The 54,139-nt window shown below is 71.6% G+C and carries 44 protein-coding genes; 27 read left to right on the forward strand and 17 right to left on the reverse strand.

Going from position 1 to position 54,139, the window contains the following annotated elements:
* Positions 1-128: 128 nt before the first annotated feature.
* Positions 129-1,625: an oligopeptide:H+ symporter gene (locus ABZX90_RS40430; RefSeq protein ID WP_355213337.1), complete on the reverse strand. Its 1,497-nt coding sequence runs from the start codon at positions 1,623-1,625 to the stop codon at positions 129-131.
* Between the two features lie 525 nt (positions 1,626-2,150).
* On the opposite strand from ABZX90_RS40430, the gene ABZX90_RS40435 reads away from it, so the two are divergent.
* Both ABZX90_RS40435 and ABZX90_RS40440 read left to right on the forward strand, forming a co-directional pair.
* Complete coding sequence (locus tag ABZX90_RS40435; RefSeq protein WP_018566970.1) at positions 2,151-2,828, forward strand: response regulator transcription factor; 678 nt, start codon at positions 2,151-2,153, stop codon at positions 2,826-2,828.
* A 286-nt stretch (positions 2,829-3,114) separates the two neighbouring features.
* Positions 3,115-4,398: an ATP-binding protein gene (locus ABZX90_RS40440; RefSeq protein ID WP_355213338.1), complete on the forward strand. Its 1,284-nt coding sequence runs from the start codon at positions 3,115-3,117 to the stop codon at positions 4,396-4,398.
* A 38-nt stretch (positions 4,399-4,436) separates the two neighbouring features.
* Here the strand turns inward: ABZX90_RS40440 and ABZX90_RS40445 are convergent, their stop codons facing one another.
* Positions 4,437-4,976 (reverse strand): GtrA family protein, encoded by a 540-nt coding sequence (locus tag ABZX90_RS40445; RefSeq protein ID WP_351132883.1) that lies wholly within the window; start codon positions 4,974-4,976, stop codon positions 4,437-4,439.
* A gap of 197 nt (positions 4,977-5,173) precedes the next feature.
* Between ABZX90_RS40445 and ABZX90_RS40450 the strand changes: the two genes are divergently transcribed.
* From ABZX90_RS40450 to ABZX90_RS40465, 4 genes are all read left to right on the forward strand, one after another.
* Positions 5,174-6,334 carry a 5-(carboxyamino)imidazole ribonucleotide synthase gene (locus ABZX90_RS40450; RefSeq protein ID WP_351132885.1) on the forward strand — a complete coding sequence of 387 codons (1,161 nt, stop codon included), beginning with the start codon at positions 5,174-5,176 and terminating at the stop codon, positions 6,332-6,334.
* On the forward strand, positions 6,331-6,855 hold the full coding sequence (gene purE, locus ABZX90_RS40455) for a 5-(carboxyamino)imidazole ribonucleotide mutase (protein ID WP_351132887.1): 525 nt from the start codon (positions 6,331-6,333) through the stop codon (positions 6,853-6,855). Before ABZX90_RS40450 ends, purE begins: the two co-directional genes overlap by 4 nt.
* A 38-nt stretch (positions 6,856-6,893) precedes the next feature.
* On the forward strand, positions 6,894-8,072 hold the full coding sequence (locus ABZX90_RS40460; protein ID WP_351132951.1) for a dipeptidase: 1,179 nt from the start codon (positions 6,894-6,896) through the stop codon (positions 8,070-8,072).
* Positions 8,073-8,389: 317 nt separating this feature from the next.
* Entirely contained in the window at positions 8,390-9,568 is a 1,179-nt protein-coding gene (locus ABZX90_RS40465; RefSeq protein ID WP_355213339.1) for a dipeptidase, read from the forward strand.
* A gap of 36 nt (positions 9,569-9,604) precedes the next feature.
* On the opposite strand, the gene ABZX90_RS40470 is transcribed toward ABZX90_RS40465, so the two are convergent.
* A complete protein-coding gene (locus ABZX90_RS40470; protein WP_355213340.1) occupies positions 9,605-10,003 on the reverse strand; it encodes a VOC family protein in 399 nt (132 codons plus the stop codon).
* A gap of 47 nt (positions 10,004-10,050) precedes the next feature.
* On the reverse strand, positions 10,051-10,410 hold the full coding sequence (locus ABZX90_RS40475) for a VOC family protein (RefSeq protein ID WP_351132893.1): 360 nt from the start codon (positions 10,408-10,410) through the stop codon (positions 10,051-10,053).
* Positions 10,411-10,505: 95 nt separating this feature from the next.
* Here ABZX90_RS40475 and ABZX90_RS40480 point away from each other — a divergent pair, with 95 nt between their 5' ends.
* Positions 10,506-11,069, forward strand: a complete 564-nt coding sequence (locus tag ABZX90_RS40480; protein WP_355213341.1) for a CGNR zinc finger domain-containing protein — start codon at positions 10,506-10,508, stop codon at positions 11,067-11,069.
* A gap of 325 nt (positions 11,070-11,394) precedes the next feature.
* On the opposite strand, the gene ABZX90_RS40485 is transcribed toward ABZX90_RS40480, so the two are convergent.
* Positions 11,395-12,738, reverse strand: coding sequence for a UDP-glucose/GDP-mannose dehydrogenase family protein (locus ABZX90_RS40485; protein ID WP_351132897.1), 1,344 nt, complete (start codon positions 12,736-12,738; stop codon positions 11,395-11,397).
* A gap of 189 nt (positions 12,739-12,927) precedes the next feature.
* On the opposite strand from ABZX90_RS40485, the gene ABZX90_RS40490 reads away from it, so the two are divergent.
* Complete coding sequence (locus ABZX90_RS40490) at positions 12,928-14,085, forward strand: acyl-CoA dehydrogenase family protein (RefSeq protein WP_355213342.1); 1,158 nt, start codon at positions 12,928-12,930, stop codon at positions 14,083-14,085.
* 75 nt (positions 14,086-14,160) lie between these two features.
* Here the strand turns inward: ABZX90_RS40490 and ABZX90_RS40495 are convergent, their stop codons facing one another.
* Positions 14,161-14,853, reverse strand: coding sequence for a tellurium resistance protein (locus ABZX90_RS40495; protein ID WP_355213343.1), 693 nt, complete (start codon positions 14,851-14,853; stop codon positions 14,161-14,163).
* A gap of 204 nt (positions 14,854-15,057) precedes the next feature.
* Here ABZX90_RS40495 and ABZX90_RS40500 point away from each other — a divergent pair, with 204 nt between their 5' ends.
* Genes ABZX90_RS40500 through ABZX90_RS40520 form a run of 5 tightly spaced genes read left to right on the forward strand, consistent with a single transcriptional unit; the run spans position 15,058 to position 20,096 of the window.
* Positions 15,058-16,311 carry a hypothetical protein gene (locus tag ABZX90_RS40500; RefSeq protein ID WP_355213344.1) on the forward strand — a complete coding sequence of 418 codons (1,254 nt, stop codon included), beginning with the start codon at positions 15,058-15,060 and terminating at the stop codon, positions 16,309-16,311.
* Positions 16,308-16,790 carry a hypothetical protein gene (locus tag ABZX90_RS40505; RefSeq protein ID WP_351132905.1) on the forward strand — a complete coding sequence of 161 codons (483 nt, stop codon included), beginning with the start codon at positions 16,308-16,310 and terminating at the stop codon, positions 16,788-16,790. The genes ABZX90_RS40500 and ABZX90_RS40505 overlap by 4 nt, the downstream gene beginning before the upstream one ends.
* A gap of 18 nt (positions 16,791-16,808) precedes the next feature.
* Positions 16,809-17,474, forward strand: a complete 666-nt coding sequence (locus tag ABZX90_RS40510) for a VWA domain-containing protein (protein WP_351132907.1) — start codon at positions 16,809-16,811, stop codon at positions 17,472-17,474.
* Between the two features lie 22 nt (positions 17,475-17,496).
* Entirely contained in the window at positions 17,497-19,152 is a 1,656-nt protein-coding gene (locus tag ABZX90_RS40515) for a protein phosphatase 2C domain-containing protein (protein WP_355213345.1), read from the forward strand.
* Positions 19,149-20,096 (forward strand): hypothetical protein, encoded by a 948-nt coding sequence (locus tag ABZX90_RS40520; RefSeq protein WP_351132911.1) that lies wholly within the window; start codon positions 19,149-19,151, stop codon positions 20,094-20,096. Before ABZX90_RS40515 ends, ABZX90_RS40520 begins: the two co-directional genes overlap by 4 nt.
* Positions 20,097-20,189: 93 nt before the next feature.
* On the opposite strand, the gene ABZX90_RS40525 is transcribed toward ABZX90_RS40520, so the two are convergent.
* Complete coding sequence (locus tag ABZX90_RS40525) at positions 20,190-21,383, reverse strand: LCP family protein (RefSeq protein ID WP_351132952.1); 1,194 nt, start codon at positions 21,381-21,383, stop codon at positions 20,190-20,192.
* A gap of 256 nt (positions 21,384-21,639) precedes the next feature.
* Between ABZX90_RS40525 and ABZX90_RS40530 the strand changes: the two genes are divergently transcribed.
* Positions 21,640-22,188: an acyl-CoA thioesterase gene (locus tag ABZX90_RS40530; protein ID WP_351132913.1), complete on the forward strand. Its 549-nt coding sequence runs from the start codon at positions 21,640-21,642 to the stop codon at positions 22,186-22,188.
* A gap of 135 nt (positions 22,189-22,323) precedes the next feature.
* Here ABZX90_RS40530 and ABZX90_RS40535 read toward each other — a convergent pair whose 3' ends face one another.
* On the reverse strand, positions 22,324-23,688 hold the full coding sequence (locus ABZX90_RS40535) for an LCP family protein (protein ID WP_351132954.1): 1,365 nt from the start codon (positions 23,686-23,688) through the stop codon (positions 22,324-22,326).
* 322 nt (positions 23,689-24,010) lie between these two features.
* Here ABZX90_RS40535 and ABZX90_RS40540 point away from each other — a divergent pair, with 322 nt between their 5' ends.
* Positions 24,011-25,042, forward strand: a complete 1,032-nt coding sequence (locus ABZX90_RS40540; RefSeq protein ID WP_351132915.1) for a glycosyltransferase family 2 protein — start codon at positions 24,011-24,013, stop codon at positions 25,040-25,042.
* Positions 25,043-25,154: 112 nt separating this feature from the next.
* Here the strand turns inward: ABZX90_RS40540 and ABZX90_RS40545 are convergent, their stop codons facing one another.
* From ABZX90_RS40545 to ABZX90_RS40560, 4 genes are all read right to left on the reverse strand, one after another.
* Positions 25,155-26,873: an LCP family protein gene (locus ABZX90_RS40545; RefSeq protein WP_355213346.1), complete on the reverse strand. Its 1,719-nt coding sequence runs from the start codon at positions 26,871-26,873 to the stop codon at positions 25,155-25,157.
* Positions 26,874-26,998: 125 nt separating this feature from the next.
* Positions 26,999-28,768: an LCP family protein gene (locus tag ABZX90_RS40550; RefSeq protein WP_351132919.1), complete on the reverse strand. Its 1,770-nt coding sequence runs from the start codon at positions 28,766-28,768 to the stop codon at positions 26,999-27,001.
* A 246-nt stretch (positions 28,769-29,014) separates the two neighbouring features.
* Complete coding sequence (locus ABZX90_RS40555; protein WP_355213347.1) at positions 29,015-30,289, reverse strand: LCP family protein; 1,275 nt, start codon at positions 30,287-30,289, stop codon at positions 29,015-29,017.
* 184 nt (positions 30,290-30,473) lie between these two features.
* Entirely contained in the window at positions 30,474-31,229 is a 756-nt protein-coding gene (locus ABZX90_RS40560) for a TIGR03089 family protein (RefSeq protein ID WP_351132923.1), read from the reverse strand.
* 128 nt (positions 31,230-31,357) lie between these two features.
* On the opposite strand from ABZX90_RS40560, the gene ABZX90_RS40565 reads away from it, so the two are divergent.
* Positions 31,358-32,755 carry an N-acetylmuramoyl-L-alanine amidase gene (locus tag ABZX90_RS40565; RefSeq protein WP_355213348.1) on the forward strand — a complete coding sequence of 466 codons (1,398 nt, stop codon included), beginning with the start codon at positions 31,358-31,360 and terminating at the stop codon, positions 32,753-32,755.
* 187 nt (positions 32,756-32,942) lie between these two features.
* The gene (locus ABZX90_RS40570; RefSeq protein ID WP_355213349.1) at positions 32,943-34,025 is read left to right on the forward strand and encodes an NDP-sugar synthase; all 1,083 of its coding nucleotides are present in this window, start codon (positions 32,943-32,945) and stop codon (positions 34,023-34,025) included.
* 296 nt (positions 34,026-34,321) lie between these two features.
* Here ABZX90_RS40570 and ABZX90_RS40575 read toward each other — a convergent pair whose 3' ends face one another.
* The 4 genes from ABZX90_RS40575 to ABZX90_RS40590 form a co-directional block, all read right to left on the reverse strand.
* Positions 34,322-35,347, reverse strand: coding sequence for a DNA-3-methyladenine glycosylase 2 family protein (locus ABZX90_RS40575; protein WP_355213350.1), 1,026 nt, complete (start codon positions 35,345-35,347; stop codon positions 34,322-34,324).
* A 95-nt stretch (positions 35,348-35,442) separates the two neighbouring features.
* Complete coding sequence (locus tag ABZX90_RS40580) at positions 35,443-36,822, reverse strand: coenzyme F420-0:L-glutamate ligase (protein WP_355213351.1); 1,380 nt, start codon at positions 36,820-36,822, stop codon at positions 35,443-35,445.
* A complete protein-coding gene (gene cofD / locus ABZX90_RS40585) occupies positions 36,819-37,802 on the reverse strand; it encodes a 2-phospho-L-lactate transferase (protein WP_351132933.1) in 984 nt (327 codons plus the stop codon). Before cofD ends, ABZX90_RS40580 begins: the two co-directional genes overlap by 4 nt.
* Before the next feature lie 88 nt (positions 37,803-37,890).
* Positions 37,891-38,379: a cysteine dioxygenase family protein gene (locus ABZX90_RS40590; protein WP_351132935.1), complete on the reverse strand. Its 489-nt coding sequence runs from the start codon at positions 38,377-38,379 to the stop codon at positions 37,891-37,893.
* A gap of 731 nt (positions 38,380-39,110) precedes the next feature.
* On the opposite strand from ABZX90_RS40590, the gene ABZX90_RS40595 reads away from it, so the two are divergent.
* From ABZX90_RS40595 to ABZX90_RS40605, 3 genes are all read left to right on the forward strand, one after another.
* Entirely contained in the window at positions 39,111-39,374 is a 264-nt protein-coding gene (locus ABZX90_RS40595; RefSeq protein ID WP_351132936.1) for a WhiB family transcriptional regulator, read from the forward strand.
* A 231-nt stretch (positions 39,375-39,605) separates the two neighbouring features.
* Positions 39,606-43,298: a glycosyltransferase gene (locus ABZX90_RS40600; protein WP_355213352.1), complete on the forward strand. Its 3,693-nt coding sequence runs from the start codon at positions 39,606-39,608 to the stop codon at positions 43,296-43,298.
* Entirely contained in the window at positions 43,295-44,794 is a 1,500-nt protein-coding gene (locus ABZX90_RS40605) for a DUF5719 family protein (protein ID WP_355213353.1), read from the forward strand. Before ABZX90_RS40600 ends, ABZX90_RS40605 begins: the two co-directional genes overlap by 4 nt.
* Positions 44,795-45,032: 238 nt before the next feature.
* Here the strand turns inward: ABZX90_RS40605 and ABZX90_RS40610 are convergent, their stop codons facing one another.
* Positions 45,033-45,482: a metallopeptidase family protein gene (locus ABZX90_RS40610; RefSeq protein ID WP_351132956.1), complete on the reverse strand. Its 450-nt coding sequence runs from the start codon at positions 45,480-45,482 to the stop codon at positions 45,033-45,035.
* A gap of 260 nt (positions 45,483-45,742) precedes the next feature.
* On the opposite strand from ABZX90_RS40610, the gene ABZX90_RS40615 reads away from it, so the two are divergent.
* The 7 genes from ABZX90_RS40615 (at position 45,743) to ABZX90_RS40645 (ending at position 54,005) form a co-directional block, all read left to right on the forward strand.
* The gene (locus ABZX90_RS40615; protein ID WP_351132942.1) at positions 45,743-46,222 is read left to right on the forward strand and encodes a DUF3499 domain-containing protein; all 480 of its coding nucleotides are present in this window, start codon (positions 45,743-45,745) and stop codon (positions 46,220-46,222) included.
* A gap of 360 nt (positions 46,223-46,582) precedes the next feature.
* On the forward strand, positions 46,583-48,199 hold the full coding sequence (locus tag ABZX90_RS40620) for an L-lactate permease (RefSeq protein ID WP_355213354.1): 1,617 nt from the start codon (positions 46,583-46,585) through the stop codon (positions 48,197-48,199).
* Positions 48,200-48,356: 157 nt separating this feature from the next.
* Positions 48,357-49,718: a phosphomannomutase/phosphoglucomutase gene (locus ABZX90_RS40625; protein WP_355213355.1), complete on the forward strand. Its 1,362-nt coding sequence runs from the start codon at positions 48,357-48,359 to the stop codon at positions 49,716-49,718.
* Positions 49,719-49,992: 274 nt separating this feature from the next.
* Entirely contained in the window at positions 49,993-50,163 is a 171-nt protein-coding gene (locus tag ABZX90_RS40630) for a Trm112 family protein (protein ID WP_078943765.1), read from the forward strand.
* A gap of 309 nt (positions 50,164-50,472) precedes the next feature.
* On the forward strand, positions 50,473-51,600 hold the full coding sequence (locus ABZX90_RS40635; RefSeq protein WP_351132946.1) for an SIS domain-containing protein: 1,128 nt from the start codon (positions 50,473-50,475) through the stop codon (positions 51,598-51,600).
* A 131-nt stretch (positions 51,601-51,731) separates the two neighbouring features.
* Entirely contained in the window at positions 51,732-52,883 is a 1,152-nt protein-coding gene (gene manA / locus ABZX90_RS40640; protein WP_351132947.1) for a mannose-6-phosphate isomerase, class I, read from the forward strand.
* Between the two features lie 141 nt (positions 52,884-53,024).
* Positions 53,025-54,005 (forward strand): cation diffusion facilitator family transporter, encoded by a 981-nt coding sequence (locus tag ABZX90_RS40645; protein ID WP_351132949.1) that lies wholly within the window; start codon positions 53,025-53,027, stop codon positions 54,003-54,005.
* The last annotated feature ends 134 nt before the right edge of the window (positions 54,006-54,139 follow it).

Genomic DNA, 54,139 nt, shown 5'->3' on the forward strand with positions numbered 1-54,139 from the left:
GACGCGGCGGCCGACGCGCTGGCCTCGCTGGAGGTGGTCCGTGCGGTGGGGCGCCGCTTCGCGGGCCGTCTGGAGCGGCTGCCGCACCGAACGGTGCGGCGGCCCTTCGCCGTTTCATGGGACCGACGTCAGTGGACGTCGCCCATGAGCTGCTTGACCTTCTTGCGGTACATCCACACCGCGACACCGGCGATCACGGCGAGCGTGGCCTCCAGCGCGACGATGCCCGTCTTGTTGAGGTCGACCTCGGCGATGGAGAGCAGACCGGTCGTGGCGTCACCCGCGGTGACGGCCAGGAACCAGACACCCATCATCTGGGAGGCGTACTTCGCCGGAGCCATCTTCGTGGTGACGGAGAGGCCGACCGGGGAGAGCATCAGCTCACCGACGGTCTGCACGAAGTAGATCGCCACCAGCCACATCGCGGCCGCCTTGTGACCGCCCTCGGCGATCGTCAGCGGGGCCAGGAAGAGGAAGAACGACGCACCGACCAGGATCAGACCCGAGGCGAACTTCGTGGCCGTGCTCGGCTCCTTGCCACGCTTGTTCAGCCACAGCCACGCCCAGGCGAAGACCGGGGCGAGCGCCATGATCATGACCGGGTTGACGGACTGGTACCAGGAGACCGGGAACTCCCAGCCGAAGATGGTGTTCTCCGCGGACGAGTCGGCGAAGATCGACATCGTCGAGCCGCCCTGGTCGTAGATCATCCAGAAGACGGCCGCGGCCACGAAGAACCAGATGTACGCGGACATCCGCGACTGGTCGGCGCGGTTCAGCGACTTGTCCCGCTTGATGCGCCCGATGACCACGACCGGGATGATCAGACCGGCGAGCGTGATCGGGACCAGCAGCCAGTTCAGCGTGTAGTGGCCCGAGAAGCCGACGATCGAGTAGAAGACGACGGCGACGGCGGCCCAGAGCGCGGACTTGCGCAGCGTCGCGGTCTTCTCCTCGGCGGACAGAGGCGTGGGGACCTCGTGCGAGCGGGCGCTGAGGTGACGGCCGCCGAGCAGGTACTGGGCGAGGCCCAGCGCCATGCCGAGCGCGGCGAGGGCGAAGCCCAGGTGCCAGTTCACGTTCTCACCGACGGTGCCGATGATCAGCGGAGCGGCGAAGGCACCGAGGTTGATGCCGATGTAGAAGAGCGTGAAGCCACCGTCGCGGCGCGCGTCGTCCGGGCCGTCGTAGAGGTGGCCCACCATCGTGGAGATGTTGGCCTTCAGCAGACCGGAACCTATGGCGACGAGGCCGAGGCCGCCGTAGAAGGTGCCCGAGGAGGGCAGAGCCAGCGTGAGGTGGCCCAGCATGATGATCACACCCGCGACGGCGACCGTCTTGCGGGGGCCGAGGACACGGTCGGCGAACCAGCCGCCCGGCAGGGCGAGCAGGTACACGAGGGAGAGGTACACCGAGTAGATCGCGGTCGCACTGGCCGCGCTGAGGTGCAGACCGCCCGGTGCCACCAGGTACAGCGGGAGCAGTGCCTTCATGCCGTAGTAGGAGAAACGCTCCCACATCTCGGTCATGAAGAGAGTGGCCAGTCCGCGGGGGTGGCCGAAGAAGGTCTTCTCGGAACCGGGGGTTCCCGGAGTCACCGAGTCCTTCGTCAGGCTGGACGCCATGGTCGTTCCTTGCTGGTCGGGACGCGCTGTGGGGATCCCCCGCTCGACCGGAGTCGAGTCCTCGGGGGAGGAGCGCGCCCATGGGGGGCGGCGGCCGGCACCGGCGGAGTTCGGCGTCCGTCCCCACGCCCACGGGGAGTCCGCTCCGGATTGCGAAGCGGCGAACGGCGACCACCGGGATCCACGCCCGTCACGCGTCAGTGCGTACGGGCCCGGCCACAGGTCTTTCCTTTCAAGGCTGGCGAACACCAGCCCGCACACAGAAGAGACCTTCAGCGTCAAGCAGGCGCCAAAGGTCACGATGTGGTGCTACAGGCGTCTGGTCACCATACGACATCGCAATGCGGCATATAGAAGGACTTGAGAGATGGATCACAGGCGATCATGGAACCGCAGACGATCATTCGAAGGTGTTCTTCAGGATCGCATCCCACACCCGCAGGTAAGAGACACTCGGATGGAGGGTGTGAATCACGGAGGCCGATCGCTGCCCGGGCGTCCTCCGCGGCGGACTACCATCACCCCATGACCCGTGTACTGCTCGCCGAGGACGACGCGTCCATCTCGGAGCCGCTGGCCCGTGCCCTGCGCCGGGAGGGTTACGAGGTCGAAGTGCGCGAGGACGGACCCACCGCGCTCGATGCCGGAATGCAGGGCGGCGTCGACCTGGTCGTCCTGGACCTTGGGCTGCCCGGCATGGACGGCCTGGAAGTCGCCCGCCGGCTCCGCGCCGAGGGGCACACCGTGCCCATCCTCATCCTGACCGCGCGCGCCGACGAGGTGGACACCGTCGTCGGCCTCGACGCGGGCGCCGACGACTACGTCACCAAGCCTTTCCGGCTCGCCGAACTCCTCGCCCGGGTACGGGCGCTGCTCCGGCGCGGCGCCGCCGAGCCCCAGCAGCCGCCCGCCACCCACGGCGTGCGCATCGACGTCGAGTCGCACCGCGCCTGGATGGGCGACGAGGAACTCCAGCTCACGGCCAAGGAGTTCGACCTCCTGCGGGTCCTGGTCCGCGACGCCGGCCGCGTGGTCACCCGTGACCAGCTCATGCGCGAGGTCTGGGACACCACATGGTGGTCCTCCACCAAGACACTCGACATGCACATCTCCTGGCTCCGCAAGAAGCTCGGCGACGACGCGGCGAACCCTCGCTACATCGCGACGGTACGAGGAGTCGGCTTCCGCTTCGAGAAGAGCTGAGGCCTCGCCGGACCGGAGGCCGGAGGCCGGGACGCCGACGGCGATCCCGGCCCGGACCGCTGACCCGGACCGCTGCCCCCGGACCCTGACCCTGGGCCCGGACCCTGGGCGGCCCCGTGCCCGTGCACGGGGCCGCGCCACCGAGCCTGCCGCTCCGTCCCCGGGGGCACTGCACGGGACGCGGGGGGCGGCGACGGAAACGGGGACTCCGGCCCGGCGCCCCGCTCGGACCGGTGCGGCGAACGTGCACACTGGTCCCGGTACAGCCATCTGCCCGGAGGGCCCCGTGCGTCGCCGTCTGATCCAGTCCACCCTCGCCGTCGTGCTCGTCGTGATCGCCGTCTTCGGCGTCTCCCTCGTCATCGTCGAGACCCGCACGATCAGCAACAGCGCCCAGGAGCGCGTGGACTCCGAGGCGCTGCGCCTGGCCAGCATCGTGGACAGCCGCATCCTCGGCGACGAGAACATCTCCAGCGCGACGTTCAAGAACCAGGTCACCGACCAGCGCTACGCCGTGATCAGGATTCCGGGCCGCGATCCCATCGAGGTCGGCGAGCAGCCCACCGGCGACGTCATCCACTACACGGCCAAGGGCGAGGAGGGCGAGTCGGTCACCGTCCAGGAGCCCCGCTCCTCGGTGACCAAGGAAGTCGGCCGTACGCTCCTGATCATCGGCGCCGTCGCCCTGCTCGCGATCATCGCCGCCGTCCTCCTCGCCGTACGCCAGGCCAGCCGTCTCGCCTCCCCGCTCACCGACCTCGCCGAGACGGCGGAACGGCTGGGCTCGGGCGACCCGCGCCCGCGCCACAAGCGGTACGGCGTCCCCGAGCTGGACCGGGTCGCCGACGTCCTGGACGGCAGCGCCGAGCGCATCGCGCGGATGCTCACCGCCGAGCGACGTCTCGCCGCCGACGCCTCCCACCAGCTGCGGACGCCGCTCACGGCGCTCTCCATGCGCCTGGAGGAGATCACCCTCACCGACGACCCGGACACGGTGAAGGAGGAGGCGACCATCGCGCTGACGCAGGTGGAACGCCTCACGGACGTGGTCGAGCGGCTGCTCACCAACGCCCGCGACCCGCGTACCGGCTCCGCCGTCTCCTTCGATCTCGACGAGGTCATCAAGCAGCAGCTGGAGGAATGGCGCCCGGCCTACCGCAGCGCGGGCCGCGCGATCGTCAGCTCCGGCAAACGGCATCTGCAGGCGGTGGGCACCCCGGGCGCGGTCGCCCAGGTCCTCGCGGCACTGATCGAGAACTCCCTCATGCACGGCGGCGGCACGGTCGCCCTGCGGACCCGCGTCACCGGCAACCAGGCCGTCGTCGAGGTCACCGACGAGGGTCCCGGCGTCCCCACCGACCTCGGCGCCCGCATCTTCGAGCGCACCATCAGCGGCCGCAACTCCACCGGCATCGGTCTGGCCGTCGCCCGCGACCTCGCGGAGGCCGACGGCGGCCGTCTGGAGATGCTCCAGGCCCAGCCCCCGGTCTTCGGCCTGTTCCTCTCCCGCACCCCGCTGAAGCGGCCCCCGCGCGTCCCGGAGGACGACGACGAACGGACGGTCAGGTAGGGGGCCGGACCCGCTTGGCTCAGGTCACGTACGCCGGGTCAGTTCACGTGCGCCCGGGGCCGCCGCGGTTCGGGCTCCTCGTCCAGGAACGATTCCGCACTGGCCACCGCCTCCCGGGCCGGAAGCGTCCGGAACACCCAGGTGCGGTAGGACCAGAAGCGGAAGAGGGTCGCGACGGCGATGCCGAGGAACTTGAAGACGTTGCTCTGCAGCGGGCTGTCCCAGCCGAAGCCGTACGTCGCCGCGTACAGAACACCGTTCTCGATGACCAGTCCCACCACGCTGAACAGCAGGAAGAGCGTCAGCTCCTTGGTGCGGCCACCCTTGTCGCGATCACGGTAGGTGAAGTAGCGGAACCCGATGTAATTGAAGATGATGGCGACGACGGTGGCGATGACACTGGCCCGCACGACCTGCAGGCCCGTGAGATGCCGTACGAGGTTGAACACGAGAAGGTTGACGAGCAGCCCCGCACCACCCACCGCGCCGAACTTGGCGACCTCACGAAAGAGCAGGTCGAAGCGGCGGCGAACCGCGCTGCGAGGCCCCGCTTGAGGCCCCGAGGAAGCACTGCCCATGGTGTCGCCAGCCCCCGTCGGTGGGTTATGTCGTCGGTCTCTCGATGCATCACGTCAACTCAGCCATGCTAACCAGCGCCCCTGCACGGCGCCTGTGCATGGGCTCACAGGTAAGAAAAGATGAGGTCACCAGTACGGAAAATCGGGCTTATCGGTGCCGAAACCAGCCACTGTGGCGCGGCCGATACTCTTGGAGCGTGACGTTCCCGGTAGTCGGCATGGTCGGCGGGGGTCAGCTCGCTCGTATGACACACGAGGCGGGCATCCCGCTCGGCATCAAGTTCAAGCTCCTCAGTGACACTCCCCAGGATTCCGCGGCGCAGGTCGTCAGCGATGTCGTCATCGGCGACTATCGCGACCTCGACACGCTGCGTGACTTCGCGCGGGGCTGCGACGTGATCACCTTCGATCACGAGCACGTCCCGACCGAGCACCTGCGGGCCCTGGAGGCGGACGGCATCCCCGTCCGCCCGGGCCCCGACGCGCTCGTGCACGCCCAGGACAAGGGTGTGATGCGCGCGAAGCTCGACGAGATCGGCGTGCCGTGCCCGCGGCACCGCATCGTGACCGACGTCGAGGACGTCGCCGCGTTCGCCGCGGAAGGCCTCGCCGAAGGGGCCGAGGGTGACGGCTTCCCGATCATCCTGAAGACCGTCCGCGGCGGCTACGACGGCAAGGGCGTCTGGTTCGTCCGCTCCCTGGAGGAGGCCGCCGACCCGTTCCGCGCGGGCGTCCCCGTCCTCGCCGAGGAGAAGGTCGACTTCGTACGCGAGCTCGCGGCGAACGTCGTCCGGTCCCCGCACGGCCAGGCGGTCGCGTACCCCGTCGTCGAGTCCCAGCAGGTCGACGGCGTCTGCGACACGGTGATCGCCCCGGCGCCCGGCATAACGGCCGAGCTGGCCCTCCAGGCCGAGGCGCTCGCGCTGCGCATCGCCAAGGAACTCGGCGTCGTCGGGCACCTGGCCGTCGAGCTCTTCGAGACCCGCGACGGACGCATCCTCGTCAACGAACTGGCCATGCGCCCGCACAACTCGGGCCACTGGACCCAGGACGGCGCGATCACCTCCCAGTTCGCCAACCACGTCCGCGCGGTCCTCGACCTCCCGCTCGGCGACCCGCGCCCGCGCGCCAGGTGGACGGTCATGGCGAACGTCCTCGGCGGGGACTACCCCGACATGTACTCCGCGTACCTGCACTGCATGGCCCGCGACCCGCAGCTCAAGATCCACATGTACGGCAAGGACGTGAAGCCCGGCCGTAAGGTCGGCCACGTCAACACCTACGGCGACGACCTGGACGACGTGCTGGAGCGCGCCCGTCACGCTGCCGGCTACCTGAGAGGGACCATCACCGAATGAGCCCGGTTGTAGGCATCGTCATGGGTTCGGACTCCGACTGGCCGGTCATGGAGGCCGCCGCGCAGGCGCTCGACGAGTTCGAGATCCCGTACGAGGTGGATGTCGTCTCCGCGCACCGCATGCCGCACGAGATGATCGCGTACGGCGAGCAGGCCGCGGAGCGGGGGCTCAAGGCGATCATCGCGGGCGCCGGCGGCGCCGCCCATCTGCCCGGGATGCTGGCGTCCGTCACCCCGCTGCCCGTCATCGGTGTGCCCGTCCCGCTCAAGTACCTCGACGGCATGGACTCGCTGCTCTCCATCGTGCAGATGCCGGCCGGGGTGCCCGTCGCGACCGTCTCCGTCGGCGGCGCCCGCAACGCCGGTCTGCTGGCCGCCCGGATGCTGGCCGCGCACGACGAGGAACTCCTCGGCAAGATGCGGGAGTTCCAGCAGGAGCTGAACGACCAGGCCACCGAGAAGGGCAAGCGGCTGCGCGCCAAGGTCGAGGGCGCGGCCGGCGGCTTCGGCTTCGGGAAGTGACGCGGATGTCCTCGTCCTCCCAGGCCCCCGGGTCCTCCCTGCCCTCGCTCGACCGTGCCCGCGCCCTGCTCGACGAGTTCCCCGTCGTCGACGGGCACAACGACCTGCCCTACGCCCTGCGCGAGCAGGTCCGCTACGACCTCGACGCCCGTGACATCGCCGTCGACCAGAGCGCCCACCTGCACACGGACCTGGCCCGGCTGCGCGCCGGCGGCGTCGGTGCCCAGTACTGGTCGGTGTACGTCCGCTCGGACCTGCCCGGCGCGCTCACCGCGACGCTCGAACAGATCGACTGCGTAAAGCAGTTGATCGACCGTCACCCGGCGGACCTGCGCGCCGCGTTGACCGCCGCCGACATGGAGGCGGCGCGCGCGGAGGGCCGTATCGCCTCCCTCATGGGCGCGGAGGGCGGTCACTCGATCGACAACTCCCTCGCCGCCCTTCGCGGGTTGTACGCGCTCGGCGTCCGCTACATGACCCTCACCCACAACGACAACATCGCGTGGGCCGACTCGGCGACGGACGTCCCCGTCGTGGGCGGTCTGTCGGCCTTCGGCCGTGAGGTCGTACGGGAGATGAACCGCGAGGGCATGCTCGTGGACCTCTCGCACGTGGCCGCGACGACCATGCGGGACGCGCTCGACACCTCCGTCGCGCCGGTGATCTTCTCCCACTCCTCGGCGCGCGCGGTGTGCGACCACCCGCGCAACATCCCGGACGACGTGCTGGAGCGGCTGCCCGCGAACGGTGGCGTGGCGATGGTGACGTTCGTGCCGAAGTTCGTTCTCCAGGCGGCGGTCGACTGGACGGCCGCTGCCGACGAGAACATGCGCGCGAACGGCTTCCACCACCTCGACACCACCGCCGAGGGCATGAAGGTCCACCGTGCCTTCGAGGAGGACAACCCGCGCCCCATCGCGACGGTGTCGACGGTCGCCGACCACCTCGACCACATGCGCGAGGTCGCCGGTATCGACCACCTCGGCATCGGCGGCGACTACGACGGCACGGCGTTCACCCCGGACGGCCTGGACGACGTCTCCGGCTATCCGAACCTCATCGCCGAGCTCCTCGACCGCGGCTGGTCCTCCACGGACGTCGCCAAGCTGACCTGGCAGAACGCCGTGCGCGTGCTGGGCGCGGCGGAGGACGTGGCCCGCGACCTCCGGTCCCGGCGCGCCCCGTCGAACGCGACGCTGGAACAGTTGGACGGCTGAGCGTGGCGGCTGGGGCCTGACGGCTTACGGCTGACGACTGACGGGGCTCCAGCACTCCGGAGCTCCAGGACTCCGAGCCTCCAGGACTGGCTTCCAGGCCTCCAGGGTTCCCGAAGGCGCCCGGGCTGTGTGCCCGGGCGTCTTTCGTGTGGCCGCCGTCGGCCTGCCCCGGTGAACGGGAAGATCGCCCGCGGGATGACCCGCGGGACGTGCCGGCGGGACATACCCCCGAACGCTCCGCCCACCAGGAAGCCCCCCGGGCCCCGTGCCACGGTGGCGGTACCGGGATCGCCGCCGTCCACCCCACGGAGCCTGTCATGGCAGACCTGCAGGACGAACTGCACGCCACCGTCGAGGTGGGAGAGCTCGACCCGCCCGCTGCCTGGCCCGAGTCCGAGCCGCTGCCCTCCACCACCAGCCTCGGCGGTGACACCCACCTCGTCGCCGGAGCCGGCGCCCCGGACCGCGCCCCGGTGGCCGATCCCGGCGCCGATCCTTTGGCGCGGGCCCGCGCGTTCCTGGCCGACAACCCCGTCGCCGACGGATACAGCGGCCTGCCGTGGGCGCTGCGCCATCTGCCCTGGTTCGATCTGGAGCTCGGCGAGAGCGCCGTGGACACGGACGTGCCGCGACTGCGCGAAGGGCACGTGGGCGCCCTGTTCTGGTCGCTGCACCTGCCCGAGGGCCTCGCCGGGGACCGGGCCGTCGGCGCCACAATGGAGCAGCTGGACCTGGTGAAGACGGTGGTCCACGCACACCCCGAGGGTCTGCGCATGACGCGCGGTGCCGCCGAGATCGCCGACGCCCGCAACTGCGGCCGCGTCGCGGTCGTCCTCGGCCCCGCCGGAGCGGCCGCGCTCGGCGACTCGCTCGGCATCCTGCGCGCCCTGCACACGCTCGGACTGCGCGTCCTCACGCTCGCGGGCGCCTCCTGGGCGAGCGAGACGGGCCTGACCCGCTTCGGCGAGGAGGTGCTCCGCGAGATGAACCGGCTCGGTGTCCTCGCCGACCTCTCGGGCACCTCGGACGCCACGATCGGCCGCGCCCTCGCCGCCTCCAAGGCCCCGGTCCTGTTCACCCGCTCGGCCGCCCGCGCGCTGCGCCCCCACCCCTCGAACCTCCCCGACGAGGTCCTGGCCGACCTGGGTGCCGCCAAGGGCCTGTGCCTGGTCCCGCTCACGGCCGAGCAGACCGGCCCCTCCGTACGGGATGTCGCCGACCACCTCGACCACGTCCGCAGGCTCGCGGGAGCGGAGTGCGTCGGCCTTTCGGGTACGTACGACTCGGGGGCCGCCCACCCGCAGGACCTCGCCGACGCGTCCTGCTATCCGCATCTCGTTGCGGAGCTGATCACCCGCGGCTGGTCCGCGTCCGACCTCGCCCTGCTCACCTGGGGCAATGCCCAACGCGTCCTGCGCGGCGCGGACTTCACGGCCCGCGCCGCCCAGCAGCGCCGCGGACCGTCCGCCGCGAAGATCGCCGACCTGGACGGCTGACCGGGCCGGTCCCGTACCGGCCCGGCGGGCGGGAGGTCAGGGCGTGTCGATCATGCACAGGCAGAACGGATGCCCGGCCGGATCGGCGAAGACCCTGAAGTCCTTCCTGCCGTCCTCGTCGTCCAGGTCCAGCGGGCGGGCGCCCAGCGCGAGCACCCGCTCCTGCGCGGCGTCGACGGCCGCCCAGGTCGAACCGGCGTCGAAGTCGAGATGGAACTGCTGCGAGTCCCGGTCGGCGCTCGGCCACCGCGGCGGGGCGTACCCCGGGGCCCGCTGGAAGGCCAGCCGCGGCCCACCGGGAATCCGCAGGACGACCCAGTCGTCGTCCTCGGCCCGGGGCACGCCCCCCGCCAGGCCCGCGTAGAACGCGGCGAGCGCGCGGGGATCCGGACAGTCGAGTACGACGGACCGCAGACGGGCGACGGGCTGCTCCATGACCTGCTCCTCGATCGGTGTGCTCGGCCGGGGCCGCGGTGGCGCGCTCAGCCGGCGCAGAGGCAGAACGGGTGCCCGGCGGGGTCGGCGTACACACGGAACGTGCGCGACCTGTCCTCGGTGTCGAGCGGTCGAGCGCCGAGCGCCAGCACCCCCTTCTCGGCCACGTCGAGGTCCTCGACGGCCAGGTCCAGGTGGAACTGCTGCGACCCGTCGGGTGAGGGCCACCGCGGCGCTACGTACGCGGGCGAGGCCTGGAACGCGAGCTGACGGCCGTCGGGCAGGTCCAGGTCGACCCACTCGTCCTGGTCCCGGACCGTGCCGCCGAGCACTTCGGCGTAGAACCCGGCCAGCGCGCGCGGGTCGGGACAGTCCAGAACGACGACATCGAGTTTGGCGAGAGCCATGACTTCCTCCGTGAGAGTTCTGGCGGGTTACTGGTTCAGCGACTCAAGAGGTAACGGTTACCTCATACTCCCGCACTGGAGGTAACGTCGCAAGCATGAATGACCGAGCGCCCGCACCCGGAGGTCTGGCCCTGGTCCAGTCCCTGGTGAACACACTGGACATCGAGTCGGGCGCCGACTCCCTGGACACGGCCGAGGGCCTGGCACGCCTCGGCCTCACGGCGGACGAGGTGCCGGGGGCGCGCGAGCTGCGCGAGTCGCTGCGGGCGGTGTGCCTGGCGCACGCGGGACACCCGGCGCACCGGGAGGTGACCCCGCTCGGGGAACTCCTCGCCCGGGCCCCGCTGCGGGTGGCGGTCGACACGGGCGACGGCACCGCGCGCCTGCTCCCCGCCACGGCGGGGCCCTCCGTCACGGCGGGGCCCTCCGTCACCCCGGGCTCCCCGTACGCCCCGGCTGACCCGGTACCGCTGGCCTCCCGGATCGCCGCCGCGATCGCCGAGTCGCTCGTCGAGGGCACCTGGCCGCGGCTGAAGGCCTGCGAGGCCCCGACCTGCCACTGGGCGTACTACGACCGCTCACCGGCCGGGCGCGGACGCTGGTGCTCGATGTCCGTGTGCGGAGCCCGCGCCAAGATGCGCCGCTACCGCGCCAAGTAGCCCCCGGTCACGGGGAGCCGGACCGGGAGCCCTGCCGGGAGCCGGACGGAGTCCGGCGGTCGCCGGTCGCCGCACAGCGAAGTGGTGCAGAATGCAACCGACGCCGGTCCGGCCGACTGAGCCTCGGCCGGACCGGCGTCGCCCGTGACATCCCCGGGACGGTGTGCGCCGTCGGCCCACGAGATCCCTCGGGCGCCGTGGGGCTGTCGGCCCACGAGATCCCTCGGGCGCCGTGCGGCCGTCGGTCCGTGACATCCCTCGGGTGGCGGGCAGGCATCGGCCCACGAGATCCGTCAGGTGTGCGGGAGTCGGTCCACTGGGGGCCTCAGGCGGTCGGCCGCCCCATCGCCCGGTACGTCCAGCCCGCCCGGCGCCACACCTCCGGGTCCAGCGCGTTCCGTCCGTCCAGCACGACCCGGGATGTGACCGCCTCGCCCAGCACCGCCGGGTCCAGCTCGCGGAACTCGCGCCACTCCGTCAGGTGCAGGACGACATGCGCGCCCCGTACGGCCTCCACCGCGGAGTCGGCGTACGCGAGCGTCGGGAAGAGCCGCTTGGCGTTCGCCATGCCCTTCGGGTCGTAGACGGTGACCTGGCCGCCCTGGAGGTGGATCTGCCCGGCGACGTTCAGGGCGGGCGAGTCGCGTACGTCGTCCGAGTCCGGCTTGAAGGTCGCGCCGAGCACGGCGACCCGCTTGCCGAGGAACGAGCCGCCGCCGAGGGCCTCGCGGGCCATCTCCACCATCTGGCCGCGGCGCCGCATGTTGATGGTGTCGACCTCGCGCAGGAAGGTCAGCGCCTGGTCGGCGCCCAGCTCACCGGCGCGCGCCATGAAGGCGCGGATGTCCTTGGGCAGACAGCCGCCGCCGAAGCCGATCCCGGCCCGCAGGAACTTCTTCCCGATCCGCTCGTCGTGCCCTATGGCCTCGGCCAGCTTGGCCACGTCACCGTCGGCGGCCTCGCAGACCTCGGCCATCGCGTTGATGAAGGAGATCTTCGTGGCGAGGAAGGAGTTCGCGGAGGTCTTCACGAGCTCGGCGGTCGGGAAGTCGGTCACGACGAAGGGCGAGCCGTCGGCGACCGGCGTCACATAGACCTCGCGCAGCAGCTTCTCGGCGCGCTCGCTGCGTACGCCGACCACGATCCGGTCGGGGTGCAGCGTGTCGTTCACGGCGAAACCCTCACGCAGGAACTCGGGGTTCCAGGCCAGCTCGGCGTCCTCCCCGGCGGGCGCGAGCTCGACGAGCCGGGCGGCCAGCCGCGCCGCCGAGCCGACCGGCACGGTGGACTTGCCGACGACGAGGGCGGGACCGTGCAGATGCGGCGCCAGCGACTCGAAGGCCGCGTCGACGTACGACATGTCGCAGGCGTACTCGCCGTGCTTCTGGGGGGTGTTCACGCAGACGAAGTGGACGTCGCCGAAGGCCCCGACCTCGGCCCAGTCCATGGTGAAGCGGAGCCGGCCCGTGGAGCCCTCGATCCCGGCCACGTGCTTGCGCAGCAGCTCTTCGAGACCGGGCTCGTACATCGGGACCTCGCCCCGCTGGAGCATCTCGATCTTCTCCGGCACCACATCGAGCCCGAGGACCTCGAAGCCGAGCTCGGCCATGGCCGCGGCGTGGGTGGCGCCGAGGTAGCCGGTGCCGATCACGGTGATCTTGAGGGCCATGGGTGCTCCTGAGGTGTGCGGCGTAGGTGCGCGCCCGAGCATAGTCGGGCCCTGGGGGAGCGCTTTCACGGGCAGTTTTCCCCCTGTCGCCAAGCTCACGTATCCGTCTTGCGGGCGGGCCCTTAAAATTTGTGTTACTTAACGGTAGTTAGCGCAGCCAGCACAGCATCACTTGGAGCGTGAGAGACCTTGGCCGGATCGGCTGATTTCGACCTGTACCGCCCGTCCGAGGAGCACGACATGCTCCGGGACGCGATCCGCTCGCTGGCCGAGGCGAAAATCGCGCCGTACGCCGCCGCTGTGGACGAGGAGGCCCGCTTCCCGCAGGAGGCGCTGGACGCCCTGGTCGCCAACGACCTGCACGCCGTGCATGTCCCCGAGGAGTACGGCGGCGCGGGCGCCGACGCCCTCGCGACGGTCATCGTGATCGAGGAGGTGGCCCGCGTCTGTGTGTCCTCCTCCCTGATCCCCGCGGTGAACAAGCTGGGCTCGCTGCCGGTGATCCTCTCCGGCTCCGAGGAACTGAAGAAGAAGTACATGAGCCCGCTCGCCAAGGGCGACGGGATGTTCTCGTACTGCCTCTCCGAGCCGGACGCCGGTTCGGACGCGGCCGGCATGAAGACGAAGGCCGTCCGCGACGGCGACTTCTGGGTCCTCAACGGCGTCAAGCGCTGGATCACCAACGCGGGCGTCTCCGAGTACTACACGGTCATGGCCGTGACCGACCCGACGAAGCGCTCCAAGGGCATCAGCGCCTTCGTCGTCGAGAAGTCCGACGAGGGCGTCTCCTTCGGCGCCCCGGAGCGCAAGCTCGGCATCAAGGGCAGCCCGACCCGCGAGGTCTACCTCGACAACGTGCGCATTTCGGCCGACCGCATGATCGGCGAGGAGGGCACCGGCTTCGCGACCGCGATGAAGACGCTGGACCACACCCGCGTCACCATCGCGGCCCAGGCGCTCGGTGTCGCCCAGGGCGCCCTCGACTACGCCAAGGGCTACGTCCAGGAGCGCAAGCAGTTCGGCAAGCCGATCGCCGACTTCCAGGGCATCCAGTTCATGCTCGCGGACATGGCCATGAAGATCGAGGCCGCCCGCCAGCTGACGTACGCGGCCGCCGCCAAGTCGGAGCGCGGCGACAAGGACCTGACCTTCCAGGGTGCCGCCGCCAAGTGCTTCGCCTCGGACGTCGCCATGGAGGTCACCACGGACGCCGTCCAGCTCCTCGGCGGCTACGGCTACACCCGCGACTACCCGGTCGAGCGCATGATGCGCGACGCCAAGATCACCCAGATTTATGAAGGCACGAACCAGGTCCAGCGCATCGTGATGGCGCGCAACCTGCCGTAGTACGCCGCCCATCGGCAGCAGAGGTGAGAGGCACCCGGTGTGCCTCTCACCTTTTGTTTTTCGCGGCGGCGCGGGTCAGTCCTTTCTCATCCGCACCCAGGAGAGGCCGAAGCCGTAGGCGCGGTCCATCTGCTCCTGGACCGACTGCCGGGGTGTGCCGGTGAACCAGCGGACCTCGCGGCTGACCGTGAGGCCGCCCTCCGCGGGTGTGGCCAGGGCGATGGCGCAGCCCGTGGCCCCCTCGGGGGAGTCGTCGAGGGCGATACGGAAACCGCCGGCCGGGGCGGTCACGGTGGCCGTGGCGCCCAGACGCCGGAAATCCACGGCGCCGTCGTACACGTAGACGTGGAAGAGCAGGTGCCGGAAGAGTTCGCGCCGCTCCAGGTCCACCCGGAGCGTCTCCCCGTCCGAGGAGGCCCCGGTGCGGTCGTCCTGGTCGAGTTCCACGTACGGCCACCGCGTCAGTGAGCCGAAGGTGTTCCCCAGCGGCTGTACGGCCGCGGCCGTACCGTCCGTGAACGCCGCCATGCAGCCGAGGTCGACGTCGGCCCCGGTCCCCGCCGACCGGTTGAGGTTCACCTGAAGGACGCCGCGCCCCGTGATGCGGGCCTGTGGTGCCGACCTGGTCAGCAGTGTGTCGGCGCGCCCGGCGGGAAGCCGCCGTACTTCACGGGGTGCCGGGGTCGCACGCTGCGGGCCGGTCCGGGGCCGGGTGCCGGTATCGGGCCTCAGGCGGATGGTCTCTCGCGGACGTTCGTCGCTGCTCAACTGTTCCCCCTCGCGCCGCCGTCCGGGAGAGCGGCGGATATCGGGAGTTTATGCGCGGAGCGTGCCGGCTGGAGTACTCTCTGTGGCCTCGGTCGCGCGTCTGGTGCGTGTGAACCGGCGGGGGCACGGGGGCACGTGACACGGGGTGGGGATCCATGGTTGCCGTCAACGCACCCCCGCGTCCGTCGTGTTGTGGGGGTGGGCATGCCGTCAGGCGCCCTGATGGACCGTCATGTGATCGCACAGAGCATCAATGAACTCGCCGAGCGGCCGGCGCTCGGAACCCGGAAGGAAGAGCTGACCGCGCTCGCGGCGGCGCTCCGGGACCAGGACGTCACCGCGCTGGAGCCCTGGTCCGAACTCGATCTCCTCGCCGCCTACGCCCGCCGCGAGAGCCTCCGGGGAGCCGGTGGCCAGGGCGGGGAGCACCCGCTCTGGTCCTACGCCGAAGGGGTGCTGGGCGCTCTGGTCTTCGTACCGCTGATGCTCACCTGGTACGGCCTGACGCGGGCGTCGAGCGCGTACGGAGCGCTGACCGGCGCGGATCCGAAGGCCGCCTCCCGGCCCTTTCTGCAGCTGTGGCAGTCCGGTTTCGAGGGGCACCTCACCGGTGCGTTCACCTTCGGCCATGTGGCGATGAGCGCCACCGTCGCCATCGCGGTGCTCTTCGCCCTGGTCCTCGTGCACGGCCTGCGCCGCTCCGCCGTCGCCCGCCGCGAGGAGGAAGCCGACCGGGGCTCCGAGGCGCTGATGGCGGCGCTCGTCCCGGCGCTGACCCGCGCCCAACTCGTACTGAACCAGCGGCGGTCGAGTTCCCCGCAGCGCTTCGCGGCCGAGCTCACCGGAGCCGCCGCGACCCTCGGCCGGCTGGGCGACAAGGCTGTACGGGTCCAGAAGAACCTGACGTCGGCCGCCTCGGCGGTCGGTGACGCGGTGGAGGCCGCCGAACGCACGCTGGCCGGGGTCGACACCTCCGTCAAACCCCTGGAGGTGGCGGTGGGCCGGGTCGAGGCCGCCCTCAGCGACGGCGGAGCGCAGGTCCGCAAGGCGTTTGATGGCGTCCGTGACGCGAGCGGCGAAGTGCGGCTCGCGGTGGCGGGCGCCGGCGACCGCGTCGAGGACTCCGTCACCGTGCTGGCCGCGTCCCAGCGCGCCTACGCCACCGGCATCGAGGTGGCTTCGGACATCTCCGCCCAACTCCTGGGCCGATTCGGCGAGGTGGCGGAGGGGACGGCCCGCGCGGTCGAGGAGTCCCAGCACGCCGTCCGTGAACTGAGCGCCCAGAGCGGCGCGTTGCGAGCGGTGGCCGACGAATTCGCCCGGCTTGTCGAAGAGTTGCGGGCGGACCGCCAGGTGCACACGCATCGGATGGATCCCCGAGCGTCCGATCCCCGGGGGTCCGATCCTCGCCGGGAGCCCCCGCAGCTGCCTCCCGCCTCCCTGACCGAGGCCCGATGAAGCGCGGTGGACGGTTCCAGCCGCTGCACATGGCGGGCTGGCTGTTCGCGGACATGCTGCTCGTCCTCGCCCTGGTGGCCATGGGGGACCAGGGCGACCCGCAGGCGGCCGAGAAGCGCCCCGCCCCGTCGTCCTCCGCGGCGGCCGCCGCGAAGAGGAAGCCCCGGCACACCGGCCCGCGGGCGGTGGTGCGCACGCCGGTCAAGGTGGCCGTCGACGCGGCCGCCGGGGACGAGGACGGCATCGTGCGCGCCCTGCGCGGGGCGACCGCGCGCTACCAGGGCCGACGCGCCGCCTTCGTGCTGACCTTCGGCCGCCACACCGACCCGGGTGCCGGGGGCCGCTACGCCCACGAGGTCAACGCCCTGCTGGAGAAGGCCCGTCCGGACATGTTCCACGCCGCCACCACCCGCGACTTCTGGAAGGGCGGAGCCTCCTCGGGCCACGCCGACATCGAGATCTACTTCTACACGTACTGACCCGGAGGTAAGAGACCCTTGCAGATCCTGCCCTTCTACCTGCTCTGCGACGAGTCCGGGTCGATGATCGGCGAGCCGATCGACGCCATCAACGGCGCGCTCCCGGACCTGCACCACGAGATCAGCACCAACCCGACCGTCGCCGACAAGACGCGCTTCTGTCTCATCGGTTTCTCCGACACCGCCACCGTGCTGCAACCGCTCGTCGACCTCAGCGACATCGACTCCGTCCCCGCGCTCGCCGCGGGAGGCCTCACCTCGTACGGCGACGCGTTCCGCACCCTGCTGCGCTGCGTCGAGGCCGATGTGGCGGGACTGAAGGCGGAGGGCCACGAGGTGTACCGGCCCGTGGTCTTCTTCCTCTCCGACGGCATTCCCACCGACCCGGACTGGGACCAGGCGTACAAGGAACTCACCCAGTCACGGTTCTGCCCGAAGATCATCGCCTTCGGTATCGGCGAGGCGCAGGAGGCAACGATCGCGCGGGTCGCGAACTTCCGGGCGTTCATGCAGAAGGACTCCTCGGTGTCGCCGGCCCAGGCGCTGCGCGAATTCGCCTCCAGCCTCACGCGGTCGATCGTCCGGTCCGCCGGGAGCATCGGGGCGGACGGCGGCAACGGGTTCACGCTGGCCGTGGACGACACCGTGCCCGGCTTCTCCATCGTCTCTCTCGACAAGCTGTGAGGTCGCACGGATGGGGAACGACATGAGCGCCGCCGGACCGTCCCGGACCAGCCCCCGGAAGCCCGACGCACGGGAGCCGGACGCACGGGAGCGGGGCGCGCGGGAGCCGGACGCGCGGGAGCGGGACGGCGGCCAGGCGTACGCGGGCCAGGCGCACGCGGGCCAGGCGCACGCGGGCCAGGCGTACGAGGGCCAGGCCCAGGCCGGCCAGGCGGATCTGCGACAGCCGGACGCTCGACGGCCGGACGCTCGACAGCCGGAGCCCTGCTGGCCGGACGCGCGGCAGCCCGACCCGCTGGACGCGACCTGGCAGAGCGTCGACCAGCTGATCAGCGACCAGCCGGAGCCCGACGCGGCCCTCACCGCGCCCGAGACGTCCGCGGCACCACCCGTCGGACCGACCCGGTCGTCACCGCCCCTGTCGTACGGGCCGCCCCGCCGGCCGGCGCCGCCCTCGACGTACGAGCCGACGCCGCCGTCACCCCAGCCCGGCTTCGTACAACAGCCGCCCCGTCCCCGCCTCGCGAAGCAGTACCCGCCGCCCTCCTCCTACGAGCCGACGCCGCCGCCCTCCTCCTACGAGCCCACGCCGCCGCCTTCGTCGTACGAGCCGCCGCAGGCGCCCCAGCCCGGCTTCGCCCAGCATCCGCCGTCGCCCGGCCCCGTACAGCCGTCGCCCCCGCACGCACGCGTGTCGCCCCAGCCCGGGCCCGAACCCGGGTCCGTGCCCACACCCGGACCCGAGGAGCCCGCCGCGCGGGTCGTGCCCGTGCCGACGCTCGGCGCGCCGTTCCACTCCGGCCCCAAGCCCCCGCTCTACGCGCCGGAGCCCCTGGAGCTGCCCGCCGTCCGGCAGGATCCGAGCGCGGCGCTGACGCCCGACATGGTGGTGGACGGTGCCGGGTACGGCGCTCTGACGGTGCGGGCGGCGTCCGTGCGCGGCGACTCGCACCGCTATCAGGGCGAGCCGCGCCAGGACTCCCTGGCCGTGGTGCGCCTCGGGGCGCCCGGCGCCGACGGACTGCTGCTGCTCGCGGTGGCGGACGGCGTGGGGTCGGCGGCCCGTTCGCACACCGGCTCCCAGGAGGCCTGCCGGCTCGCCGCGATGGAGCTGGACAGCGTGTCCGCGGAACTCTCCGAGGCCCTGAGCGGGGGCGACCGGTCCCGGTTCGCCGTACTGGTGGACACCGCGGTGGGCCGGGTCGCGACCCTCCTCGCGCACCGCGCCCGCGAGCACGGCGACGACCCCGCCGCGTACGCCACCACCCTGCGCGCCCTGATCGTCCCGCTCGACCCGCGCGTGCGCACCCGCGGCTTCCTGGCCGTCGGCGACGGCGGCACGGCGCTGTTGCGCGCCGGGGCGTGGAACCTGTCCCTCACGGACCCCGAGCACGACGGCGACGGAATGATCGACACCCGCACCGCCGCCCTGCCGCACGGGCACCGCGCCCGCGCCCAGCTCCTCGGCCCCGCTCTGCCCGGCGACGTACTCGTGCTGTGCACGGACGGCCTGTCCACGCCGCTCGCGGGGGACGCCGGGATGCGGGACTTCCTGGGGTCCGGCTGGGGAACGGGGGCCGTGCCGGCACCGGCCGACTTCCTGTGGCAGCTGCAGTACCGGGTGAAGTCGTACGACGACGACCGCACCGCCGTAGTCCTGTGGGAGGCCGCGCCGTGAGCCCCGGCGACGGCGCCGACGTGTCCCTCGGCTCGCTCACCCTCGGGGCGCGCGTCGGGGACGGCGGCCAGGGGGAGGTGTACGGCGTCAGCGGCCCGGACCGGCTGCTGTACAAGAGCTACCGCGAGCCGGGGAAGGTCGACGGCGGGGAACTCGCCGCGCTCGTCGCCCTGCGGCAGGGGCTCGCCCCGGCCGACCGGGAACGGCTGGACCGGGAGACGGCATGGCCGCTGTGCCGGGTCATGGACGGCGGCACGACGACGGGCTTCCTGATGCGCCGCGCGCCGGACTCCATGACCTGGCGGACCTCGCGCGGCGAGGGTCGGCTGACCGACCTGTCCTATCTGCTCCGGCCACCGAGGGCGGCCTGGCAGGACGTCGCGCAGCCGTCGCCGGCCGAGCGGTACGCGCTGGTGGTCGCCGTCCTCGGACTGTTCCGGTGGCTGCACACCCTGGGGCTGGTCGTCGGCGACGTGTCCCATGCGAACGTGCTGTGGACCGTACGGCCCGGACCCGCCCCGTACCTCCTGGACTGCGACGGCGCACGCCTGGTCGGCCGCCCCCCGGTCCTGGAACAGGCGGACACCCCCGACTGGCACGACCCGCTCGCCGCCCCCGGCACCGCGACGGTGGACAGCGACCGCTACAAGACGGCCCTGGTGGTGGGCCGTGTCCTGAGCCAGGACCCGTACGTGGCCCCCGGCAAGCCCCTGCAGCCACTGTCCGGCGTACTCGACGACCGGCGGGACAGCGCGGTCCGGGCCCTGTGGGAGCAGGCGGCCGGCCCCCGTGGCACCCGCCCCCACCTCGCCCAGTGGTGCACCGCCCTGGCGGGCCGCGACACCATCCGTCTCATGGCCGCGGAACCCGCCCCGAAGCCCTTCGTCGACCGCTCCAAATTCGACGGCCCCCGCACCCGGGGCCGCATCACGCTACGCAACTGACCCACCGGCACCGAAAGGCGGCGGTGGGTCGGTTCCCCGAAGGGCGACACGTGACGACGCGTCGGTTTCCCGGCAACGGCACGTGGAGGCGGGTCAGTTGCCCGACACCGTGACCTTCTCGTCGTTCTTGAGCTCGTTCACCAGCGTCTTCACCTTCGCCTTGTCCCAGACGAGGTTGCCGCCGACGGAACCGGAGACCGGCATGTTCATGGACTTGCCGTCGCCGCCGGTGACGCCCTTCATGGCCCAGAACATGTCGGCCAGGTCCCACAGGCTCATGTCCTTGTCGACGACCAGCGAGTCGAGGCCCGCGCCCATCGTCGGGTAGAGCTTGAAGGGGTTCAGGACCGTCGACGGGGTCGCGACCTGGTGGGCCAGGGCGGCCAGGAACTTCTGCTGGTTCTTGGTGCGCTCCAGGTCCGAGGCGGCGAAGGCGTGCCGGGTGCGGACGAAGGCGAGGGCCTGCTCACCGTTCAGTGTCTGCTTGCCCGCCTTGAAGTCGGCGCCGGAGTACTTGTCCTTGAAGCCCTTGTCGAGGGTCATCTCGACACCGCCGACCGCGTCGACGATGCCCGCGAACCCGGCGAAGCCGATCTCCACGTAGTGGTCGATGTGCAGGCCGGTGTTGTACTCGATGGTCCTGACGAGGAGCTGGGGGCCGTCGAACGCGTAGGCGGCGTTCAGCTTGTTCGCGCCCAGCGGGCCCTTGATCTTGCCGGATTCGGAGCCGCGGAACGTCGGGATCGTGACGTTCGAGTCGCGCGGCAGCGAGATCAGCGTCGAGCCGTTGCTGCCGGTGTGCAGGATCATCATCGAGTCTGTGCGCTTGCCCTCGGCGGAGCCGGTGTGCAGCTTCTTCTTGTCCTCGGCGGACAGGCCGGCGCGGCTGTCGGAACCGACGATCAGATAGTTCGTGCCCTCGCCGGTCTCCGGCCGGTCTATGACCTTGGAGAGATCCACGTCACGGTGGAGCTTGGAGTCCGCCCAGAAGTACGTGCCGACGGAGACCACGACCAGTGCGGTCACCAGCGTGATCGCGGTCCACTTGATCCGGCGCCGCCAGTTCGGCGCGGGGCGCTGTGGGTACGCGCCGCCACCGCCGGGGCCCTGCGGACCGCCGGGCCCGTTGGGGCTCCCGTACACGTGGCCCGAGTTGTAGCCGGAGTCGTAGCCGTCGTCGTACCCCTGGCCGTCGACGTACGACGGCTGGCGGGGCACCCCGCCGCCGTACGGAGGCGCACCCTGGCCCGGGGCGGGTGCGGCGGGCCCGCGGCGGACCTGTGGCATCACGCGGGCGCCCTCAGGCTGTGCGCCTGCGCTGCCGCGTCCGTAGCGGTTGCCGCCGTTGCTGCGGTTGTCGTCGGGCCACCCTCCCCCACCCTCGAACTCGCTCGGGCGGGAGGTGCCCCCAGGCCAATCATTCATGCGGACCAGTGTGCAGCCCTTCACCATGTGTCTTACAAGAGAGCAGGGAGATCTGGGTCACGCCTGTTGCAGAGCTGATGCAAAGAGACCGCCGCTCGCCCGGCATAAGGTGGAGGACATGACAGATCAGGCCCCCAACCCGGAAAACGATATTCCGGGCAAGCCGACCGCCGCGTCCCGGACCACCCTCAGCCACATCATGACCCACAACGACACCAACCTTCTGGGTTCGGTGCACGGTGGAGTGATCATGAAGCTCGTCGACGACGCGGCGGGAGCGGTGGCCGGGCGGCACTCCGGCGGGCCCGCCGTCACCGCCTCGATGGACGAGATGGCCTTCCTGGAGCCCGTCCGCGTGGGCGACCTGGTCCATGTGAAGGCCCAGGTGAACTGGACCGGACGGACCTCGATGGAGGTCGGAGTCCGGGTCCTCGCCGAGCGCTGGAACGAGTCCACGCCGCCGCAGCAGGTCGGCTCGGCCTATCTCGTGTTCGCCGCCGTCGACGCCGACGGCAAGCCCCGCAGGGTCCCGCCGGTCATCGCCGAGACCGAGCGCGACGAGCGCCGCTACCAGGAGGCGCAGATCCGCCGAACCCACCGCCTGGCCCGCCGCCGCGCGATCATGGAGCTCCGCGAGAAGCGCGCGGCGGAAGGCCTCGACGACTAGGTACCTCGACGATCAGGTGCGGTAGGCACCGTAGGTACCGGCTGGGTCCGACCCCGCGCCCGGCCAGGTACCTGGCTGGGCGCGGGGAGCCGTTGATCGGGGCCGTGGGTCAGGGGCCGCGGTCGGGCGTCCGCGTCACGGACACACCACCTGGTCTCCCGTCACCACCCCGAGCTCCCCCTGATGCTGGTCCTCCGCCCGTACCCGCGTGACCCGCTTGAAGTCCGCACCGGCGATCACCTTCAACAGCGGGCCCTGGCCGGGGGCCGCGCGCAGTTCGGAACCGGGCAGCGCGGCCGCGAGGGACTTCGCGGAGCGGTCCCAGCGAGGGTCGTACGCGACGACGGTGCGCCGGACCGTGCGGTCCCGGGCCGTGGCGGGCCGGCCCGTCGTCCGGAACCCGGTGGCGGCGAGCGCGCTGTCGACCCGCTTGCCGAGCCCCGTCGCGGCGGTCCCGTTCTCGACCTGGACCCGGATCTGCTGCGGGGCCACCGCGACGCGGACGGCCTGGGGCCGCGGGGCCCGGCGCTCCGCCAGCGGCTTGTCGTCGCGCAGCGCCCCGAAGAGCTTCCTCGACTTCGCCTCGTCCCATTTCAGGGTCGAGCCGATGCCCTTGACGACGTATCCCATCTGCCCGATCGGCACGGTCGTGAACTCGGACGACGACGGGGAGAAGTTCCGCATCGCCCGGCCCAGATCCAGCAGCTCGTCCGTGCCGAAGCCCTTGTCGGCCCGCACCGAGCCCAGCACCGCCCGCGTCACGTCGCGGAACTTCATCGGGTTCAGCAGCACCCCGGACGACGTGGCCTGTCCGACGAGCGCCGCCAGGAAGCGCTGCTGGCGCTGCATCCGGCCGAGGTCGGAGGAGCCGTCGGTGTGCCGGGACCGTACGTACTGCAGGGCCTGTCCGCCGCCCAGCAGGTGCGAGCCCGCCGTCAGGTCGAGGCCGGTGTATCTGTCCTTCAGCGGCTGCGCGGTGCAGACGCGGACGCCGCCGAGCACGTCCACCGTCTTCATGAAACTGGTGAAGTCGACCTCCAGATAGTGGTCGATCTTCACGTGGGTCATGTTCTCGACGGTCCGCACGGTCAGGTTCGGGCCGCCCTCCGCGTACGCCGCGTTCAGTTTGAGGGGGTGGGGGCCGTGCCGTCTGCCGGTGACCGCGTCGGTGTGTGCGGGCGTCTCGGCGTAGGAGTCGCGCGGCAGGCTGACGATGCTGGCGCGCTCCCGGTCCTCCGAGATGTGCACGATCATGACCGTGTCGGTGCAGTGGCAGGGCGCGCCGCCGAGCCGGTACTTCCGCCGTTCCGCTTCGGTGATCTTGTCCCGGCCGTCGGTCCCGACCAGCAGCACGTTCATGCCGTTGCCGGCCTCGGGCCGGTTCTTCATGTCCTTGAACGGGTCGACCCGGGCGATGTCCGCGTCCAGGCTGGTCACCACCGCGTGTCCGATGCCCGCCGAGGCGAGAACGACCACGGAGATGGTGGTCACCACCCGCATGGCCCAGCGTGGCTTCTTGCGCCGTACGGGGCGTACGGGGCGTACGGGGCGTACGAGGCGTCCGTCGGGCCGCCGGGCGGGGCGCCGCGCGGGAGAAGGCCGTGGGGGGCGCTGGGGGCGGACGGGGGAGCGGGGCGGCGTGGGCAAGGGGGACACCTCCGCGAGGCTGGACGGGGGAGGGATGCGTTCCGCGAGGCCGGCCGGGGCCGCGTTCCGCTGGCGTGGGGATCCGTGAGCACGGTAGGCCCATACGATCTGCGGCCCGGTTCTTACGCCGGGCGGCGCGCGACCGTGTCCCCCGTTCGCGGTAACGTGACCACCGATGAGCGAGAAGTCTGACGTGCGGTCCCCCGCCGTTTCTGTGATCATGCCCGTCCTCAACGAGGAGCGGCATCTGCGCGGGGCCGTCCAAGCGATCCTGGCGCAGCGGTACGACGGCGAGATGGAGGTCGTGATCGCCATCGGTCCCTCCACGGACCGGACGGACGAGATCGCCGCCGAACTCGTCCGTGAGGACCCGCGGGTCCACACGGTGCCGAACCCGACCGGCCGGACGCCCGCGGCGCTGAACGCCGCGATCAAGGCGTCCCGGCACCCTGTCGTCGTGCGCGTCGACGGGCACGGCATCCTCTCCCCGAACTACATCGCCACCGCCGTACGGCTCCTGGAGGAGACCGGCGCGCAGAACGTCGGCGGCATCATGCACGCCGAGGGCGAGAACGACTGGGAGCACGCCGTCGCCGCCGCCATGACGTCGAAGATCGGCGTGGGCAACGCCGCCTTCCACACCGGTGGTGAGGCGGCCCCGGCCGAGACCGTGTATCTCGGGGTCTTCCGGCGCGAGGCCCTGGAGCAGCAGGGCGGCTACAACGAGGAGTTCATCCGCGCCCAGGACTGGGAGCTCAACTTCCGGATCCGGGAGGCGGGCGGCCTCATCTGGTTCTCGCCCGAGCTGAAGGTGTCCTACCGGCCGCGGCCGTCGGTCAAGGCGCTCGCCAAGCAGTACAAGGACTACGGCCGCTGGCGGCATGTCGTCGCCCGCTACCACGAGGGCTCCATCAACCTGCGCTATCTCGCCCCGCCGACCGCCGTCTGCGCGATCGCGGCGGGCGTGGTCGTCGGCGCGGCGCTGACCCCCTGGGGCTTCGTCGTCCCGGCCGGCTATCTCGCGGCCATCGCGCTCGGCTCGCTGCCCGCGGGCAAGGGGCTGCCGGCGAAGGCCCGGCTCCAGATCCCCGTCGCCCTCGCGACGATGCACATGTCGTGGGGCTGGGGCTTCCTCACCAGCCCGAAGGCGCTGGCCAGGAAGGTCATCGCGTCCCGGCGTCCCGCGGTCCTCACCGGCTCCAACTGAGCCTGTCCGGCCGCGGCTCGGCCCGCGTCCGGCTCCGACGTGACCCGCCCGTACACGAGTTGGGCCCCTCTCGAAGTCGAGAGGGGCCCAACTGCCGTTTGCCGCAGGGCTCCTACGACCAGGTGTAGTTCGGGTCGACGTGCATGCACTTGCCGGTCTTCAGCTCGTCGGACGACGGCGTCGAGTCGTCCTCCGCGGGTGCCTTGTACTCCGTGCCGTCCCGCCAGTCGGCGCCGACGGCCAGCGTGATGCCGGAGACGTTCACGGACTTCTGCACCGCGCTCGTCGGAATCCCGAGGGACTTGGCGACCCGCAGGGCGTCACCCTCCAGGTCGGCGCTCGGGTAGCGGATCACCGTGGTGTCCTCGGCGGTCGCCGTCGTCGGGTCGGCCTTCGCCTGCGTGAACCCCTTGCCGATGAGCAGTTCGGTCACCGCGCTCGCGCGCCCGGACACCGGCGCCAGCGCGCTGGTGCGCGTGCCGTTCTGCACCTGCACCGCGATCTTGTCGTCCGCCGCGGCCGGGTCCGACGACGTCCTCTCCTTGGCGGTCTTCTTCTTGTCCTTGCCGTCCAGCGCGATGTCCTCGCGCAGCAGCCGCCAGACGTTGTCCGCGGCCGGCTCCTTGGGGAGCACCCGGTTGCCGCCGGCGGAGTACACCCACGGCATGGTCATCATGTTGATGCGCTTCTGCGGGACCTTCTTCAGCTCTTTGCTCAGGTCGTAGAGCTCCGTCACCGTGCCCAGGCCGTCGTCGACGGTCAGCGCCTTCGTGGCCGTCTCCGCGAGGCTCTTCAGCTTGGTCGGGTTGCTCAGCGTGGCGTTCTCGCGCAGCTGGTTCACCATCGAGTTCATGTACTGGTGCTGGGCCCTGGTCCGGCCGATGTCGCTGCCGTCCTCGAAGCCGTACCGCGTCCGCAGCCACTGCAGGGCCTGCTTGCCCTTGATGGACGTCGTGCCCTCTTCGAGCTTCAGCCCGGAGCCGTGGCCGGAGGAGGTGTGCGAGTAGATGTTGGCGTCCACGCAGACCGGGACGCCGCCGATGGCGTCGGCCATGGACACCACGCCCGCGAAGTCGACCATGATGAAGTGGTCGATGTGGACGTCGGTCAGCTTCTCCCAGGTGGCGACCGTGCAGCCGGGGCCGCCGCGGCGCAGCGAGTCGTTCGTGATCACGGGAAGCGTGCTGGCGGCGTACGTCGTCCCGGTGTCCGGGTCGGTGCAGTTGGGTATGTCCAGCAGCGTGTCGCGCGGCATGCTCACGACCGACATGTTGGTCCGGTCCGCGGACAGGTGCAGCAGCATCTGGACGTCCGCGCGGGCCGGGCCGTCGAACGTGTCCTTCGCGCCGCCGAGTTTCTGGTTCGCGGCCGAGTTCCGGGCGTCCGAACCGATCAGCAGAATGTTCAGCGGGGTCTGGCCCGCCGCGTTCGGCTTCGACTTGGCGGCGCGGTCCTTCTCGTCGCCGATGTTCAGGTCGTCCTTCTTGATGTTGCCGTTCAGATGCCGGTAGTAGAGATAGCCCGCGCCGGCGGTGCCGAGTATCAGGAGCGCCAGGACCATCGCCGACCAGCGCAGTATGCGACGTCTGCGACGGGGGCGGCCTCCGCCCCCGTGCTGTCGTCCGCCGCCCCCGCCGTGCCGTCCCTGCCCCTGCGGACCGGTCGGCGCCGTGTCGTCGGCCGGACGAACGCCGTCGGGCCGGACGCGATCGCCGTCAGCCGTACGGACGGGCTCGCCGCCCTCCTCGTACATGCTGTCGTCCCAGCCCAGTTCACCGGCCCGCGGTTCACGCGGTCGCGCACCCTCCCCACGCACACTGCTCTGCGCCATCTCCAGCCCCTCCCCACCCTGCGCCTGACAAACGGGTCCGTCGCACATACGTCCGCCCGGACGCTTTCCCGTCCGGGCGGACGCTTCTCGCGTCCTGTAGGACGCTCGACGGACCCGCTAGGTCATCACTTGGCGCACACCGTTTTGTCCGCCGTGGATTTCTCCACGTCCGGCGCCTTCGTCGGAGTCGTCAGCGACACTCCGGCGCCCTTGAAGTCCTTGCCCAGGGTCAGCACGATCGCGGGCAGCCCCTGTGAGTTCTTCTCGCTCTCGCCAGGCTTCATCGCCGAAGCGGACAGCCCCATGAGGTCCGCCAGTTTGCGTGCCTGGTCGGCCTGGTCGGGAGAGTACTCCAGCGTCGTCTTGCTGAGGGTTTCGTCAGCGTTACCGAGCTGGCTGGACTTGAGCACACCCTCATCATTCTGCAGCCAGTTAAGAGTTTCCTGTGCGGAGCCGGCTGCGGCGCCACCGTTGTAGATGTCGACGCGGATGTCGGACGCGGCGGAACGGGAGCCCTTGAGGCGGGCGGCCACCGCGGCCTTCTCCTTCTTCTCCTTCTGCTTCACGGCGCTGAAGGAGACGTCGTTCTTGATGGCGTCGAAGACCGGCTTGGCCGTTATCGGGTTGGGTACGACCGTGGCGTGGACCTTCTCGGTCGGGTTGTCGATCACCGGGACCGTGGTGAAGGTGATGTTCTTCGTCGGCACCTTCTTCAGCTCCAGCGCCATGTCCTTGAGCGTGCTGACCTTGCCGATGCCGGTGTCCACGGTGAGCGCCTTGGTGGCGGCCTCCGCCAACTTGATCAGCTTGCTGGGGTCGGTGAGGGTGTCGCCCGAACTCATCTTGCGCATCAGGGAGCCCAGGAACTGCTGCTGCACCTTGATGCGGTCGAGGTCGCCCTCGTTGCCGAAGCTGTGCCGGGTGCGCACGAAGGCGAGGGCCTGCTCGCCCTCGATGGTGTGCTTGCCGGCGGAGAGCTTGAGGTGCGATTTGTCGTCGTCGACGTCCTTGGCGAGACAGACCTCGACTCCGCCCACCGCGCTGGTCAGCGTCTTCACCGCGTTGAAGTCGGCCATCATGAAGTGGTCGACCGTGATCCCGGAGAACGCCTTGACGGTGTCCATCGTGCAGCCCGGGTTCCGGTCGTCCTGGCCGAGGCTCGTGTTGAAGCGGACGTTGTCCGTACCCCTGATGATCTTCTCGGAGCCGTCCGGCTGCTTCGACTTGCACTGGGGGATGTCGACGATGAGGTCGCGCGGAATGCTCATCGCCGTCGCGTTCGTCCGGTCCTTGGAGACGTGCAGCAGGATGTTCGTGTCGGCGTGCCCGACGCTGTTCTTGTCGCCGTAGCCCTCGTTGCCCGCACCGGTGCGCTTGTCGGTGCCGATGATGAGGATGTTGAAGGCCTCGTCCTTGCTGAAGCCGCTCTTGCCCGAACTGCCGACGTCCGTCGTCTGGACGTTGCCCTCAAGGTGTTTGAGGTAGGCGTACGCGGCGCCCGTCACGGCGACCAGGACCAGCGCCATGCTGCCGCCGGTCCACAGCAGTATCTTCTTCGCCTTCGACTTCTTGGGCGGTCTGTTGCGCCCGCGCCGGCGCCCCGGAAGAGGCTCCGGTGGCTCGCCGCGCCGTCGGCGCGGCCCTGGCACATCGGCACCGGGCGGGGCACTGTCCCGTCCCGGCGCATCACGGTCCCGGCCCGGTGCCGCGCGATCCCTGCCGGGCGCGGTTCGGGTGCGCGCCGCTGCGGAGGGTGTTCCCCTCCGCGGTCGCGGCACTCCCGACTGCGCTCCGGAAGGGGTCAGTCGCAGTTCGTATTCACCGGTGTTCGGGTTGAGCACCCACTGGTCTGCGGGATCGATGTTGTCCGCCCGCCCACGGCCTTGCGCGTCCACGGTTGTCTGAATCCTCCGTCGGGGCCACGCGGCGCCCTTTCCCCCTCAAAAGGCGCTCGGGTCTCGGTCAAGCAGTGCGCGACCTCCAGGACGGACCTCGTGGCCGGGTGCACCGGATCGCTCACACTATCCGCCCAGTTCAGCGTGGGGCGACGGCCGTGACAAATTCAACGTCCCTACAACTGGGCAATCCGTCCCATTCCCAGAGACTTCTTAGCTCAGCTGTTCCCCACCTTGGCGCGCGCTTTACCCGCAGGCGTCCTCGGCGGCCGTGTTACCTCGGAAAGTCGGTGCCGGATCGGGAGTCCCCGCGAGCGCGGCGGGCCGCAATAGTCTCGACATTCCGTTGTCGCGCGACTCCTCTTCGTAGTCATGGGAGGAGTTGCCGTACGGGCTTGCGGAATGCGGCGGTTGACCTTCGGTGGGTCTCTGGGGAGGTTCCTTCGCGACGGCCACCGGCTCGTCCGCGCGCAGCCGCGCGAAGAGCCGGGCCGCCTCGGGCTCCACGAGCTGATCACGGTTGGCGTTGAGGACGTAGGACGTCCGGGGCACCGTCAGGAACTGCACGCTTTCCGTGGGAATGTCGCGCATGCCGCGCACCAGGTCGTAGAGGCCGCGCAGGCTCGCGAGCCCCGGGTCGGTGGTGAGCGACGAGGTGGCCGCGTCCAGCACCGGATACAGCTTCGCCGGGTTGAGCAGGACATCGTTGCTGCGCACTTTGTTGACGAGCGCGCCGAGGAACCGCTGCTGGCGGTCCATGCGGTCGGTGTCGCTGCCGTCGCCGATGCTCTTGCGGGCGCGGACATAGCCGAGCGCCTGCTCGCCGTTGAGCACGACCTTGCCCGCGGGCAGCCTCAGCTTCGCCGCCTTGTCGTCGATCGGCTCCTTCAGGCAGACCTCGACGCCGTCCACGGCGTCGACCATGTCCTTGAAGCCGTGGAAGTCCACCACCATGTGGTGGTCGACGCGGATGTTCGTGAGCTTCTCGACGGTACGGATCGTGCAGGCCGAACCGCCCACCTGGAAGGCGTAGTTGAACATCGCGAACATGGGGTCGGTGCGGGTGCCGTCCGGACGCCGGCAACCCGGCACGTCCACCATCAGGTCGCGGGGCAGCGACATGGCGGTCGCCGTCCGCCGGTTCGCGGAGAGGTGCAGCAGGATCGTGGTGTCGGACCGTTCCGTCCCGGAGTCACGGCCGTACTTCCTGTTCCCGGCTCCCGAGCGCGAGTCCGACCCGATCAGCAGGATGTTCTGCGCGTCGCGCACCAGCGCGGTGGGCCGTTCCTTCTCGTACCGGGCGAGCTCGGCGGCGGCGTCGTTGTCGGCCGTGATGTTGGCGTTCAGTTTCTCGTACGCGGCCCAGCCGACCCCCAGGGCGCCGAGGACCACCACGGTCACCCCGGTCGCCGTGTAGCGCAGCCAGCGCCGCCGCCGGCGTATGACCCCGGCCCCGGTGGGCGACGCTCCCAGCCCCGGCCCCTCCGGGCGTCCGGAGGGTGCGCCTTCGGTGTCGGTCACGTCGGGATCCACCACCCCTCACGGCGTACGAGCGTGTCTGGCTGCTCCTACGACCATGTCCCGAAGTGGCTGGTGAGGGGGGCCGGTGATGGGCCGAACGGGGGACGCGCCCGGCATGGGCGGCGCCCCCTGGCGGGTCTCTGTCCGGGCGGCGCCCCTCGTGGGCCCCGCCCAGGTGACGGTTCTAGCGGGCTGTCGCGGTCACCCGCTCGCTCTCGATGCGCTGGGCGAGAGCGTCCTCCCCCAGCCGGTCGAGGTGGCGGCACAGGACCACGGACCCCCCGGTGGCGAGCGGTGCGTACAGGCCGGAGGTCAGGCCCTCCCATGTGTCGTACGAGCGTGCCGACAGGATGCGCGAACCGGGTCCTGTCAGATCCAGCCCGGGGGCGTCGGCCCGGGCCTGCTCCACGACCTCCGCGCCCGTGTACGCGGCCCCGGCGACGATCAGCGCCCGCTCCTCCGGATCGACCGGCGCGTACGGCGCGAACCGGTCGCCCTGGCTCGGCACCTCCACGGCGTAGTCGGCGTAGCCCGCGGGCGGTGTCGGGAAGCGGCGGCCGAGCGGTGCGAGGGAGAGCGCGACCCGCTCACCGGAACAGGCGAGCCCGGCCTCGAACTGCCCCGGGCCCGCGACGACGTGGTCGGCGGCGGCCGGGTCGCCCCCGACATCCGCGACGACGCCCACCGAGGAGCAGGCGAGCAGCCATACCGCCGTCTGCCAGTGCGCGGGCAGCAGCAGCGCGACCCGCTCGCCGGGCTCGGCGGACAGCTCGCCCTGGAGCAGGTTGGCGGTCTTGGCCACCCAATTGGCGAAGGTGGCCACGGACAATTCGACGCGTTCGCCCGTCGCGTCGTCGTAGAAGGTCACCAGGGGGCGCGCCGGGTCCGCGGAGAGCGCGGATCGCAGCAGGTCGGCGGGGGTGCGGTCGGTGGCGTTCACGCGCGCAAGCGTACGCGGGGACGCCGCGCGGCACGGACCGCGCGCGCCACCGGTTCGGCGGAGCGCGTCCGACGGCCCGTCAATTCCGCGATGGACAGATATGTATGACTATGTCCAGGATCAGGAGCATGCGTGGATTCCTTGCTTCCTCGATCGGTGTCACCTGTGCGGCCGCTCTGGCCCTTCCGCTCGCCCTGCCCGCCCCGGCACAGGCCGGCGCGGCGGCGGTGACGTCCAAGACCGCCGTCCTCGGCAGCACCCAGTCCCTGCCCCTCGTCCCCCTCGCCGGCGAACGAGCCCTCGGCCCAGCCGCACCGGAACAGGGCCTCGCCCGCCGGGACGTACGGCCGTTCTCCCTGGTCGGCGTCATCTGGGACGACCCGAACAGTGCGTTGCACGGCCGTGTCCAGGTCCGCACCCGGGCGGCCGGCACCGGCCACTGGTCGGGCTGGCAGGACGTGGAGACCCACAACGACGAGCACGCCGCCGACCCCGACACCCCCGAGGGTGCGTCGCGCCGGGTGCACGGCTCCACCGCCCCCCTGTGGGTGGGCAACTCGGACGGCGTCGAAGTCCGCGTGAACGCGGAACAGACGGCGCCAGGGGCCGCGGACGGCTCCGAGGAGGGCGCGCGGGACAGCCCGGGGGAGGAACGCACGACCGCCCTCGCGGACGCCCCGCTCCCCAGCGGCCTGCGCCTCGAACTGGTCGATCCCGGCGGGGATCCCCCACCCGCGGACGCGCGGACGGCCGGGCGGACGGGGGGCGCGCTCTCGGCCGTCCGCGCGAGGGGCGTACACGCGGGCGCGTCGGACGGAGGCTCGGACACGGGGGGCGCCCGCGAGATCACCGCGCTCTCCCGGCAGGAGACGGAGCGCCAGTACTTCCCCGACGACATGGGCGAGCAGCGCACGATGCCGTACATCGGCCCGCGCCCCCGCATCATCACGCGCCACGGCTGGGGCGCGAACGAGAACCTGCGTGAGCGCGGCTTCGTCTACACCAAGAAGGTGAAGGCGGCCTTCGTGCACCACACGGCGTCGGGCAACAAGTACAGCTGCTCGCAGGTCCCTTCGGTCATCCGCAGTATCTACCGCTACCACGTGGTGAGCAGCGGCTGGCGTGACATCGGCTACAACTTCCTCGTCGACAAGTGCGGAAACATCTACGAAGGCCGGGCCGGAGGCGTCGCCAAGGCCGTCATGGGCGCCCACACCCGCGGCTTCAACACGAACAGCATGGGGATCGCCGTCATCGGCAGCTTCAGCAGCACGAAGCCGACCGACGCCGAGCTCAAGGCCATCGCGCGGCTCACGGCATGGAAACTCGGCCTCTACGGTGCCAATCCGCGTGGCAAGACATACCTGAAGTCGGCCGGTGGCAATCTCTACCGAAAAGGAAAGAACGTACGACTGAACGTGATCTCCGGCCATCGGGACGGGTTCGCCACGGAGTGCCCCGGACGGCTTCTCTACGGCAAGCTCGGCTCGGCCAGGACGACGGCGGCCGGCTACCAGGGCCGCTAGGCAGGACCCGGAACCGGCCCGGCCGACACGGTTCGGCCGGGCCGCCGCCGGCAGAGATCACCTGAAGTCACGACAGAGGCCCGTCGAAGGACACCGCACGGCCATCGAAGGCGCCATCGAACGGTCTGCATACACTGGCCGGCCGAAAGAAAGTTCGGCCGGTCCCGGCAGGAAGCAGAGACGACAGGTGACAGAAGCGATCCTCCTGGTCGGCGGCAGAGGCACCCGGCTGCGCCCTCTCACGGTGCACACGCCCAAGCCGATGGTTCCGGCGGCCGGGGTCCCCTTCCTGACGCACCAGCTGGCGCGGGCGCGCGCGGCGGGCGTCGAGCACATCGTGCTGGCGACCTCCTACCTCGCCGAGGTCTTCGAGCCGTACTTCGGTGACGGCTCCTCGCTGGGCCTCCACCTCGAGTACGTCACCGAGGAGGAGCCGCTCGGCACGGGCGGCGCCATCCGCAACGTGGCGTCCCGGCTGCACTCGGGCCCCGACGACCCGGTCCTGATCTTCAACGGCGACATCCTCACGGGCCTGGACATCCGGGCCCTGGTGGCGACCCACGAGACGACGGGCGCGGACGTCTCCCTCCACCTCACCCGGGTGGAGGACCCGCGCGCGTTCGGCCTGGTCCCCACCGACGCCACCGGACGCGTCACGGCCTTCCTCGAGAAACCGCAGACTCCCGAGGAGATCGTCACCGACCAGATCAACGCGGGGGCGTACGTCTTCCGCCGCTCGGTCATAGACACGATCCCCGCGGGCCGCCCGGTCTCGGTCGAGCGTGAGACCTTCCCGGAGCTCCTGGCCACCGGCGCCCACCTCCAGGGCATGGTCGACTCCACGTACTGGCTGGACCTGGGCACCCCGCAGGCCTTCGTCCGCGGCTCCGCCGACCTCGTGCTCGGCCGCGCCCCGTCCCCGGCCGTCCCGGGGCGCTGCGGCGACCGACTGATCCTGCCCACGGCCACGGTGGCCCCCGACGCCAAGCTCACCGGGGGCACGGTGGTCGGCGAGGGCGCCCGCATCGGCGAGGGTGCCCGGATCGCCGGCAGCACGATCCTCGCCGGTGCCGTCGTCGAACCCGGCGCCGTCATCACCGACTCCTTCGTCGGCGTCGGCGCCCGCATCGGCGCGCGCACTGTCCTCACCGGCACGGTCATCGGCGACGGCGCGGTCGTCGGCCCCGACAACGAACTCCGCGAGGGAGTCCGCGTCTGGTGCGACGCCCGCATCCCGGGCGGCGCACTGCGCTTCTCGTCGGACCAGTAGAAGCCTTGTGAGGGAACCCCGGAGGGGCTAATTCAGCCCCTCCGGCGCAACTTTCGGCTGCGCGGCAGATTCAGCCCCTCCCGGGCACGTCTTTTGGGCTGCGAGGCAAGATCCAGCCCCTCCGGCGTTTGAGGAGCGGGGTCCGGGGCGGAGCCCCAGGGACGATGGGGGTCCCCCTGGTCGAGCGAAGCAGAGACCTTGGGGGAGTGCAGGGGCGGAGGGGGCGAAACTCGGCTGGGGCGGGGGACGACCCCGAGGTGAAGGACGGACGGCGCCGGTGGCGGGAGCCAGGTCGCCTACAGCCTCCCGATGTCCCCCCGGGGCATCTTCGGCGTGCGCCGCGGCGGCGTACGCCCGGCCAGCAGAATCAGCCGAGCGGCCCGATGCCGCTGCCCGGCATAGGGCTCCAGCAACTCCAGCATGGCGGCGTCGTCCGCGTCCCGGTCCCCCGCCAGCGCGTACCCGACGATCCCCGGCAGATGAAGATCCCCCACGGTCACGGAGTCCGCCGCGCCATGACTGCGCTGCACCACCTCCGCGGACGTCCACGGCCCGATCCCGGACACCAGTTCCAGCCGCTCCTGCGCCCGCACGGGATCGAACCGCACGGCCTCCTCCAGCCGCGCCGCGACCCGTACGGCGCGCAGGATCGTGGACGCCCGCTTGTTGTCGACCCCGGCCCGGTGCCACTCCCAGGACGGGATCAGGGCCCACGTCCGCGGCGCCGGCATGACGTACATCCGCTCGGGCGCGGGCCCCGGCGCGGGCTCCCCGAACTTCCGGACGAGCAACCGCCACGCCCGGTACGCCTCGTCGGTGGTGACCTTCTGTTCGAGGACCGACGGAATCAGCGACTCCATCACCAGGCCGGTCCGCACCAGCCGCAGGCCGGGCCGCCGATGCCGGGCGACCGCGACCAGCCGGTGCCGTGGTTCGAAGGCGTCGGGATCGTCCGCGGCGCCGAGCAGTTCGGGGAGCCGGTCGAGCAGCCACTCGGCCCCCGGCCCCCAGGCCTCCCCCCGGACCACCCCGCCCCGCAGCGCGACCCGCAGGGTCCCGGGCCCGGCGGGCGTACGGCAGACCCGCCACACGGAGCCGTCGGGTGTCGTCCGGAACGTCGGATCGCCCGGTCCGCGGCGCAGCGGCCCGAGCACGAGCCCGAGATCGAGCGGTCCGTCGGGCGTCCAGGTACGAGCGCGCCCGGGCTCGCCCGACTGGCGGGGTACGCCACCCGGCACTCCACCCGGTGTTCCGCCGGGCACCACGACATGCCCGCCGCGCACGGTCGTACGCGTCGGCCGGGGAGCGAAACGTCCAGCCATGGATGAGGTCCTAGGGGTACTCGGGTGCCTTATGAGAGTAGGCGCTCCGCCCCCGGCAAGGGCGTCGGACGCCTCGGCGCACGGCGTCGGACGCCTCAGCGAACCTCGACGAAAGCGGCGGCGTCCCGCTCCGGCCGTGCCCTCGGCTCCTCCGCCGCGTGCCCGACGGCCACGGCCCCCATCGGGTCCCAGCCCTCCGGCAGCTCCAGCACCTCGCGTACGACATCACGGCAGAACATCGTCGACGACACCCACGCGGACCCGAGCCGCTCCCCGGCCAGCGCGACCAGGAAGTTCTGCACGCCCGCCCCGGTGGCGACCACGAACATCTCGCGCTCGGCGCCGTCCCGTCGTACATCGCCGTACGTGTGGGACCCGTCCATGACCAGGCACGGCACCACGAGATACGGAGCCCTGCGCAGCACGTCGCCCCGGCGGACCCGCTTGGCGATGGACTCCTCGCTCTTCCCGTCACCCCGCAGATCCGCGATCCACGCGTCCCGCATGGCGTCGAGCAGCCGCGTCCGCGACTCCTCGGACTCCAGGAGCACGAACCGCCAGGGCGTGGTGTGGTGCGGCGCGGGTGCCGTCACGGCCGCGGCGACCGCACGGCGTACGGCACCGGGGTCGACGGGCTCGTCGGTGAAGGCCCGTACGGTACGCCGCTGGGTCACCGCCTCCCGTACGGCCTCCGAGGTGCCCAGCCGGAACATGTCGTCGCGCGCGACGCGCACCATCGCCCGCGCCCCCTCGCCGTCGCCCTCGGTCACCACGTTCGCGAGCCCGCGCACGACGGCGACGGGCAGCCCGGAGGCCTTGCCCTTGACCAGGTCACCGGCGGCGGCGAGCTCGTCGGCCGTGGCGACGACGGTCGCGCTGAGCGGATTGCCGTGCTCGTCGGTGCCGCCCCGCAGATCGTCGAGCACCTGGACGCCCGCGGCACCGATGGCGACATCGGTGAGCCCGGTGCGCCAGGGCCGCCCGAAGGTGTCCGTGACGACCACGCCGACGTCGACCCCGAGGGTGTCCCGCAGCCCCTCGCGGATCGCGCGCGCGGAGGCGTCGGGGTCCTCGGGCAGCAACAGCACGGTCCCGGCGGGGGTGTTGGAGGCGTCGACCCCGGCGGCGGCCATCACCAGACCCTGCCGGTTCTCGACGATCCGCAGCGGGCCGCGTCGTGCCACGACCCGGACGGTCTCGGCGTCGATGGCGGACTCGCGGTCGGCGGCCTCGACGATCCGGCCCTCCGCCTTCGACACGATCTTGGAGGTGACGAGGAGCACGTCCCCGTCGACGAGCCCGGGCCCGGCCGCCGCGATGAGCTTCGCCAGGTCGTCCCCCGGCCGCACCTCGGGCAGTCCGCCCAGGGCCCAGACCCGGTAACCCGCGCCGGTGTGCCGGCCCGGGTGTTCCCCGTCGGTGTGCCGTCCCCCGTGCCCCCGGTCGGAGGGCAGCGCTGCGTCCACGGTGTTCACGGCGTCCGTACCTCCTCCGCCAGCGTCAGCGCCTCACGCGCCATCTGCGCCGTCGCGTCGAGGTCGGACATCATCAGGGGTACGGCCCGGCACCGGATGCCGGCCGCCTCGACGCGCTCCACGGCCGGGGCGTCCACCGTGTCGACGAGCCAGCCGTCGAGGAGGCCCGAGCCGTAGTGCTCGGCGACCGCGGCGGCGGTGGACTCGACGCCGACCGCGGCCAGCACCTTGTCGGCCATGCCGCGCACGGGCGCGTCGCCGACGATGGGGGAGAGGCCGACGACGGGCACGCCCGCGTCGGCGATGGCCTCCCGGATGCCGGGCACGGCCAGGATGGTGCCGACGGAGACGACGGGGTTGGACGGCGGGAAGAGGATGACGTCCGCCTCGGCGATGGCCTCGAGCACTCCGGGCGCGGGCTTCGCCTGCTCGGCGCCGACGGGCACGATCGCCTCGGCCGGCACGGAGGCCCGCAGCCGCACCCAGTACTCCTGGAAATGGATCGCCTTGCGCTCGCCGGCGGCCCCGGCCGGGTCGCCGTCCGGCAGCGTCACGGCGACATGGGTCTCGACGCGGTCGTCGGACATGGGGATGAGACGCACGCCCGGCTTCCACCGGTCGCACAGGGCCTCGGTGACGGCGCTGAGCGGAAAGCCCGCGCCCAGCATCTGCGTCCGCACGATGTGCGTCGCGAAGTCGCGGTCGCCGAGCCCGAACCACTCGGGTCCGACCCCGTACGCCGCGAGCTCCTCCTTCAGATGGAAGGTCTCGTCGGCCCGCCCCCAGCCCTGCTCCTCGTTGATACCGCCGCCGAGCGTGTACATCACCGTGTCGAGGTCCGGGCAGACCTTCAGCCCGAAGAGGTGGATGTCGTCGCCGGTGTTGCCGATGACCGTGATGTCCGCGTCCGGCACGGCCCGCTGGAGACCACGCAGGAACCGTGCACCACCGATACCGCCTGCCAGAACCACAATGCGCATGGGGTTCAGTCTCGCAGGCGGCTACGACAACGTGTCAGCCGGTTACGAGACCTCGGCGACGGCGGGCCCGCGGTCCGGCGCGAACGCGTCACACGGTTTCGGCGACAGCGCAACGCGCCGCGTGCATCGGCATCTCGGTGAGACCCGGGTAATAGACGTGCAGGCTGACGGCCGGTTCGAGCGAGTCGTTGACGACCTCGTGGACGTACCCGGGCGCGAAAACGCGCTGCGCTCCGGCGCCCAGGGCGCGCGTGCCGCGCTCGGTGTGCTCGGTCAGCGCGCCGTCCAGGACGGTCAGCACGCCGGAGGAGCCGCCGTGGTCGTGCAGCCCGCTGCCCTGTCCGGGCACCCAGGACAGGAGCCACACCTCATAGCCGGGCCCCGTGCTCAGCCGGTGGTACCAGCGCGAGGCCGCGTCGTACCGGACGAGGTGCTCCCACTGGGAGCGGTCGGCGGCGATGGAGCGCGCCAGGCCGACGAACTCGGCCACGGTGGAGGGGTGTTCGCGCGGCGGCTGGAGCAGGTGCGGGACTTCGAGGATGTCGCCGGCGATCTGGAGGTCGCTGTCGCTGTTCATGGATGCGGTGGTTCCTCAACGGGAGGGTGCTGGGGTGTCGCTGGCCATTTCCGCCCGGGTCGCGAGCGGGGATTCCGTCCGGGTCACGGGCGGGGGAGGAGCCCTGGTGCGGGCGGTCGCCCCGGTGAGGGGCGGGGATTCGCCTCAGTGGCGGCGAGGCAGCCGGAGCGCGGTACGGCTCAACAGCTGGAACAGCAACAACAGCTACAGCGAGCGTCGGCAGCACCATGGGACCCGGCGGTGCGGGTCGAGGTGGGCGCCAAGTTCGCGAACATGCCCACAAGGACACCGGTTCACACCTCGACTGTCAACTTCATGTCCGATATGTGGGAGATGTTTCACCTCATCCGGTTCATCTGACAGGCGAAAGGTTTGTTCAGGAGCCTCCCCGGACACATGGCGCACAACCGGGTGAACAAACCTCGCCGCGGCCCCGTGATCCAAATGTGATCAGATTCGCTTCGGAGCCCGCGTCGGAACGAGATCGAACTCCTGGACGTCCTCCTCTGCGAGGGGGCGGGCGTCTGACCTGGACCTCTTGGGCTGTCAGGGTTTATGCCGATTTGAACACTTTCCGCATAGCCTTGGTTCCGCAGAGTGAATAAGGGGCCCAATAGCAGATCTCGGCTTGACTGGCCCGGATCGGCACACTTGTAATTTCACTCGTGTCGTTCAGCCGAAATCGGTAACGGCAGCATCACGGGGACGCGAAAGACAGACGAGGGGCGCACATGACCGAGCTGGTGCAGCAACTGCTGGTCGAAGACGCGGACGAGGAACTCGGCTGGCAGGAGCGCGCGCTGTGCGCCCAGACCGACCCCGAGTCCTTCTTCCCCGAGAAGGGCGGCTCCACCCGCGAGGCCAAGAAGGTCTGCCTCGCCTGTGAGGTCCGCTCCGAGTGCCTCGAATACGCGCTCGCCAACGACGAGCGGTTCGGCATCTGGGGCGGTCTGTCCGAGCGGGAACGGCGCCGTCTGAAGAAGGCCGCTGTCTGAAAGCAGTCGCACGGAAAAGCGGACACGGAACAGTCGTCCGCGCGCGTGGGTGCCACCGACCAATCGGCACACACGCTTACGTAACGAACGGCCCGTCGCATGTGGGTTATCCACAGGCGGCGGGCCGCCGTCTTGCCCAGCCGTTAGTGTGGGCCCTCGTCCGAGACGTCCCGCTGTCCCCGCCGGACACAGACGTCCACCGCAGTCCATCGAACCGGGGCCCGTACCTCGATGTCCGTGCACAGCCATTCGGCAGCCCGTCACGACGCCGCTGCCGCTCCTGAGTTCCCGCGCCACGTCGTGACCGCGGTGCTCGTCTCCCACGACGGCGCCCGCTGGCTGCCCGAGGCGCTCGCCGGGCTGCTCGGCCAGGAGCGCCCCGTGCAGAACGCGGTGGCGGCCGACACCGGCAGCGCGGACGACTCCGCCCAGCTGCTCACCGAAGCGCTCGGCGCCGACCACGTGCTGCACCTGGCACGGCGCACCGGCTTCGGCCAGGCCGTCGAGGAGGTGTGCCGCACCGCCGGTGTGCTGACCCCGGACGAGCTGCCGTACCTCAAGCGTCCGAGCGGCTGGGACCCCGTCACGCGCAGCTGGCGCGACGACGCCTACGACATGCCGGACCTCCCGCACGGCGAGCCCGAGCAGTGGCTCTGGCTGCTGCACGACGACAGCGCCCCGGAACCCGACGCCCTGGCACACCTGCTGAGGGTCGTGGAGAACGAGCAGGAGCTCGGTCACGACGTGGCCGTCGTGGGCCCCAAGCTCCGCGGCTGGTACGACCGCAGGCAGCTCCTCGAGGTCGGCGTCACCATCGCCAACTCGGGCCGCCGCTGGACCGGTCTCGACCGCCGCGAGCAGGACCAGGGCCAGCACGACCACGTCCACCCCGTCCTGTCCGTGTCCACCGCCGGAATGCTGATCCGGCGCGACGTCTTCGAGGAGCTCGGCGGCTTCGACCGCCGACTGCCCCTGATGCGCGACGACGTCGACCTGTGCTGGCGCGCCCAGGCCGCCGGCCACCGCGTCCTCGTCGCCCCGGAAGCCGTCGTACGGCACGCCGAGGCGGCCTCCCGAGAGCGCCGCACCGTCGACTGCGTGGGCCGCACCTCCGCGTCCCCGCACAAGGTCGACAAAGCGGGCGCCGTCTACACCCTCCTCGTCAACGCCCGCACCGCGCAGCTGCCCTGGATCCTGATCCGGCTCGTCCTCGGCACCCTGCTGCGCACCGTCGCCTACCTCGTGGGCAAGGTCCCCGGGCAGGCCGTCGACGAGATCCGCGGCCTCCTGGGCACCCTGCTGCGCCCCGAGCGGATCATCGCCGGGCGACGCAGGCGCGGCCGCCCGCAGGTCGACAAGGGCGAGCTGCGGGCCCTGTTCCCGCCGCCGGGCGCCACCCTGCGGGCCACCGTCGAACAGGTCGCCGGCAATCTGGTGGACCGCTCCGACGCCGAGCTCATCACGGGCGCCGGACGGCACGGAGGCGCCGTCGAGTCCGGACCGGGCGACGACGACGGCGACTTCCTGCAGATCGAGCAGTTCGCCCGGATCAAGCGCATCGCGCGCAACCCCGGCCCGATGCTGTTCCTGGTGCTCCTGTTCGTCTCCCTCCTCGCCTGCCGCGAACTGCTCGGCGGCGGGGCCCTCGCGGGTGGCGCCCTGCTGCCCGCACCCTCCGACGCCTCCGAGCTGTGGGCGCGTTACCTCGACGGCTGGCATCCCGTCGGCGCGGGCGACACCCAGTCCGCCCCGCCCTACCTCGCGCTCGTCGCCCTGCTGGCCTCCGCTCTCCTCGGTTCCACCGGACTCGCGGTCACCGCGCTCCTCGTGGGATCCGTGCCGCTGGCCGGCTTCGCCGCGTACTTCGCCTCGCGCCCGCTCGTCGAGTCGCGCCTGCTGCGCGCCTGGGCCTCCGTCGCGTACGCCTTCCTGCCCGCCGCCACCGGCGCGCTCGCGGGCGGCCGCATCGGCACCGCCGTCCTTGCGATCCTGCTGCCGCTCATCGCGCGCGCGGGCATCGCGGCAAGCGGACTCGCGCACGCCTCCCGGGCCCGCGGCAGCTGGCGCGCGACCTGGGCGTACGCCCTGCTGCTGACGGTCACCACGGCCTTCACCCCGATCGTCTGGCCCATCGCGCTGGTCCTCGGCATCGCGCTCCTCGTCGTGCGCCGCAGGGAGATCCCCGCCTACGGGCTGCGTTTCCTGGCCCAGCTCGGCACCCCGCTGCTGGTCCTCGCGCCCTGGTCGCTGACCCTGCTGCCGTTCGGCTTCTTCAAGGAAGCCGGCCTGGAGTACGGCGCCGGCGCGGCCTCCGCGCTCGACCTGCTCGGCGCCAGCCCCGGCGGCCCGGGCACCGTCAGCGGACTGATGCTCTTCGGCGTCGTGCTCGCCGCGCTCGCCGCCCTGATGCGCACCGAGCGCCAGGCGGGGATCTGGACCGCCTGGGTCGTCGCCGTCGTGGCACTCGTCTTCGCGGTCCTGTCCAACAGCTCCACCTGGGCCGGCCCCGCGACCCTCGTCTACGGCCTCGCGCTGCTCGCCGCCGCCGCCGTCGGCGCCGACGGGGCACGCACGCGTGTGGCCGAGCAGAGCTTCGGCTGGCGCCAGCCGGTGGCCGCGCTCATCGCCTTCGCCTGCGCCGCGGGCCCGCTCCTCGTCGCCTCCGGGTGGATCATCCGCGGCGCCGACGGACCGGTGGAGCGCCGCGACCCCGTGCAGGTGCCCGCGTTCGTCGCCGAGGAGAGCGGCACCCGCGACCAGGCCCGCACCCTCGTCCTCGACAGCCGTACGTCCGCCGAGGTCGGCTACATCCTCGTCCGGGGTTCCGGCGCCCGCCTCGGCGACGCCGAACTCGCCTCCACGGGCGGCGAGAACAAGAAGCTCGACAAGGTCGTCGCCAACCTCGTGGCGGGTTCCGGCGCCGACCAGGCCGAAGAACTCGGCGGTTTCGCCGTGCGCTACGTCCTGATCCGCAAGGGCGCGCCGCGCGAGGTGAGCCGCGTCCTGGACGCCACCACGGGCCTCAGCAGGCTGAGCCAGCAGGACGGCAGCGCCCTGTGGCGCGTCGACCGGCAGGTCTCGCGCGCCGCCATCGTCCCCGCGTCCGGCGAGCCGGAGTCCATCGCCGCCGGACCGGTCGAGGTGCACACCACCGTCCCCGCCGGAGACGACGGCCGCGTCCTGCGCCTCGCCGACACCGCCGCCGCGGGCTGGACGGCGACCCTGGACGGCAAGCCGCTCACCCGCACCACCGTCGACGGCTGGGCCCAGGGCTTCGAACTGCCCGCCGGCGGCGGCAGGCTGGACGTCACCTTCGACGCCCCGCTGAGCCACACCGCCTGGCTGTGGGCCCAGGGCGCGCTCGCCCTGGTCCTCGTCGTGCTCGCCCTGCCCGGGCGGCGCCGGGACATCGACGACGACCTCCCCGAGGAGCAGGCCGTGCCCGCCCAGGACGTCACGGGCGACGGCCGACGCGCCCGCCGCCTGCGCGCCCAGGCCGAGGCGGAGGCCGAGGCCGAGGACTTCGACGGCGAGTCGTCCGAGGACGAGGAGGTCCCGGCAGCCGCCGTCCCGCACCAGCAGGCGTACGGCGCATGGGACACCCCGAGCTACGCGGGCGCCGAGTCCGAGTACGGCACCTACGGCGGCAAGCAGTACGAGGGGCAGCAGCAGTACCCGGCGGGCACCTACGAGCAGCCGTACCAGGCGGACCCCTACCAGGGCGGTCAGTACGACCCGTACGCCTACGGGGGCACGGCGGCGTACGACCAGACCTACGGCCAGGGCTACGACGCCAACGGCCAGGCCTTCGACACCCGGGGCCAGGGCTACGACACGGGCGACCAGGGCTACGACCCGGCGTACGACCCCACGCAGCCCCCGCACGGCACCGACAGTGAGCGCCCCGACGGGAGCCAGCAGTGAACCGCACCACCCTGTCCCTGATCGCCGGCGCGACCGCGCTCGCCGCCGTCACCGGATTCGCGACCCTCAAGACACCGGACGCCTCCGGCGACGACACGGCCAAGGCGGCCGCGCGGCTGCCCGTGGAGCGCACCAGCCTGCTCTGCCCGCAGCCGAGCACCTCCGACATCGCCGACACCGCGTACACGTCCTTCACGCCCGTCGCGGAGGGCGCGAGCGGTAGCGGCAAGGCCGAACTCCAGGCCGCCACCGAGGAGTCGGCGGACGGCGCGGACGGCAAGAAGAGCGAGGGCAAGGCCACCAAGCCCGTCGTCCGGCCCAAGGAGCGCGGCAAGCCGGCGACCGGCGACACCTCGGGTGCACAGACGCCCGCCCTCATCGGCACCGCGGAGGGCAAGTTCGCGCCCGGCTGGACGGTTCAGGAGACCACTGACGTCGCCGTGGGCACCGGGCGCGGCCTGCTCGGCACCAACTGCACCGCCCCCGACACCGAGTTCTGGTTCCCGGGCGCCAGCACCGCCGACGACCGCTCCGACTATGTGCACCTGACCAACCCCGACGACTCCGCGGCCGTCGTCGACATCGACCTGTACGGCAAGGACGGCAAGCTCAAGTCCACGGTGGCCGACGGGATCACGGTCCAGCCGCACTCCGGCGAGCCGATCCTGCTGAACACGCTGGCCGGCGATCCGCAGACCAACCTCACCGTGCACGTGACGGTCCGCAGCGGTCGCGTCGGGGCCGCCGTGCAGGCACTGGACGACAAGATCGGCGGGGACTGGCTGGCCGCCTCCGCCGACCCCGCGGGCACCTTGATCCTGCCGGGCATCCCCAAGGACGCCACCTCCGTGCGCCTGGTCGCCTTCGCGCCCGGCGACACGGACGCCGACCTGAAGGTGCGCCTCGCCTCGCCCACCGGGCTGATCACCCCGGCAGGGAGCGAGACGCTGCACGTGAAGGCCGGGATGACTTCCGCCGTCGACCTCGGGGACGTCACCCGCGGCGAGGCGGGCTCCCTGGTGATCACGCCCAGCGGCTCGTCCGTGCCGGTCGTCGCCGCCCTGCGGGTCGTGCGCGGCAAGGGCGACAAGCAGGAGACCGCGTTCATCCCGGCCACCGCCCCGGTCTCCGCGCGCGCGACGGCCGCCGACAACAGCGCCAAGGGCTCCACCCTGGCCGTGACCGCCCCCGGTGAGGGGGCCCGGATCAAGGTCACCGCGTCCGCGGGCAGCGAGGGCGGTACGGCCGTGACGAAGACGTTCACCATCAAGGGCGGGACCACCCAGAACGTCGAGGCACCCGTCCCGAGCGGCCTCAAGGGCACGTATGCCCTCACCGTCGAGCCGGTCTCCGGAGGCCCGGTCTACGCCTCCCGGATGCTCACGGCGACAGAGAACGGCGTTCCCGGCTTCACCGTCCAGACCCTCCCGGACGACCGCGGCACGGTCTCGGTGCCGGAAGCGGAGCAGGACCTCTCGGTGCTGCTCAAGCAGTGATCCACAACCGGTGATCCGCCCGGGGGACCCGGCCCGCGGGGCCCTCGTACGGGTGGATCACCACGTACGGTTCACCACGGCCGGACGTACGGGTGGATCACCACGGACGTACGGGTGGATCACCACGGACGTACGGGTGGATCATCACGGACGGATCATTTCTGCGGAAGCGTCGCGGACCTCGTCGGAACGGCTCCGGCCCGCCGGTCTCCCCGAGAGGCGTGGAGCCCCTCCGGTCTCAGTCCTCGCCGTACCGCGGATCCACCGTCTCCGGTGTCAGTCCCAGCAGTTCCGCGACCTGTTCCACGACGATCTCGTGCACCAGGGCGGCGCGTTCGTCGCGGCCCTTGGTGCGGATCTCGACCGGGCGGCGGTAGACGACCACGCGCGCGGGATGTCCCTCGCGCGCCGCGATCGTGCCGCCCAGGGGCACCGCCTCGTCGCTCCAGCCCTCGCCCGAGCCCTCCAGGCGGGGGACCTCGAGGACCATGAAGTCGATGTCCGCGAGCTGCGGCCAGCGTCGCTCCAGCCGCTCCACGGAGTCCTGCACCAGGTCCGCGAAGACTTCGGCACGGCTCGCCGAGAGCGGCACCTGGGGCGGCGCCACGGGGCCGCGCATGCCCCTGCCATGGCGGTCACGACGACGGGGACCGGCTGCTGCGGCACGGGGCGGTACGGGGTTGTCCATCACTGACGAAGAGTAGTCCCCGCCCGGCCCGGCCGCCCGGCCCCACGCGGCGGTCGCCGACGGGCGGGCGGACCGACGGCCCCTGGCCCGGCATCCGTTCCGGATGTCGCGCGATGACCATTCCAGCCAAGGTTGGGCTCGATTCCGTATCCTTCCAAGACCGCCTTGACGTGGCAATTGGCATGATTCGCACCAAGTAGTGACCGTATTCAGGTCTGTTCGGTATCCCGAGGCCTGATGTCGCCCCAGGTCAGGGCCTGATGATCGAAAAGCGGTGTGGCCCGTCTCACAGCACGACACGGTGGGGTGACCTGGGGGAGAGTCGTCGCGGCCCGTTCAAGAGTGCGGTACCGTCCAACGTCGTGAGCCCTGTACGTCGCTGTTCGCGCACCGCTTGCGGCCGTCCGGCCGTAGCGACGCTGACGTACGTCTACGCCGACTCGACCGCGGTCCTCGGCCCGCTCGCCACCTACGCCGAACCCCACTGCTACGACCTGTGCGCCGAGCACTCCGAGCGCCTCACCGCGCCGCGCGGCTGGGAGGTCGTCCGGCTCGCCGACTCCTCCGGTCCCTCGCGCCCCAGCGGCGACGATCTGGAGGCGCTGGCGAACGCGGTGCGCGAGGCGGCCCGTCCGCAGCGGCGCACGGCGGAAGCGGGCGGCGGCAACGCCCGCTCGGTGGACCCGATGGAGGTCGCGCGCCGCGGCCACCTGCGGATCCTGCGCTCGCCCGACAACTGAGTCCCCTCCGCGCGACCGCACGTCGCAACCCGTAGTCCTCTGCGGCCCGTCGTCCTCTTCGTGGCCCGCCTTCTCGACGTGAGCCGCCGCCTGGTGCCGCGTGCCGCCTGCCGTGAATGCCCAGTGCGTGCCTCCCACACTTCCCGCCCTCCACGCCCCCGCCCTCCATGCCCCCCGCCCCCACGCCTCCCGCGCCGTGTCGGCCGATCCGCCTCATGTTTCCCGGGGCCCCGGGCCCCGATCCCGGAGGTCGATTCCACTGAGCGGCGCACGCCCATTGACGTGAAGTTGTCGCGGACACGACGATTCCGTTTGCCGTGAGAAATCGCTTTCCGCATCACGGAAACCGGGGAGGCGTCCGTGTACGTCCAGGAGCTGCAACCCGTCGCCGACTCGCTCGGCCTGTCCGCCCTCGTGGCCGCCCTCCCCCTCGTCATCGTGCTGATCCTGCTCGGCGGGGTCCGTATGAAGGCCCACTTGGCGGGCCTGGCTGGCCTTCTGGCGGCCTCGCTGGTCGCCTGGCTCGCGTACGGCATGCCGGTGGCGCAAGCGCTCTCCAGCGCCGCCCAGGGCGCCGTGTTCGGCCTCTTCCCCATCCTGTGGATCGTCGTCAACGCCCTGTGGGTGTACCGGATGACCGTCCGCACCCGGCACTTCGACATCCTGCGTCGCTCGTTCGGGCGGCTGTCCGACGATCCGCGCATCCAGGCACTCGTGGTCGCCTTCTGCTTCGGCGCCCTGCTGGAAGCCCTCGCCGGTTTCGGCGCGCCCGTCGCGATCTGCTCGGTGATGCTGGTCGCCCTCGGCTTCGACCCGGTGCGCGCGGCGGTCGTCGCGCTCGTCGCCAACACCGCGCCGGTCGCCTTCGGCGCGATGGGCACACCGGTCGTGACCCTCGCCCAAGTCACCGGCCTGCCCCTGGACTCGGTCGCCTCCGTGGTGGGCCGGCAGACCCCGCTGCTCGCGCTGGTCGTACCCCTGGTCCTCGTCGCCCTGGTCGACGGCAGGCGCGGACTGCGGGAGACCTGGGTGCCCGCCCTGGCGTGCGGAGTGGCCTTCGCCGCCGCCCAGTTCGCCGCCTCGAACTACGTCTCCGCGCAACTCGCCGACATCGGCGCCGCCTTGGCCGGGGCCGCCGCCCTGGTCGCCGTCCCGAACGCGCGCGTGCCCGCCGCCGAGTCCGTACGGGCGTCGGTCCTGACCGGCGCGCGCAGCGAGGACCTCGACGAGGAGGACCCGCGCCGCGAAGTGGTGCGCGCCTACGCGCCGTACGCCCTGATCGTCGCGATCTTCTCGATCGCGCAGATCCCCGCCGTGAAGGACTGGCTGGCGCGGGCGACGCGGACGTACGACTGGCCCTTCCTGGATGTCGTCGACCCGAACGGGAAGCCTGTGGGCGGGAACGTCTTCATCTGGCCGATCGTGTCGACCGGCGGCACCCTCGTGCTGCTCGCCGGGATGTGCACGGCCGTGGTGCTCGGGGTGCACGCGCGCGTGGCGGTCCGGGAATGGCTGGCGACCGTGCACGAGTTGAGGTTCGCGATCCTCACCGTGACATCCGTGCTGGCCCTCGCCTACGTCATGAACCTCTCCGGACAGGCCGCCACCATCGGCCACTTCGTGGCGGCGGCCGGTGCCGGACTCGCCTTCCTGTCACCCGTTCTGGGCTGGTTCGGCGTGGCGGTGTCCGGCTCCGACACCTCGGCGAACGCCCTCTTCGGGGCTCTTCAGGTGAGCGCGGCCCGCGAGTCGGGGCTGTCGCCCGAACTCCTCGCCGCCGCCAACAGTTCGGGCGGCGTCCTCGGAAAGATGATCTCGCCGCAGAACCTGACCATCGCCTGCGCGGCCGTCGGGCTCGCGGGCCGCGAGGGCGACCTGCTGCGCAAGGTGCTGCCCTGGAGCCTCGGACTGCTGCTGGTCATGTGTCTGATCGTGGTGGGACAGAGCTCGCCGGTCCTCTCCTGGATGCTGCCCTGAGACCGTTCAGGACGTTGCCCGCGACGGGCGGGTTTCCTCCAGGTGACGGGGACCGTTCCGCAGGTCACGGATGCGCCCCACTAGGGCTCGACGCGGCCCGCTGTCGGCCCGGACGGGTAGTTTGGGGTGACCGAAGTGGACTTCTGGAGGGTTGGCCGTGACTGCTGATCTGTCGCAGCTCGTGAAGGCGTACGACGTACGCGGGGTGGTCCCGGACCAGTGGGACGAGCCGCTCGCCGAGCTGTTCGGCGCCGCCTTCGTCCAGGTGACCGGAGCGGACGCCATCGTGATCGGGCACGACATGCGGCCGTCGTCGCCCGGACTGTCCCGTGCCTTCGCGCGCGGTGCGGCGGCACGCGGCGTCGACGTGACCGAGATCGGCCTGTGCTCCACGGACCAGCTGTACTACGCGTCGGGCGCGTTCGGCCTGCCGGGCGCCATGTTCACCGCCTCGCACAACCCGGCCCAGTACAACGGCATCAAGATGTGCCGGGCGGGCGCGGCCCCCGTCGGCCAGGACACCGGCCTCTCCGAGATCCGCCAACTCACCGAGTCCTGGCTGGACTCCGGCGCCCCGTCCTCGGACGCCACGCCCGGAACGATCACACAGCGCGACACGTTGGAGGACTACGCGGCGTACCTCCGCTCGCTCGTCGACCTGACCTCCATCCGCCCCCTGAAGGTCGTCGTCGACGCGGGCAACGGCATGGGCGGACACACCGTCCCGACCGTCTTCTCCGGCCTGCCGCTGGAGCTCGTCCCGATGTACTTCGAGCTGGACGGCACGTTCCCGAACCACGAGGCCAACCCGCTCGACCCGGCGAACATCGTGGACCTCCAGAAGCGCGTCCGCGAGGAGGGCGCCGACCTCGGCATCGCCTTCGACGGTGACGCCGACCGCTGCTTCGTCGTCGACGAGCGGGGTGAGCCGGTCTCCCCGTCCGCGATCACGGCGCTGGTCGCCGCGCGCGAGCTGGCCAAGCACGGCGGCGGCACGATCATCCACAACCTCATCACCTCCTGGTCGGTCCCGGAGGTCGTCCGCGAGCACGGCGGCACCCCGGTCCGCACCCGCGTCGGCCACTCCTTCATCAAGGCCGAGATGGCCGCCTCCGGCGCGATCTTCGGCGGCGAGCACTCCGCGCACTACTACTTCCGCGACTTCTGGAACGCCGACACTGGCATGCTGGCCGCCCTCCACGTCCTCGCCGCCCTCGGCGGTCAGGACGGACCGCTCTCCGGGCTCGTCGCGGAGTACGACCGCTACGTCGGTTCAGGCGAGATCAACTCCACCGTCGACGACCAGGCCGCCCGCCTCGCCGCCGTCAGGGCCGCCTACGAGGGCCGCGAGGGCGTCACCCTCGACGAACTCGACGGCCTGACGGTGACCACCGAGGACGCGTGGTTCAACGTCCGCCCCTCCAACACCGAGCCCCTCCTCCGCCTCAACGCGGAGGCCCGCGACGAGGCGACGATGACGAAGGTCCGCGACGACGTCCTGGAGATCATCAGAGGCTGAGGGCGCGCACGGCCGGACCGGAGACCCGATACCCGCCGACCGGGAACGGCCCGGCGGCGACCGCCGGAACCGACGGGCACGGCACCCCGCGGGTACCGCGCCCGCCGGCGGTCGGCCGGGGGGAGACGCGGTCACGGGGACGGACGTGGAGACGGGCCTCGGAGGCCCGTGCACCCGCTCCGCGCGCCTCACGAACCGTGGGCGCACCCCGGCACCCGGCCTCCCGCAGCGGTACCCTGACCAGGCCGCATCCACCGTTTCGGAAGGACACCTCATGCCGCTCGAAGCCGGCCTCCTGGAGATCCTCGCCTGCCCGGCCTGCCACGCCCCGCTCAAGGAGCAGGAGACCGAGCTGATCTGCACGGGAGCGGACTGCGGCCTCGCCTACCCGGTCCGCGACGGCATCCCCGTACTCCTGGTCGACGAGGCCCGCCGCCCCGCCTGACCACGGCAGCCGCCCCGCGGACAGCGGCGCCGCAACCGCCGCGCGCGAGGCGACAGCGGCACCGTCCCCGCCCGCGGGCGTGCCGACGGCGTAACAAGCACGCCGACAAGCCACGACCCCCGACGACAAGCGACAGCGGCGCCGCCCGCACGGACCACGGCGACGCGGCCGTCCCGATCGGCGACCGGCGCACATCGTCCGGCACCGGTCCGACCCAGCGCCGCTCGGCACCTCGCGCGAGCGACCCCGTGCAAGCGACCCCGGCGGCTCGGCGCACGCGCCCCCCGGCGATCGGAGGCTCCCGACCCCATGCTCGACGAATCGCTCCTCGATGATCCCGACGCACTCACCCGGGCCGATCGGCGGGCGCTGCTCCGCGGCGCCGCCGAGGCCGGCGCCAGGGTCCGCACCGCGGTCCGGCACGCCACCGAGGCAGGCATCTCCGAGCTGAAGCCGGACGGCCGCCCGCGCGCCGTCCTGATCGCGGGCCCCGGCATGGCCGCCACCGGCGTCGCCGAACTGCTCGGCACCCTCGCCGGAGCGAGCTGCCCCCTCACCCGGCTCACCCCCACGGGCGTCGCTCCCGCCGGGGGCGCCCTGCGCTGGGACCTGCCCGGCTGGGCCGGCCCCGTCGACCTGCTGCTGATCGCCACCCCCGACGGCAGCGAACCGGGCCTGGAACTGCTGATCGAGCAGGCCTACCGCCGCGGCAGCACCGTCGCCGCCGTGGCCCCCGGCGGCTCCCCCCTCGCCGAGTGGGTGGAAGGCACCCACGGCCTCTTCGTACCGATGGCGACCGCCCCGTACGAGGAGAACGAGCCCCTGGCCGCCTCGGCCCCCGGAGTGCTCTGGGCGCTGCTCACCCCGCTGCTCGCCCTCCTCGACCGCACCGGCCTGGTCTCGGCCCCGCCGGAAGCCCTGCAGAAGGTCGCCGACCGACTCGACCGCGTCGCCGAGCGTTGCGGACCCGCCATCGCCGCGTACAGCAACCCCGCCAAGACGCTCGCCGTCGAACTGGCCGAAGCCCTCCCGGTGATCTGGACGGAGGGCACCTCGGCGGGCCCGGCGGGCCGCCGGTTCACCGCCGCGCTCGCCGAACTCGCCGGCCGCCCCGCGCTCACCGCCGAACTCCCCGAGGCGCTCGCCTCGCACAAAGTGCTGCTCGCGGGCGCGCTCGCCGCCGGCGCGGACCCCGACGACTTCTTCCGCGACCGCGTCGAGGAGGCCCAGGCGCTGCACGCGCGCGTGGTGCTGCTCCGCGACCGACCGATCGGCGGGATCAGCGCCGCACCCGCCGCCCGCGAACTCGCCCTCGGCCACGACACCGCGATCAGCGAGCTCGAACCCGATGAGGGCGGCGAACTGGAGACCCTCGCGGAGCTGATCGCCATCACGGATTTCGCCGCCGTTTACCTGGCGCTCGCTTCGGGAGCCTGATCTTGAGCGGGACCTCGCGACCGGCGCCCCTTGTCGCCGGACCCCGCGACCGACGCCCCTGACACCACGCATCCCGATCGGCGCCCGCACGGAGCGGGCCGAGCAGCGCACATATGGAGAAGAAGACAGCCATGGACCGCCTCGAAAACACCGTCCGCCCCTACGCCTGGGGTTCGACCACCGCCATCCCCGGACTGCTCGGTCTGGAGCCGACCGGCGAGCCGCAGGCGGAGATGTGGATGGGCGCCCACCCGGGCGCACCCTCGCGCACCGGGCGCGGTCCGCTCAACGAGGTCGTCGCCGAGGACCCGGAGAAGGAACTCGGCCGCGCCGCCGTCGCCAAGTTCGGCCCCCGCCTGCCGTTCCTCCTGAAGATCCTCGCCGCCGGCGCCCCCCTCTCCCTTCAGGTGCATCCCGACCTCGAACAGGCCCGGGAGGGTTACGAGGACGAGGAGCGCCGCGGTGTCCCGATCGACGCCCCGCAGCGCAACTACAAGGACGCCAACCACAAGCCCGAACTGATCTGCGCTCTCACCGAGTTCGACGGCCTGTGCGGCTTCCGCGCCCCCGAGGAGGCCGCCGAACTCCTCGCGGCCCTCGACGTCGACTCCCTCAAGCCGTACGTCGACCTGCTGCGCGCCCACCCGGAGGAGGCGGCGCTGCGCGAGGTCCTCACGGCGGTGCTGAGCGCCGACCCCGACGACATGGCCCGTACGGTCACCGAGACCACGGCCGCCTGCGCCCGCCTCGGCGGCGCCTACACCCCGTACGCCGACCTCGCCCACCACTACCCGGGCGACCCCGGAGTCATCGCCGCGATGCTCCTGAACTACGTCCAGCTGCAGCCCGGCGAGGCCCTGTTCCTCGGCGCGGGCATCCCGCACGCGTACCTGAACGGCCTCGGCGTCGAGATCATGGCCAACAGCGACAACGTCCTGCGCTGCGGTCTGACCCCCAAGCACGTCGACGTCCCCGAACTCCTGCGCGTGGTCCGCTTCGAGGCGGGCGACCCCGGCGTCCTGCGCCCGGAGGCGTCCCCCGACGGCGAAGAGGTCTACGCGACCCCCATCGACGAGTTCCGCCTCTCCCGGTACGTCGTCGCCGAGGGCGCCGACCCGCGCGACCTCACCCGCGAGACCCCGCAGATCCTGCTCTGCACCTCGGGTTCCGTGCGCGCCGACGGCATCGACCTGACCCCCGGCGGGTCCGTCTTCGTACCGGCCGGCGAAAAGGCCGAAGTGTCCGGTTCCGGCACGATCTTCCGTGCGACAGTGGTGGCCTGACGGGACAACTGTGCTGGCCTGAGGCGCCGCTGACGGACCGGGCTGCAAGAATGGCGCACCGCAAAGGGCGGGCAAAGCCCGGACCGGGGTACCAGGGTACGAACGGGGTCCGGACGGCGTACGAAGGGACAGCAGGAGCAGATGAGCGCTTCAGGCGGCACCAAAGCGATCGTGGCGGCACTCGGCGCCAACCTCGCGATCGCGGTATCGAAGTTCGTGGCGTTCGCGTTCAGCGGCTCCTCCTCGATGCTCGCCGAGGGCGTTCACTCGCTCGCAGACTCCGGTAACCAGGCGCTGCTTTTGATCGGCGGCAAGAAGGCCCAGCGCGCGGCGACCCCGCAGCACCCGTTCGGCTACGGCCGCGAGCGCTACATCTACGCCTTCCTCGTCTCGATCGTCCTGTTCTCCGTCGGCGGCATGTTCGCCGTCTACGAGGGCTTCGAGAAGATCAAGCACCCGCACGAGATCGAGCACTGGTACTGGCCGGTGGGCGTGCTGGTGTTCGCGATCATCGCCGAGAGCTTCTCCTTCCGTACGGCCATCCAGGAGTCCAACGAGCTGCGCGGCTCGCACTCCTGGTCCCAGTTCATCCGCCGTGCCAAGGCCCCCGAGCTGCCGGTCGTCCTCCTGGAGGACTTCGGCGCGCTCATCGGTCTGGTGCTCGCGCTCGGCGGTGTCGGCCTCGCCCTGCTCACCGGCAACGGTGTCTGGGACGGCATCGGCACGGTCTGCATCGGTGTCCTGCTCATCCTGATCGCGCTGGTCCTCGCCGCCGAGACCAAGTCCCTCCTGCTGGGCGAGTCGGCGGGCCCCGAGGACACCGAGAAGATCGAGGCGGCGATGGTCGACGGCGCGACCGTCACCGGCATCATCCACATGCGCACGCTCCACCTCGGCCCGGAGGAGCTCCTGGTCGCCGCGAAGATCGCCGTCCAGCACGACGACACGGCCGCCGAGGTCGCCTCCGCGATCAACGCCGCCGAGTCCCGCATCCGCACCGCTGTCCCGATCGCCCGGGTGATCTACCTGGAGCCGGACATCTACAGCGAGGCGGAGGCGGCCAAGGGCCCCGACCCCGCGGCGACCCCCGGCGGACCGGCGCAGTCGCCGGCCGACCACTGACACCACCCGCACCCGCTCGTACGTCGTCGGGGCCCGCCTGAGATCTCAGGCGGGGCGCCCCGCCCGAACAAGAAAAGGACTACGAACAACCCGAACAAAAGGGTCAAGAAAATGAGCGTCGGGGATAACCAGCT

Source organism: Streptomyces sp. NPDC002935, assembly GCF_040611295.1.
GTDB lineage: Bacteria > Actinomycetota > Actinomycetes > Streptomycetales > Streptomycetaceae > Streptomyces.

Bases quoted from the DNA above. Each gene is read 5' to 3' on its own strand.
- ABZX90_RS40610 (WP_351132956.1), bottom strand. From the start codon at position 45,482: ATGGACAACCCCGTACCGCCCCGTGCCGCAGCAGCCGGTCCCCGTCGT.
- ABZX90_RS40565 (WP_355213348.1), top strand. From the start codon at position 31,358: ATGCGTGGATTCCTTGCTTCCTCGATCGGTGTCACCTGTGCGGCCGCT.
- ABZX90_RS40515 (WP_355213345.1), top strand. From the start codon at position 17,497: ATGAGCGCCGCCGGACCGTCCCGGACCAGCCCCCGGAAGCCCGACGCA.
- ABZX90_RS40540 (WP_351132915.1), top strand. From the start codon at position 24,011: ATGAGCGAGAAGTCTGACGTGCGGTCCCCCGCCGTTTCTGTGATCATG.
- ABZX90_RS40525 (WP_351132952.1), bottom strand. From the start codon at position 21,383: ATGCCACAGGTCCGCCGCGGGCCCGCCGCACCCGCCCCGGGCCAGGGT.
- ABZX90_RS40535 (WP_351132954.1), bottom strand. From the start codon at position 23,688: ATGCGGGTGGTGACCACCATCTCCGTGGTCGTTCTCGCCTCGGCGGGC.
- ABZX90_RS40645 (WP_351132949.1), top strand. From the start codon at position 53,025: ATGAGCGCTTCAGGCGGCACCAAAGCGATCGTGGCGGCACTCGGCGCC.
- ABZX90_RS40475 (WP_351132893.1), bottom strand. From the start codon at position 10,410: ATGGCTCTCGCCAAACTCGATGTCGTCGTTCTGGACTGTCCCGACCCG.
- ABZX90_RS40465 (WP_355213339.1), top strand. From the start codon at position 8,390: ATGGCAGACCTGCAGGACGAACTGCACGCCACCGTCGAGGTGGGAGAG.
- ABZX90_RS40615 (WP_351132942.1), top strand. From the start codon at position 45,743: ATGATCGAAAAGCGGTGTGGCCCGTCTCACAGCACGACACGGTGGGGT.
- ABZX90_RS40445 (WP_351132883.1), bottom strand. From the start codon at position 4,976: ATGGGCAGTGCTTCCTCGGGGCCTCAAGCGGGGCCTCGCAGCGCGGTT.
- ABZX90_RS40545 (WP_355213346.1), bottom strand. From the start codon at position 26,873: ATGGCGCAGAGCAGTGTGCGTGGGGAGGGTGCGCGACCGCGTGAACCG.
- ABZX90_RS40435 (WP_018566970.1), top strand. From the start codon at position 2,151: ATGACCCGTGTACTGCTCGCCGAGGACGACGCGTCCATCTCGGAGCCG.
- cofD (WP_351132933.1), bottom strand. From the start codon at position 37,802: ATGCGCATTGTGGTTCTGGCAGGCGGTATCGGTGGTGCACGGTTCCTG.
- ABZX90_RS40470 (WP_355213340.1), bottom strand. From the start codon at position 10,003: ATGGAGCAGCCCGTCGCCCGTCTGCGGTCCGTCGTACTCGACTGTCCG.
- ABZX90_RS40635 (WP_351132946.1), top strand. From the start codon at position 50,473: ATGCTCGACGAATCGCTCCTCGATGATCCCGACGCACTCACCCGGGCC.
- ABZX90_RS40485 (WP_351132897.1), bottom strand. From the start codon at position 12,738: ATGGCCCTCAAGATCACCGTGATCGGCACCGGCTACCTCGGCGCCACC.
- ABZX90_RS40530 (WP_351132913.1), top strand. From the start codon at position 21,640: ATGACAGATCAGGCCCCCAACCCGGAAAACGATATTCCGGGCAAGCCG.
- ABZX90_RS40595 (WP_351132936.1), top strand. From the start codon at position 39,111: ATGACCGAGCTGGTGCAGCAACTGCTGGTCGAAGACGCGGACGAGGAA.
- manA (WP_351132947.1), top strand. From the start codon at position 51,732: ATGGACCGCCTCGAAAACACCGTCCGCCCCTACGCCTGGGGTTCGACC.
- purE (WP_351132887.1), top strand. From the start codon at position 6,331: ATGAGCCCGGTTGTAGGCATCGTCATGGGTTCGGACTCCGACTGGCCG.
- ABZX90_RS40480 (WP_355213341.1), top strand. From the start codon at position 10,506: ATGAATGACCGAGCGCCCGCACCCGGAGGTCTGGCCCTGGTCCAGTCC.
- ABZX90_RS40500 (WP_355213344.1), top strand. From the start codon at position 15,058: ATGCCGTCAGGCGCCCTGATGGACCGTCATGTGATCGCACAGAGCATC.
- ABZX90_RS40505 (WP_351132905.1), top strand. From the start codon at position 16,308: ATGAAGCGCGGTGGACGGTTCCAGCCGCTGCACATGGCGGGCTGGCTG.
- ABZX90_RS40575 (WP_355213350.1), bottom strand. From the start codon at position 35,347: ATGGCTGGACGTTTCGCTCCCCGGCCGACGCGTACGACCGTGCGCGGC.
- ABZX90_RS40590 (WP_351132935.1), bottom strand. From the start codon at position 38,379: ATGAACAGCGACAGCGACCTCCAGATCGCCGGCGACATCCTCGAAGTC.
- ABZX90_RS40630 (WP_078943765.1), top strand. From the start codon at position 49,993: ATGCCGCTCGAAGCCGGCCTCCTGGAGATCCTCGCCTGCCCGGCCTGC.
- ABZX90_RS40430 (WP_355213337.1), bottom strand. From the start codon at position 1,625: ATGGCGTCCAGCCTGACGAAGGACTCGGTGACTCCGGGAACCCCCGGT.
- ABZX90_RS40600 (WP_355213352.1), top strand. From the start codon at position 39,606: ATGTCCGTGCACAGCCATTCGGCAGCCCGTCACGACGCCGCTGCCGCT.